The organism is Lentibacillus songyuanensis (assembly GCF_039548255.1).
GTDB lineage: Bacteria > Bacillota > Bacilli > Bacillales > Amphibacillaceae > Lentibacillus_C > Lentibacillus_C songyuanensis.
On record NZ_JBCLVH010000028.1, the window covers coordinates 1 to 48,611 of the forward strand.

General features: G+C 40.9%; 44 protein-coding genes. 14 read left to right on the forward strand and 30 right to left on the reverse strand.

Translation table 11 applies throughout. The features are described from left to right. Positions 1-697: 697 nt before the first annotated feature. From addA to WMZ97_RS19190, 4 genes are all read right to left on the reverse strand, one after another. Positions 698-4,426, reverse strand: coding sequence for a helicase-exonuclease AddAB subunit AddA (gene addA / locus WMZ97_RS19175; protein ID WP_343273705.1), 3,729 nt, complete (start codon positions 4,424-4,426; stop codon positions 698-700). Further along, on the reverse strand, positions 4,407-7,925 hold the full coding sequence (gene addB / locus WMZ97_RS19180; RefSeq protein ID WP_343273706.1) for a helicase-exonuclease AddAB subunit AddB: 3,519 nt from the start codon (positions 7,923-7,925) through the stop codon (positions 4,407-4,409). Before addB ends, addA begins: the two co-directional genes overlap by 20 nt. 226 nt (positions 7,926-8,151) lie before the next feature. Next, positions 8,152-8,703, reverse strand: coding sequence for a signal peptidase I (gene lepB, locus WMZ97_RS19185; RefSeq protein ID WP_343273707.1), 552 nt, complete (start codon positions 8,701-8,703; stop codon positions 8,152-8,154). A 105-nt stretch (positions 8,704-8,808) separates the two neighbouring features. Then, on the reverse strand, positions 8,809-9,468 hold the full coding sequence (locus WMZ97_RS19190) for a TVP38/TMEM64 family protein (protein WP_343273708.1): 660 nt from the start codon (positions 9,466-9,468) through the stop codon (positions 8,809-8,811). Positions 9,469-9,759: 291 nt separating this feature from the next. On the opposite strand from WMZ97_RS19190, the gene WMZ97_RS19195 reads away from it, so the two are divergent. Then, the gene (locus WMZ97_RS19195; RefSeq protein ID WP_343273709.1) at positions 9,760-10,149 is read left to right on the forward strand and encodes a hypothetical protein; all 390 of its coding nucleotides are present in this window, start codon (positions 9,760-9,762) and stop codon (positions 10,147-10,149) included. On the opposite strand, the gene WMZ97_RS19200 is transcribed toward WMZ97_RS19195, so the two are convergent. From WMZ97_RS19200 to WMZ97_RS19215, 4 genes are all read right to left on the reverse strand, one after another. Then, positions 10,103-10,621, reverse strand: a complete 519-nt coding sequence (locus WMZ97_RS19200; RefSeq protein ID WP_343273710.1) for a competence protein ComK — start codon at positions 10,619-10,621, stop codon at positions 10,103-10,105. The two genes, WMZ97_RS19195 and WMZ97_RS19200, sit on opposite strands and share 47 nt — an antisense overlap. A gap of 257 nt (positions 10,622-10,878) precedes the next feature. Then, the gene (locus WMZ97_RS19205; RefSeq protein ID WP_343273711.1) at positions 10,879-12,417 is read right to left on the reverse strand and encodes a fatty acid--CoA ligase family protein; all 1,539 of its coding nucleotides are present in this window, start codon (positions 12,415-12,417) and stop codon (positions 10,879-10,881) included. Between the two features lie 252 nt (positions 12,418-12,669). Further along, the gene (locus WMZ97_RS19210) at positions 12,670-13,665 is read right to left on the reverse strand and encodes a lipoate--protein ligase (protein ID WP_343273712.1); all 996 of its coding nucleotides are present in this window, start codon (positions 13,663-13,665) and stop codon (positions 12,670-12,672) included. 86 nt (positions 13,666-13,751) lie between these two features. Beyond that, positions 13,752-14,483 (reverse strand): MBL fold metallo-hydrolase, encoded by a 732-nt coding sequence (locus tag WMZ97_RS19215; RefSeq protein ID WP_343273713.1) that lies wholly within the window; start codon positions 14,481-14,483, stop codon positions 13,752-13,754. 282 nt (positions 14,484-14,765) lie between these two features. On the opposite strand from WMZ97_RS19215, the gene yhfH reads away from it, so the two are divergent. After that, positions 14,766-14,894, forward strand: a complete 129-nt coding sequence (gene yhfH / locus WMZ97_RS19220; RefSeq protein ID WP_343273714.1) for a protein YhfH — start codon at positions 14,766-14,768, stop codon at positions 14,892-14,894. 380 nt (positions 14,895-15,274) lie between these two features. Further along, on the forward strand, positions 15,275-16,396 hold the full coding sequence (gene spoIIP / locus WMZ97_RS19225; protein ID WP_343273715.1) for a stage II sporulation protein P: 1,122 nt from the start codon (positions 15,275-15,277) through the stop codon (positions 16,394-16,396). Positions 16,397-16,650: 254 nt separating this feature from the next. Here spoIIP and sda read toward each other — a convergent pair whose 3' ends face one another. From sda to WMZ97_RS19250, 5 genes are all read right to left on the reverse strand, one after another. Then, positions 16,651-16,788, reverse strand: a complete 138-nt coding sequence (gene sda, locus WMZ97_RS19230; RefSeq protein ID WP_343273716.1) for a sporulation histidine kinase inhibitor Sda — start codon at positions 16,786-16,788, stop codon at positions 16,651-16,653. A gap of 474 nt (positions 16,789-17,262) precedes the next feature. After that, positions 17,263-18,654, reverse strand: a complete 1,392-nt coding sequence (gene hemY / locus WMZ97_RS19235) for a protoporphyrinogen oxidase (RefSeq protein ID WP_343273717.1) — start codon at positions 18,652-18,654, stop codon at positions 17,263-17,265. Next, the gene (gene hemH / locus WMZ97_RS19240) at positions 18,651-19,592 is read right to left on the reverse strand and encodes a ferrochelatase (protein ID WP_343273718.1); all 942 of its coding nucleotides are present in this window, start codon (positions 19,590-19,592) and stop codon (positions 18,651-18,653) included. Before hemH ends, hemY begins: the two co-directional genes overlap by 4 nt. Positions 19,593-19,615: 23 nt before the next feature. Next, a complete protein-coding gene (gene hemE / locus WMZ97_RS19245) occupies positions 19,616-20,665 on the reverse strand; it encodes a uroporphyrinogen decarboxylase (protein WP_343273745.1) in 1,050 nt (349 codons plus the stop codon). Positions 20,666-21,071: 406 nt separating this feature from the next. After that, the gene (locus WMZ97_RS19250) at positions 21,072-23,270 is read right to left on the reverse strand and encodes a transglycosylase domain-containing protein (protein WP_343273719.1); all 2,199 of its coding nucleotides are present in this window, start codon (positions 23,268-23,270) and stop codon (positions 21,072-21,074) included. A 196-nt stretch (positions 23,271-23,466) separates the two neighbouring features. Between WMZ97_RS19250 and WMZ97_RS19255 the strand changes: the two genes are divergently transcribed. After that, positions 23,467-23,961 (forward strand): antibiotic biosynthesis monooxygenase family protein, encoded by a 495-nt coding sequence (locus tag WMZ97_RS19255; RefSeq protein ID WP_343273720.1) that lies wholly within the window; start codon positions 23,467-23,469, stop codon positions 23,959-23,961. Positions 23,962-24,088: 127 nt separating this feature from the next. On the opposite strand, the gene WMZ97_RS19260 is transcribed toward WMZ97_RS19255, so the two are convergent. The 6 genes from WMZ97_RS19260 to WMZ97_RS19285 form a co-directional block, all read right to left on the reverse strand. After that, positions 24,089-24,568 (reverse strand): thioredoxin family protein, encoded by a 480-nt coding sequence (locus tag WMZ97_RS19260; RefSeq protein WP_343273746.1) that lies wholly within the window; start codon positions 24,566-24,568, stop codon positions 24,089-24,091. A gap of 14 nt (positions 24,569-24,582) precedes the next feature. Then, positions 24,583-25,014: a disulfide oxidoreductase gene (locus WMZ97_RS19265; protein ID WP_343273721.1), complete on the reverse strand. Its 432-nt coding sequence runs from the start codon at positions 25,012-25,014 to the stop codon at positions 24,583-24,585. A 139-nt stretch (positions 25,015-25,153) separates the two neighbouring features. Beyond that, positions 25,154-25,783, reverse strand: coding sequence for a response regulator transcription factor (locus tag WMZ97_RS19270; RefSeq protein WP_343273722.1), 630 nt, complete (start codon positions 25,781-25,783; stop codon positions 25,154-25,156). A 21-nt stretch (positions 25,784-25,804) separates the two neighbouring features. Next, on the reverse strand, positions 25,805-26,839 hold the full coding sequence (locus WMZ97_RS19275; protein ID WP_343273747.1) for a sensor histidine kinase: 1,035 nt from the start codon (positions 26,837-26,839) through the stop codon (positions 25,805-25,807). Positions 26,840-26,860: 21 nt separating this feature from the next. Further along, positions 26,861-27,607 (reverse strand): cell wall-active antibiotics response protein LiaF, encoded by a 747-nt coding sequence (gene liaF, locus WMZ97_RS19280; protein ID WP_343273723.1) that lies wholly within the window; start codon positions 27,605-27,607, stop codon positions 26,861-26,863. A 155-nt stretch (positions 27,608-27,762) separates the two neighbouring features. Beyond that, positions 27,763-28,413 (reverse strand): phosphatase PAP2 family protein, encoded by a 651-nt coding sequence (locus WMZ97_RS19285; RefSeq protein ID WP_343273724.1) that lies wholly within the window; start codon positions 28,411-28,413, stop codon positions 27,763-27,765. 116 nt (positions 28,414-28,529) lie between these two features. Here WMZ97_RS19285 and WMZ97_RS19290 point away from each other — a divergent pair, with 116 nt between their 5' ends. Next, entirely contained in the window at positions 28,530-28,967 is a 438-nt protein-coding gene (locus WMZ97_RS19290) for a ferritin-like domain-containing protein (protein ID WP_343273725.1), read from the forward strand. A gap of 101 nt (positions 28,968-29,068) precedes the next feature. Continuing rightward, positions 29,069-30,247: a M20 family metallopeptidase gene (locus WMZ97_RS19295; protein WP_343273726.1), complete on the forward strand. Its 1,179-nt coding sequence runs from the start codon at positions 29,069-29,071 to the stop codon at positions 30,245-30,247. Positions 30,248-30,351: 104 nt separating this feature from the next. On the opposite strand, the gene WMZ97_RS19300 is transcribed toward WMZ97_RS19295, so the two are convergent. From WMZ97_RS19300 to WMZ97_RS19310, 3 genes are read right to left on the reverse strand one after another with little or no spacing between them, the layout of a single operon-like run. Next, positions 30,352-31,368: an NAD(P)/FAD-dependent oxidoreductase gene (locus WMZ97_RS19300; protein WP_343273727.1), complete on the reverse strand. Its 1,017-nt coding sequence runs from the start codon at positions 31,366-31,368 to the stop codon at positions 30,352-30,354. Positions 31,369-31,386: 18 nt separating this feature from the next. Further along, on the reverse strand, positions 31,387-32,409 hold the full coding sequence (locus WMZ97_RS19305) for a FecCD family ABC transporter permease (protein ID WP_343273728.1): 1,023 nt from the start codon (positions 32,407-32,409) through the stop codon (positions 31,387-31,389). Continuing rightward, a complete protein-coding gene (locus WMZ97_RS19310) occupies positions 32,406-33,422 on the reverse strand; it encodes a FecCD family ABC transporter permease (RefSeq protein WP_343273748.1) in 1,017 nt (338 codons plus the stop codon). The genes WMZ97_RS19305 and WMZ97_RS19310 overlap by 4 nt, the downstream gene beginning before the upstream one ends. Positions 33,423-33,536: 114 nt before the next feature. Here WMZ97_RS19310 and WMZ97_RS19315 point away from each other — a divergent pair, with 114 nt between their 5' ends. Further along, positions 33,537-34,496, forward strand: a complete 960-nt coding sequence (locus WMZ97_RS19315) for an iron-hydroxamate ABC transporter substrate-binding protein (protein WP_343273729.1) — start codon at positions 33,537-33,539, stop codon at positions 34,494-34,496. Between the two features lie 222 nt (positions 34,497-34,718). Continuing rightward, positions 34,719-35,549 carry an ABC transporter ATP-binding protein gene (locus WMZ97_RS19320; protein ID WP_343273730.1) on the forward strand — a complete coding sequence of 277 codons (831 nt, stop codon included), beginning with the start codon at positions 34,719-34,721 and terminating at the stop codon, positions 35,547-35,549. Between the two features lie 130 nt (positions 35,550-35,679). Here WMZ97_RS19320 and WMZ97_RS19325 read toward each other — a convergent pair whose 3' ends face one another. The 3 genes from WMZ97_RS19325 to WMZ97_RS19335 all read right to left on the reverse strand — a co-directional run bounded on the left by WMZ97_RS19325 (position 35,680) and on the right by WMZ97_RS19335 (position 38,833). Next, positions 35,680-36,891 carry an ABC transporter permease gene (locus WMZ97_RS19325; RefSeq protein ID WP_343273731.1) on the reverse strand — a complete coding sequence of 404 codons (1,212 nt, stop codon included), beginning with the start codon at positions 36,889-36,891 and terminating at the stop codon, positions 35,680-35,682. Beyond that, positions 36,884-37,627 carry an ABC transporter ATP-binding protein gene (locus WMZ97_RS19330; RefSeq protein ID WP_343273732.1) on the reverse strand — a complete coding sequence of 248 codons (744 nt, stop codon included), beginning with the start codon at positions 37,625-37,627 and terminating at the stop codon, positions 36,884-36,886. The genes WMZ97_RS19325 and WMZ97_RS19330 overlap by 8 nt, the downstream gene beginning before the upstream one ends. 525 nt (positions 37,628-38,152) lie before the next feature. Beyond that, entirely contained in the window at positions 38,153-38,833 is a 681-nt protein-coding gene (locus WMZ97_RS19335) for a hypothetical protein (protein WP_343273733.1), read from the reverse strand. A 163-nt stretch (positions 38,834-38,996) separates the two neighbouring features. Here WMZ97_RS19335 and WMZ97_RS19340 point away from each other — a divergent pair, with 163 nt between their 5' ends. Next, the gene (locus tag WMZ97_RS19340; protein ID WP_343273734.1) at positions 38,997-39,428 is read left to right on the forward strand and encodes an HIT family protein; all 432 of its coding nucleotides are present in this window, start codon (positions 38,997-38,999) and stop codon (positions 39,426-39,428) included. Positions 39,429-39,684: 256 nt separating this feature from the next. Next, positions 39,685-40,056 carry a YtxH domain-containing protein gene (locus tag WMZ97_RS19345; RefSeq protein WP_343273735.1) on the forward strand — a complete coding sequence of 124 codons (372 nt, stop codon included), beginning with the start codon at positions 39,685-39,687 and terminating at the stop codon, positions 40,054-40,056. A gap of 200 nt (positions 40,057-40,256) precedes the next feature. Here the strand turns inward: WMZ97_RS19345 and WMZ97_RS19350 are convergent, their stop codons facing one another. The 3 genes from WMZ97_RS19350 to WMZ97_RS19360 all read right to left on the reverse strand — a co-directional run bounded on the left by WMZ97_RS19350 (position 40,257) and on the right by WMZ97_RS19360 (position 43,336). Then, the gene (locus WMZ97_RS19350) at positions 40,257-41,207 is read right to left on the reverse strand and encodes a glycine betaine ABC transporter substrate-binding protein (RefSeq protein ID WP_343273736.1); all 951 of its coding nucleotides are present in this window, start codon (positions 41,205-41,207) and stop codon (positions 40,257-40,259) included. Positions 41,208-41,286: 79 nt separating this feature from the next. Further along, the gene (locus WMZ97_RS19355; protein WP_343273737.1) at positions 41,287-42,129 is read right to left on the reverse strand and encodes an ABC transporter permease; all 843 of its coding nucleotides are present in this window, start codon (positions 42,127-42,129) and stop codon (positions 41,287-41,289) included. After that, positions 42,122-43,336 carry a quaternary amine ABC transporter ATP-binding protein gene (locus WMZ97_RS19360; protein ID WP_343273738.1) on the reverse strand — a complete coding sequence of 405 codons (1,215 nt, stop codon included), beginning with the start codon at positions 43,334-43,336 and terminating at the stop codon, positions 42,122-42,124. The genes WMZ97_RS19355 and WMZ97_RS19360 overlap by 8 nt, the downstream gene beginning before the upstream one ends. Positions 43,337-43,854: 518 nt before the next feature. On the opposite strand from WMZ97_RS19360, the gene WMZ97_RS19365 reads away from it, so the two are divergent. Continuing rightward, positions 43,855-44,331, forward strand: coding sequence for a GbsR/MarR family transcriptional regulator (locus WMZ97_RS19365; RefSeq protein ID WP_343273739.1), 477 nt, complete (start codon positions 43,855-43,857; stop codon positions 44,329-44,331). 49 nt (positions 44,332-44,380) lie between these two features. On the opposite strand, the gene WMZ97_RS19370 is transcribed toward WMZ97_RS19365, so the two are convergent. Further along, positions 44,381-44,716 carry a DUF1878 family protein gene (locus tag WMZ97_RS19370; protein ID WP_343273740.1) on the reverse strand — a complete coding sequence of 112 codons (336 nt, stop codon included), beginning with the start codon at positions 44,714-44,716 and terminating at the stop codon, positions 44,381-44,383. A gap of 163 nt (positions 44,717-44,879) precedes the next feature. Here WMZ97_RS19370 and WMZ97_RS19375 point away from each other — a divergent pair, with 163 nt between their 5' ends. Next, positions 44,880-45,425 carry a DUF3267 domain-containing protein gene (locus WMZ97_RS19375; protein WP_343273741.1) on the forward strand — a complete coding sequence of 182 codons (546 nt, stop codon included), beginning with the start codon at positions 44,880-44,882 and terminating at the stop codon, positions 45,423-45,425. A gap of 470 nt (positions 45,426-45,895) precedes the next feature. Further along, entirely contained in the window at positions 45,896-46,801 is a 906-nt protein-coding gene (locus WMZ97_RS19380) for a peptidylprolyl isomerase (RefSeq protein WP_343273742.1), read from the forward strand. A gap of 44 nt (positions 46,802-46,845) precedes the next feature. Here WMZ97_RS19380 and WMZ97_RS19385 read toward each other — a convergent pair whose 3' ends face one another. Then, positions 46,846-47,043, reverse strand: coding sequence for a sporulation YhaL family protein (locus tag WMZ97_RS19385; RefSeq protein WP_343273743.1), 198 nt, complete (start codon positions 47,041-47,043; stop codon positions 46,846-46,848). A gap of 149 nt (positions 47,044-47,192) precedes the next feature. Between WMZ97_RS19385 and WMZ97_RS19390 the strand changes: the two genes are divergently transcribed. Beyond that, positions 47,193-48,419: an HD domain-containing protein gene (locus WMZ97_RS19390; RefSeq protein ID WP_343273744.1), complete on the forward strand. Its 1,227-nt coding sequence runs from the start codon at positions 47,193-47,195 to the stop codon at positions 48,417-48,419. Positions 48,420-48,611 lie beyond the last annotated feature (192 nt).

A 48,611-nucleotide genomic window follows, 5' to 3' on the forward strand; every position in this document is an offset into this window, starting at 1 on the left:
GTCATGACTGCGAGAAAACTAGTGCGTTTGGTGGATGTGCTACTACGCAATCACCAACTCTACACGCCAGAAAGGAGCGTATAGCTCAAAGGCAAATGAATGCTTTTGAATCCTTTTAGCAAACCCGAACGATTGTTCCTAATCTTGTGCGGGTTTAGTTCAGTGTGCCTTTTTTTCCTTTGAAGGTCCGTTATTAGTTAAATTTTTTATTGGTTTTCTCTTGACTTATCACCACAAGTCTTAGCAATACATCATGCTTACACTTACATCATAATTAGGAAAAGGCATGTAAGAAGTGAACTGAATCACATGTAGGTGTGATATGTATTACATGTACAAGCAAAAGGAAGGAATGCGAACAAAGAAATGTATAAAAAAACGCAAGAACCCTTGTAATATCAAGGGTTCTTGCGTTCCTGAATTTCTTTTTTAACTGCAACAAATCCGTCACAATTTCATCTGGATTAGCGGTGGCTTCACGAAAAGGTACCTTAATTACGATACTTAAGGAAAAACCTTATGAATCCCCACACACTCTGATTCGAATTTTCATATGTTACTGTAATTCCACCCACCGCTACTACTAATGACCGGACACGAATTAGAAAACAACAGCCATAAGAGACTCATTCATACTTCCTAACGTTAAACAGACCTGTTCCATTATAGGAATAGGTCTGTTTTTACATATAATCGGTTATTCAGCCGGCACCCTCACCAATAGCTGCTTGGCAAAGAAGTAAAGATAGGCTTCGGTTATCGGCTGATGCCAAATAGTTTCCAAGGCCTCGCGGTAAAGACTAAGCTGTGTCTTATACCGCGCCCCAAGCTGTGTCTTCATTAATTCCGTTACTTCCCCGTCGATAGCATCGGTTTTATAATCAACAATGATCCAGCCATCCGCGTTTTTGATAATACAATCAATCACCCCTTGTACCAATACCTGTTCATCTGTCTGGCTATCCCAACTGGCATACACTTGACTTGCCGGCAGGGAAAGGCTAAACGGTACCTCCCGATAAACAGTTGGCGCTGAGATCATCAACAACCCAATATCCGTCATGAAAAATTGCTCGATTGCGGTTGTGTCAATGATGGCTGCTTCATCAGCTGATATAATTTCTTTTTCAACCAATGCTTCCACAAATTCCTCGATTTCTGCTTTTGTATACGCATGTGTAGGTGGGATATGCTGCATGACGGTATGCATAGCTGTTCCACGCTCAGCTGCTGAAATCGTCGCCTCTTTTTGCATAAATTTTGGCCGTTTGACAATCGGGGCGTGAAAGGTTTGCACAAGCTGAACATCACTATATTCATCCTTCACCTCCCGCTGCCGTTTAATTTCGGTCACTGTCTGTTTTGCACGTGCTGTCATGGCCTGTTGAAACGGATAGCGAAAGGATAGTCGCTGGTCAACTGTTTCTATTAACTGCTCGTCTGTAACCTTTAGCGGCTGCCATTGGGTAATACTCTCCTGAAGCTGGCTATCCACCTCCACCTCAACCTCTGCCAAATTCGCATAGTCACTGCCGTGGATAACTGAAACGTGCCATGTCGATGGATCTATTTTAATCTCATCGAACACAGCGTCACTGACTGCTTCTGTTCGCAATGCCTCATTTGCTTGATGCCGAATTAAAGCAGGACCAACCCAATCCAAATAGCTTTTCGATTCCAGCCGGTAATGTGCTGGCAGAATCCATTCGCTATGATCGAGCATTTTCTGCCAGGATGCTTGTTTCTTTTCAAACGAGGCCACATTAGCGACCATGACCAATTTTTCCTTGGCTCGGGTGAGAGCGACATATAATACGCGCATTTCCTCGGCCAACTGTTCGCGTAATTTTTCACTGCGAAATGCATGATACAAAAGCGTCGGATACGTAATTCGTTTCACCGGATCAATATACTTGCTGGCAAAACCAAGATCTTTATGCAATAAATAACGCTGGTTGAGATCCATTAGATTAAATTGCTTATCCATTGCCCCTACGATAACCACTGGAAACTCAAGTCCCTTACTGCTATGAATCGTCATTATCCGAACAACATCTTCCTGTTCACTAAGGGCTCTTGCTGCACCAAGATCATCCCCCCGTTCTTCCATTCGTTCGATAAACCGAAGAAACCGGAATAATCCACGAAATGAGGTCGTTTCATAGCCGCGAGCACGATCATATAATGCCCGTAAGTTCGCCTGACGCTGACGGCCGCCTGGCATTCCTCCGACAAAATCATAGTAACCTGTTTCCCGGTAAATTTGCCAAATTAATTCAGACAATGCGCCTTGTCTTGCCGCCACACGGAAACGTTCAAGGTGCTTTAGAAAGGCTTCAACCTTTTCCGCTAATTCACCCGTTTCCCGCCGGTTAAATTGCTGCAGCGCGTCGTAATACATATGTCGTTGATCGGCTAATCGAATCATGGCCAATTCTTCTTCATTCAGTCCAACAATTGGTGACCTTAGTACCGAAGCAAGCGGGATATCCTGTCTCGGGTTATCAATTGCCTTCAACAAACTGACCATGATTTTTACTTCAATCGCTTCAAAATAGCCCGTCGACAGCTCCGCATAAACAGGAATTCCCTGCTTTTTCAATTCATCCGCAATCGTCGGTGCCCACGTCATCGATCGCAATAAAATAACCACATCACGATACTGCATGTCCCGCTGTGTTTGGGTACGCCTGTCAACCACCTGAAGTGACCCCTGCTCCTTTTGTCCAATCCAGGTCTTTATTTTATCAGCATAAGCCCGTGCTTCCAGTTGAGCCTTCTCCAAGTCTTGATAATTTTCAGCATCGTCTTCGGATGGCTGCTCGTCCTCTAGTGCTTTTCGGTCGATGATCAGCAGCTCCGGATCTGCTTGGGGAAGCTTTAATGTATCATACAGCCGATTCGCATAAATTAATTCAGCATCCTGATCGTAATTAATCTCGCCCAAATCTTCATCAAGAATTTGCCGAAAAATATAATTCGCCCCGATTAACACCTGTTCCCGACTGCGGAAATTACTCGCCAGATCAATCCGTTTACCCGGTGATTGTGCAGCTGCAAATCGTTTATATTTATCAATGAATAAAGATGGTTCAGCATGACGAAAACGATAAATACTTTGTTTGACATCACCAACCATAAACATGTTGCCGGAACCTTCCTGGTCACTGATCAATCGCAAAATCGTTTCTTGTACCAAGTTGGTATCCTGATATTCATCAACCAGGACTTCGGTAAATTTATCTTTAAAATGATAGGAAACGCTAGATGGAACTAAATGATCCACATCTGAGGTTTCATCGAGCAACAACTGCAAACAATAGTGCTCCAGATCAGAAAAATCCACCAGTGCTTTTTCCCGTTTGTATTCGGTAAAACGCTGTTTAAATTGTTTCACAAGCTCGGCCAACTGCCAAATGATAGGTGCAAGTTCCTGCATGTCAGCTACATGTGCTGCGAGATCACGTGTGAACCAGCTTTGTTTCATCTCATTCCAGCGCTTTTTGTAGCTGTCCCGTAACGCTTTGACTTTGGCCTTCTTATCATCATTACAATCCACCCGTTTTCCGGATAGTTTGATAAATGCACTTTCCTGCATCACAGTTTGTAATTGCTCCCATGAATCAAGATTGGCCAGCGCTGCATGCAAATTGGCAAAATCGCTATCGATCGCATCAGCATAATGGTATGGTCCATCACTTTCCCTTGTTATATCCAGCGCAAGTTTCATTTCCGCTTCGATGGCAGTTAATTGACTGGCGACCTCCCGTTTTATCAGTGAAAGCCAGGGCAAATCGCTTTCCGTCCAACTTTCCGGTACGTCGTACGTTTTGGACAGCTGATCAAGCCACCCCTCTGGCCACGGATTTTGCATGGCAAACGTATACAGCTTCAATACAAGATCCTCGACATCATGATCACTGCGATCACTGGAAAAACGATCGACAACCGCGAAAAACTGTTGTTGTTCTTCTCCATCCTTTCCATACCATTCCTCAAATAAATCAGCAATTACCTCTTGCTGGATGACATCCGTCTCTATGTTAGTGGCAATGCGAAATCCGGGATCAATATCTAACAAATAAGCATATTGCCGAATTACATCTAAGCAAAATGAGTGCAAGGTTGATATCGAAGCACGCTGCAAAAGGGATAGTTGTTTTTTTAAATGATTGGATGATGGGTTTTCTGCCAATGCTTGTTCCAATGCTAGACCAACACGGTTGCGCATCTCCTGTGCTGCTGCATTGGTAAAGGTAACAACAAGCAGGGTATCAATATCAGCCGGCTGGTCTTGTTTGGTTAATTTTTGAATAATCCGTTCCACCAGGACCGCCGTCTTTCCCGACCCAGCAGCAGCGGCTACTAGCACATCCCTGCCATCGGTATGAATCGCATCCTGTTGTTCATTGGTCCAGTTTACCATCCGTATCCCTCCCTTTTTCTCTGAGCTCGTTTAAAATGTCATCATCTTTTCGATCGGTCAGTTTGTGATAATTGTTTTCCACAAGGCTCGGGTCAAATTGACAAACCGAGCGAAACTCACAGAAAGAGCATGCAACCATTTGTTTATGCTGGTACGGATTCAAATGGACGCCGCCTTTTGTAATATCAAAGCCTGCATGTATCATTAACTGATGGATATGCTGCTGTAAAACATGGAACGTCTCTTCATCAGCAATCCGTGAACTGCTATAAAAACCGCCATTTTTCTTCACACCCGCCGGTACAATCTGACTTGTTCCCGATTCAATCGAGGTATCCATCATCTTAACCGTCGTTTCGTCTGCCAGAAGCAGACCTTGCATTTTATACTTTTTAAAAATCTCCTGATCAATGGCTTGATCGTCCATTTTCCCCTTAGCTGAAATCATCGGATTGTGCACATGAAAATAAAGTACCCCGGCTGGTGTTGCCTTGACCCCAAGCCATTTTTCGGATTGAGACAGGACAACATCTAAATAAGCAAGCATTTGCAGAGCCAGACCATAATACACCTCAACCAGATTAAGTCCTTTAGCACTTGATTTATAATCGATAATGCGCAGGAACAAGTTGTCCTGATTCACCGCTTTATCGACCCTGTCAATTCGCCCTCTTAGCAACAGTTCATAGCCATTAGCAAGTGGCAATCTTACAGGTTCTAATGTTTGGTTGTCTCCGATACCGAAACCGAGTTCCAGCCCGACCGTGGAAAAATTGCTTTGCCTAGCTTGCTCACTTAATACATAGGCAGCACGGGCAATTACTTCCTGCAGCTTTTGCTGAATATATTGATAGCGATTGGAACTGTGCAAAATCTGGTGCTGTAAAATGGGTGCCAAATTCGTAACAGCTTTTTGTACATAGGTATTCGTATCCTGTTTCGACAATTGGGCATAATCCTTTCCCTCTTCCTGAATCCATTCGGTAATCTTCTTCAATGCCTCATGGAACAGCTGCCCAATGTCCGGTGCGTCCAATTGGTAGGTTTGCCGCTCATTAAGCCCCAGACTATACTTGGCAAAATGCTGATAGGAACAGCGGTAATACATCTCCAATCGGGAAACACTTGCTTTCATTTCTTTTGGATAAAGCTTTTCTATCGTTTCGTGTGACAGATCAACTGGCTGATTTTTGTAATACAGACTTTGCAGGATCGTATAGGTCGTGTCGTATTTTCTTGTGTTGGTAATATACCAGTTTAGGACATGCCACCATATTGGCTGGACCGGATAGCCCTTTTGGTGTCGGCTTAGCTGAGCGGTTAATGCTCCTCTTGTTTTGACTGGTGTTGTAATAAAACGATCTGCTTGGACCAATTCATCAGGATCCTGGAGCAATCGATGATCACAGCACGCCGGAAATAAGTCCTCTATCCGTTTAATCAGTTGGGATGGCATCCTTGCTTTCCCCTCTTCATCACTCAACGGATAACTAATCCATAATTGGTCACTTACTGCTGTGAATGCTAAATACATGTAAAACCAATCATCCAATAGCTGTCGCTTGCTGCTTTCCGCCAAACGCAGTCCATGCAGTGCCAGCAATTCACGTTCACTTTCATTAATCATCCCGTCTATTTCCGGTTTCATTGGCCAAGCCCCATCATTAACCCCAATTAAAAAGGCAATTTTCCTTCCGCTAATTCTGGAGCGGTCAATGGTACCAACAATCACATGATCGATACTTGGTGGCACATGGGCGAATTTAAGTGATTCCAATCCAGCATCAAGTGTCGATCGAAATGTTGCAACATCCATCGGTTCGTCACCAGCAATCTCCACCATTTCGTCAATCAGCTGAACGATTGCATTCCAAACCTGTTCCTGCTCGCGGCCTTTTTCAATTTGTCCTGTGTCATCAAACGAATCCCGCAGTCTTTCCAGCCGCTGCGGTGCACGAAGCCTCTCCAGCCATTCAAACAGCACCTGACACATTCCAGCGACCGTTTGTGTCTGGCGGATTTGCTCATCAAATGATTGTAAGGCGTGGACAACCTGCCGGCGATAGGCATTGATTCGCTTCTGCATTTTCTTTTCTGCATCAGTCTGGGCTCCCTGATCAAATCCGCGAAACCGGCGAAATATCCAATCTTCCTTACTCATCCAGCTCGTACGTGAGCGAATCCCATATTCTAACACATAATTTTCCAGTTCATCGATCGCATCATTCGTTAATGGATTATGTTTATCTGTGATTGGGATAAAACCTGTCTTTAACACCCGAAAAACAGCGTCATAACGCCAATTACCCTGCACCATATCCAGCGCCGAACGAATCAGTTCCACCAGCGAGTGATTTAACATCGTTCGCTTCTCATCGATAAAAACCGGGATGTCATAATCCTGGAAAATTGTATCAACTAAATCATGGTAATCCGCTGTTTGTCTGATAAAGACAGCAATATCCTGATACCGATAATGTTCCTCCCTGATTAATCGAACAATTTCCTGGGCACAACCTTCCACCTCTGCACGCGGATGAACCGCCTCGGCAATTTGAAGAGGAACCGCTCCCGTAAATTCTGGCGCTGGCCGCACATCAAAATTTGTCTCCAAATGGTAAAAAGCAGCGTTATCACGAAGTCTCCCATCTGATGAACTCAGTTCCTGTGTCTTCTCTATCAGAATCCCGTTTTCTTCTGCAACCATTTTTAACGTATGATAGGTTTCCTTCGTCTGATAAAATAAATCCAATTCGGATGGGTCAGCATCTTGTGGACCATCAATAGTTAAGCTGACAGTGACATGTGCAGCTTTGTTCATCAATGCTTCTACCACCAATAACTCCTGTGGTGTAAACCGATGAAATCCGTCAAAATAAATAATTGCATCATTTAGCGATGATGCGTGTGCCACTTTTTTCGCCAGCAGCTGCAACTGGTCTTCACTATCAATATATTTATCTTGCAAGCGTACAGATAATTTCTCATATAAATAAGTTAAATCCTGTAATTTATTCGTCAACGATACTTCTTCTTGCTCTTTATGGGTAAACCTATTGATTTGCTCCATTTCTGTTTTCAGCATGTCAGGGGAAATGTTGTATCGCTTGAACTCGGTAATCATGTTTTCCAGCTGCTCAAGAAATCCTTGCTTCTCCATCGCCTTTTGAAACGTTCGCCACCCTGTCTGTTTCCCCTCAATGATCTTTCGCAGCATCATTTGAATCCCAGTAGAACTGATAAACTGCTTCGTTCCCCCGCCAGTTTCCTGTAAAATACGCCAGGCAAGCCTGGAAAAACTGACAACATTACAACGGGTACTTCCCTGAACACGTTGATCGTCAAACAGGGCATATTCCTGCTGAAACGTCATTTGCTCTGGAACAATATAATAGATCGGGGCGCCCCGTGGATTCCCCATCAATTGTTGTTTAATTTCATCCAGTATCTTGCCACTTTTATCTGTACCAGCTTTTCCTAACAAAAATCGTATCCCCATGTTATCCCCCCTCTTTAGACAAAGACACTTTTCATATGATGCAGCTCGTACGCCTTCTCAATCCAGGTCCGTTTAAACTTTTGATTTTAAACTGGAGACGACAATATATACAAGCTGCTTCGAATATATTTATATCGTTTTTTGCTATATTTAAAAATCATCTATAAACACATAAACAAAAATAAACTTTCTTCTTATTTTAACAAAGAAGAAAGCTTATTTATACTTATTTCCCCAAACTAAAACTGTTCTGTGACAGTGGCCAATATTTTACATCTACTTTACCGACGATCTGATCTAGGGAGATATATCCGAAGGCCCGGCTATCCAGGCTATTATCCCGGTTATCTCCCATAACAAATAATTTTCCATCCGGCACCTGTTTTGATCCAGTTATTTCCTTCAAAGTAAAATCTTTTGTATATGGCGTTGTGCTGTGTGTTTCTTTAAAGGTATCAAGAAAGCTCTCAGGCACATATTGCCCGTTAACATACAGTTTATCATGTTTATACGTAATCGCATCTCCGGGTACGCCAATAACCCGTTTCACATAATCGTCCTGTTTATTGGCGTGAAACACAATCACGTCAAACCGATCCACATCCTTGATATCATAGACGACTTTGTTCACCATTAGCAGGTTTCCATCATTTAAAGTTGGTTCCATCGACTCACCATCAACGACATAGCTGGCGAATAATACCGTCCGAATGATGATTGCCAGAATGACGGCAAACACGACGACAGAAATAATTCTACGGTAATTCCATTTTTTCATGCGCGTTTCCTCCAGGGTTATTCTTAAGCGAGGTCTAGCTCCAGTGCCTAGCTGCGTATGGCCTTCCGCTTTTCTTACCTACATCATACCCTGATTTCACGCTGTTTAATCATCATTTCGAGGGGACGTGCCTTGTGCTGATGCACTTTTTCTTTGCAAGCGTTTTTCAATATACTTCCCAAGTACCCAGAATAAAACAATACAGATACCAATCATAATCGTGCGCACAGGGTTTTTCGCGAACGATATAATACTTGCACCCACGTATGCCATCGTGAAGATCATGACCGATTTTCCCAACAGTACAGCCAGTGCAAATTGCTGCAAGCTGATTTTCGATAACCCGGCGACAACATTGATCACCGCTGATGGAGAAAACGGAAAACACATCAGCAAAAATAACGGTCCAAATCCATGGCGCTCCAGCCAGGCTGTTACCTTATGTACCTGTTTATTTTTCCGAATGACCGTAAATATGCGCTTTCTTCCCAGTTTACGGATAATAATAAAAATACTGATCGCACCCAGACTTGAGCCTAACCAGGATAGTAAAAAGCCTTCAAATAAACCATATGCAGCAGCGTTCGCAAATACAAACACAACTAATGGCAAAAACGGCAAAAAAGCTTCCAGAAACGGTAATAATATCCCCGGCAGCGGACCTAATGCCTCGTACTTACTCAAAAGCTGTTCGAGATATTCATCCAGTAGATCATTTTCAATTATCATGCGCCAATCTTTCATGCTTATGTCCAGTATCAACATGTACCTAAATCCCCTCACACATATCCAACGTCATAGAAATGCTTTTGGCTCTTATCGTGTTCAAAAGAAAGATAAAACGACCGAAACCAGCTCGTTTTGTCATTTTGCCAGACGTTTTGAACATCTCCTAAGATTTATTTTAATAGAACCAATCGAATCTGCATAGCTTGATAGACACTTTTTTTGCCTCTTTCTTTCCATTATGAACAAATTTAATTTTTTTAGTGTATTTTTTACGAGATTCATCATACAATGGAATAGAACAAACGTTCCTTTGAGGGGGATTTACTGATGCGCTATCTTAATGATGAGGAATTAGCAGTGGCTTCGCGCTTTTTGTTTTTATCCATGGCGTTACTTGTTATGCAGCAAGATATCCGTACCATTGAGTCAGGGGCCTTTAAAATCAAGGAGCCTTATCTTAAACTACTGGAAAAAATGATTGCAGAAGCAACGAATGAGCGACATATGTTACGAGATACAATGCGAAAAAAAGCCATTAAAGTTGTCATCTTAAATAAGAATGACTCCTTTTCTTCTTACCTTTTTCTCTGCCAAGGCCGTGAAGAAACACGTAATTATTTCAATCCGGCTATCCGTAAAAAAGTAGAGGCAATCGTCCAGGAGTTTATGCTTAAGGCTCTGCCACTGTTTCAACCGCATGCTTCTGCAAATATCTGATTCGGTTGTCAAGCAAATACCGGAATTGTGCAGTACGCTGAATTTGGTTTAACACAGAACCGAATGAAACGGGGATTGTCACCTTTTTTCCTGTTTTAAACACGATTTCTGTTCTTTGCTTGGTTGCTTTATACACTTGGTCGATATGGGAATGGGCAATCCACGAGCAATTTGAACTAGAAGGTGAAGCTGTTGGAAAGAAATACATGCCGCTAGCAGGATCGATCGAAATCGGCGCCTTATGCGTAATGCCGCAAATATCCCTGGTTCCTTCCTGTCTGCCTTTGAGGCTGGCACCAAAAAACTTGCAAGCATAATCAACAACTTTAGTCGGGGATTGTTCGACAACCATTTCTTCTTGTTCTTCTATAATAAGTGTTGACGTCTTTCCCGCTTTATGTTGACGTAATATGGCCATTGTCAGAGGAGTTATTTCATATACTGAATGAAAAAGATAATGCTTATTTTCCATTTTATCATACTTCCTTCCCATGCTCTGGAAAAGAAAGAGGCTTAAGATACATTCTACCAAATTTATAAGCAAAAGGATACTAAAAAAGACAATTTTCTTATAAGCTTTTGAGCGGTAAACTTTTCTGTTATCTAATTACCCGCGTTGCGTATTTATTTATTATCCCAAACACAAAAATCCGAACGATATAAAGGCCATCTTGGAATTATCGTTCGAATTTTGCTATGGCTACAACTCGTTGTCCCAGCCTTCTATTGTTAGTTGTTAACCTTTTCGTGCAAATTTTTTCGCAAAATTTTGCCAGTGGTATTTTTCGGTAATTCATCTAAGAATAGGATCTCGACGGGCACTTTGTATTTGGCTAAATGCGCAGCACAGAATTCCAGCAGGCTTTCTTCTGTTAACGAAGGATCATTTTTTACTACAAAGCTGACACCGGCTTCACCTGAATCCGGATGCGGTTTGCCAACAACGGCTACCTCTGCTATCCCCGGATGCTCGTATAATACCTCTTCTACTTCGCGCGGATACACATTATACCCGCCAACCAAAATCAAATCCTTCTTGCGGTCAACAATATAAAAATAGCCCTCATCATCCATCCTTGCCATATCACCAGTGTACAGCCAGCCATCCTTTAAGACAGCTGCTGTTTCTTCCGGCATTTTATAATAGCCCTGCATAACATTTGGACCACGTACAACGAGTTCCCCAACTTCACCGTTCTCCACCTCTTCACCAAATTCATCCACAACCTTGTTCTCAACGTTTACAATACTTCGCCCGATTGAGCCCGGCTTTCGTGGCCGATCCAATGGATTAAAGCAGGTGACCGGTGAAGCCTCCGATAGTCCATAACCTTCTGATACGACAACGTCAAAAGTATTTTCAAATCCTTTGAGCAACGCAACGGGCATTGCCGCTCCGCCGGAAATACAAAGACGGATGCCGTTCATGTTTACATCCTTTCCTTTTGCACTTTGTAACAGATAATTGTACATGGTTGGTACGCCAGCAAAAATAGTTGGATGTAATTGTTGGACGATACGGAAAACTTCCTGAGGTGAAAACTTTGGCATGATAATCACCGTACCACCATTCATGAGTGGTGCATTTAAAGCAACGGTTAAACAAAACACATGGAACATCGGCAATGCGGCAATAATTCGATCGTTCCCATTAATAGTCAAATAATCTGCAACATCTTTTGCATTCGAGTATAAATTTTTATGTGACAACATCGCACCTTTAGGTTTTCCAGTGGTCCCCGATGTATATAAGATAAGCGCAATATTTTCATCTTCAAGGGCAGGGGGAATAAATTCCTGATCGCCTTCTCGAACAAGTGTTGCAAACGATTTCAATTTTGCTGATAACACGGACGCTTCCTTGGTAATATCAGCACCCGTTTCACATGATATGTAGTGGGTAACATTTGGAAGCTTGTCGGCAAACGCTGTGAACCTCCTCAACAGCACATCCATCGTAATAATAGCCCTTACGTCACCATTTTTTAAAATATATTCCAATTCATCCGGCATATATAACGGATTAACTGGTATGACAACCGCGCCGATCCGAAGCGCCCCATATAATCCAATCACAAAATGGGGACTGTTTCCTGCAACTAATGCAATATGATCTCCTTTGCGATAGCCCAGCTCGTATAAACTAGCTGCGAATTTTGTTACTGCCCCTTCAAACTCTAAATAACTTGTCTCCTGATCCTGAAATACAAACGCTGCTTTGTTTGGCTGATTTTTCGCTGTCACTGATAGTTGACTGCTTAAATTCATGTCCATTCCTCCCTGTTTGATCAGTGATGAAGTGAATGAATAATCATTCATTAAATTCTTATTAATTATAAAATACAAACACTGAAATTTCAAGTGAAAGCGCACACAATTAACTAAATGATCACATACAAATTTAGTACGTGTATTAGTAAAATGCTGATAATGAATTACTGCATTTGGATGGATGTTTATAAATAATACTTTACAATCCCCGTAAAAAAAGGCTGCCGGAAATATCGACAGCCTTTCAAATCAATACAATAAATCAATAAACCCTTCTTTGGGGATTTTCCCTAAGTACAGGGGAACGTCCACATCGGCAAGTGCGTTTTCGATTGCTTTACGTTCATGCCGTACACCGATTAATTGTTGCTCCAATTCGGCTACATCACCGACACCGAAAAAATCACCGTAAATTTTACAGTTATCAATGGTTCCTTTTTTAACATCCAAACGAACATCTACAAGGCCAGCATCAAATTTATGTGATGCTTGAACGTTAAAGGATGGGGATTTTCCATAATTCCATTCCCATTGCTGGTAACGTTCCTTAGAGATTTGATGAACATTGTCCCAATCTTCGTCCGTTAACTCGTAACGAGGAACTTCGTTTACATCTTCCACATCAAAAATGTATCGTAAAATAAGTTGCTTAAATTCCTTCATGGTAATTTCTTTATCAAGAAATTCTGATATATTGGCTACACGGCTGCGTATCGATTTAATCCCCTTCGATTCAATTTTTTCCTGTTTCACATTTAATGCGCTAACCACGTTCTCAATCTCAGAATCCAGCATTAGTGTGCCATGACTAAACATCCGCCCTTTTGTCGAGAACATGGCATTTCCAGAGATTTTACGTCCATCCGCTGTTAAATCATTTCTGCCTTTTAACTCAGCAGGGACCCCTATTTTATTTAACGCCTCTACAACTGGCTGGGTAAACTTAGCAAAGTTTTGAAAGCTGTCCCCATCGTCCTTGGTAATAAAACTAAAGTTTAGATTTCCTTCATCATGGTATACTGCTCCCCCGCCGGAAAGACGCCGTACTACTTTGATATCGTTGTCATCCACATACTTTGTATTAATTTCTTCAATTGTATTTTGATTGCGACCAATGATGATTGATGGGCGGTTAATATAAAATAACAAATATGTATCTTTTTCACCAAAATTTTGCAGCACATATTCCTCAAGCGCCAGATTGATGCTTGGATCCGTAATTCCTTTATTATCAATAAATTTCATTCGAAAAGACCCCTCTCTAATTTCCTTGACGATCGTCCTAGATCTATTGTAATCCAAACAGGACAAGCAATCAAAGGAAATAACCGCTATTCGCCCCAGGTGAGACCCTCTTTGGCAAGCAGAATTTCACCAGTAAAAACGGATGCAGCTTCGTCCACCAACTGACTGAGATCACCATATTGCGGCAAATGACTCAATATTAACGTAGCGACGTTTGCCTGTTGAGCAATTGCTGCTCCTTCTTTACTGGTCATATGCCCCGCATCTTTCCCATTCTGATCGGCATAAAAGTTGCAATCAGTAATTAGCAAGTCAGCACCTTTCGCAAAGTCACTCCATTTCTCACTAAAGGCCGTATCAGCCGTATAAACAAGAACTTTTTCTTCATCTGTTATCCGCATTCCATAACATACCACTGGATGTTTGGTCTTTAAAAAAGTGAAGTGAAACGGCCCTATCGTTAATCCGTTTTCCGGATCATAGGCTATCCCCTCCGTACATGTATGGGTAAGCGACTGAAATCCTTCCTTATCCTCTGCATGTCCATAGATCGGCAAAATTTCCTGCTCTTCACGCAAATACGATTGAACCAGCCAGGCAAACTGTAACACACCAATATCTGCTACGTGGTCATGATGGTAATGAGATAGAACCACCGCATCCAGCTCCATGACATGTTTATAATTTTGCACCTTTGACAAGGATCCGCTACCCACATCAATTAATAAAGCAAAATCATCTTTTTCCAGCAAATAAGCAGAAGTGGCCTCATTTGCGGCAGGATAGCCACCCCAATAACCAATCACTGTTAATTTCATGAAAAACACTCCTCGTTTTGTTGTAACACAATATATAACCTGTCACGCTACAATATATTCTACCCATCAAGAATACATCCAATGGAATAATCTTTGTCTTTAAAATTAAAATTAAATTTTTTCTAAAAAACCTTCAAACCGTTTCATCCCCATTCTAACAGGAGTTTCGCAACCCTATTTTCGAAAAAACACACTATTTCATTAAATTTTGTTGTAACACACTGTTGACAACCATCATACTGTTATATTACAATACAGATACTATAACAAAGGAGGATGAACATGGATAACATCGTTGAGTTTTTTAAAAAATTACCGAAGAAGAAGTGCCAGCGTTGTGGTCAGGACATGAATGAAAAAGCGGATTGCTATGGTAATGTTTGTGACGAATGTGATCATCCAGCACGGTAAAACTGATCGTATAACAACTGTATTATAACATTGTGAACTTGATTTATTATTTGGGGGTTTTTCTTTGTGTCTCTGTTACAACTTACATTCTTTCAGATACTCGTAACGGATTATATGTCCCATCGGGTGGGATAACAATTGTTAAGCAGCTAATCTTTAGCTGTTTATTTTTTTGCTCACAAAAAGAACAACTCCATAACATTTAGAATCGAAGGTTTGCTAAATAGAAATTTTTTGAAGCACCCTTTCTAGCAAATGAATCAGCCTAATGATATAAACCCATTACAAAACACGTCTATTTCAAGCAAATCTAGCATAATCTCATAACGTGAGGTCTATATCACTAAAATAATAGCATGAGATGCAGAAAGGGTTTTTATATGAAGCTGAGGCAGGGTATTCTAGTTATTTTCGTTAGCATGATTGTTTTATTAACCATTATTTTTGTCATTACCCTTCCAAATCAAAATAACTATTTAAAATCCGATTTAGTTAGTCAGCTTACCGAATCCAATACCGTCACCAACACGTTACTGTTGATGATGAGTACTGAGATTCCAGCTTTGAAATCAAACTTGGAAGGAAATGATATTGCGCCATCGAGTTTGTCAACATTACTATTTAAGGTTACCTCAGGGATAACACCCAGGAATTTTAGCAGTTTAATGGAGGGCGAATTACCTGGGTTAAAATCATATGCTCGTGGTGTAAATGTCTCCAAAACTGGAGATGTTGCAGCAGATATGCCAATTGAGTCACCCCCGCCAGACTTTGAGAATTTACTAAAAGAAGACGCAGACAAGTCAAAAAATGACCCTCCTAAATCAGATGATGATACCAACGGCCAGGGGCCAGAGCAAGTATTTATTTATCATAGTCATGCGTGGGAAGCATTTTTACCTTTAATGGATAATAAGAAAAAGCCAAGTGAGGCTTCAAGTACCGATAATAAGAAAAACGTCTTTTATGTGGGATCTATGCTAGCCGATGCATTGAAAAAAGACGGTGTGAATGCTGCTCATGATAAAACAAACGTTACGGAAGGATTGCATGCTAAGGGATGGAATTACTATGATTCCTATAATTTCTCACGGGAAACGGTCGAAAAAGTCATGGCCGACAATAAATCACTCAACTATTTTATTGATATCCATCGAGATTCTCAACGTAAAGATGTGACAACAGCTACCATCAACGAGAAGCCCTATGCCAAAGTATTCTTTACAGTCGGCGTTGTCCATAAAGATTATAAAAAGAATTTACAGTTCGCCGAGGAATTGAATAAAAAAATCGAAGAAAAATACCCAGGAATTAGCCGCGGTATCTTCAAAAAGGATAAGTCTGAGGGAAACGGTGTCTACAATCAAGATCTGTCCGGAAATTCCATCCTAATCGAAGTAGGCGGGGTAGATAACGATGATGAAGAATTACAAAACACGGCTGATGCACTAGCCGATGTCCTCAGCCAATACATCAAAAATGCTGAAAAAGTGGATGGTTAAACAGATCCATTTCTGAGACTGGAGCAAATAGCCTTTTAAAAATAGCTTGGGAGCAGTGTTGAGCTGTTTCCATTTTATTTCTGCAAATAATTCAGTGAACCAATAATTTTAGATAATTGACATGTCAATTATCTAAAATACGCAGAGGCAAATAAAGCATCTCAGGATTAGTACTCTATCCGGGATGCTTTCTACACGTATCTATGCTTTTTGACAATGTCTATTATATATTATGTTTGATCACGACTGGAACATTAGGCGTAATTTTCATCCACCGAGATGGAACGTTCGCTCAATTCTTTTTTAATCAAATGAATGAACTGACTGTCCAAATTCATTTTTGCTGCCTTATAGTAAGCCTCGATGAGTAATTCGTCTGAAATTAATTCCATAACTAGAGCTCCTTTTTCATTTTTACACGAACATTTATCATCTTACTATGTTTAAGGTTAATTAACAATAGAGAAGTCTCAAAAAGTTACAATTTGTCTAATCAGCGTGAATAATCTGTGTCTAATGCGCGTGATAGAAATAAAGTGAAATTTCATTCAGTAGAGGTTTTCGACGCACTGGACGTGCTAGTGCAGGCCCGAACAGAAACTGACCTTGGTCTTGCTGTTGGCCCTATTTATCTTTTTTAGTTTCACTTCAAAATCTTGAAGTAGGGGTCTTACTTCCCGTTAAGGCAGGATAAACGATGAAGAGCTGTTTATCCATCACTGTATCAGTTTCCTTAAGCAGAATCACAATACCTTTAGATGCCTATTTTTTAATATTTTCATTCATCATATCCATATAACATAACAAGACATCGGGAAAAGGCGAAAAAGAGGGTCTCTTTCCTCCAAGGACCCTCTTCAAAAATATTATTTCAAAAACCGCAGCACATCACTAACCGCCTGTTCGCCTTGTTCAATACAATCGGGCAGCCCAATTCCTTCATACGAGCTTCCGGTTAGAAAGACGCCAGGCAACTGTTTTGCTGCTTCACCACGGACTTGAGCCACACGCTCCTTATGTCCAACCGAATATTGCGGCATCGCATTTTTCCAGCGTGAAACGACACTGAATATCGGCTTTTGTGTAATGTTCATTGTCTTATTTAAATCTTTTAAGACAATCGCTACAATTTCTTCATCAGACATATCGACAACGGCCTGATCGCTCGGACGACCGACATAGCAGCGCAATAATACATTGCCGTTCGGTGTCGTGGTTGGCCATTTTTTGTGTGTCCAGGTACAAGCTGTAATCCGGAAATCACTGTTTCTTGAAACAACAAACCCTGTTCCATCAATATCTTTTTTAATCGCCGATTGATCAAACGCCAAAGCAACATTCGCCACCGATGTCGCGGGCATGTCGTTAAATGTTTTAAAGAAATCATATTGACTGAGCATTCTTGGTACGGTATAATGCGGAGTTGCCATTATAATAGCATCCGCCTTGTCCACATCACCATTATCTAACAGTACATGATAGCCATGGTCTTTTCTTTCAATATGATCAACCTTTGTGTTTAATTGAACAATATCACCCAGTTGCTTTTGTAATGCATCGATTAACGTCTGAAGCCCGTTCGCAAATGATAAAAACATCCCTTTTTTTGTTTTCTTTTTCTTGGGAGGTTTGGGCATGGTTTCCTCTAAGCCTTTCATTAGACTGCCATGCTCCTGTTCCAATTGATAAAAATGAGGGAATGTCGCCATCAAGCTCATCTCATCAATGTCGCCGGCATAAATTCCGGATAGCAGCGGTTCCATTAAATTTTCAACTAGCTCATTACCAAATCGATGGCGCAAAAATGCCCCCAATGACTGGTCGGTTTGGGCCTTTCCCCTAGGCAAAGCTAAATCAAGTCCTGCACGTGCCTTACCCTTCCAGGATGCAATCCCGGAAAATAAAAAAGGTCGCTTTCTTACAGGAATACCCATAAATGATCCTTTAGGCATTTTATGCAATGTATTATCAATTAAAATATAGGACTGTCCAGTGCCATTGCGGACTAGCTGATCCTGAATGCCAAGGTTTTCAACCAGCTTTACGGCAGGCGTCTTGCGCTCTAAAAAGGAGTCTGGTCCTTGTTCAATGATAAAACCATCCCGTTTATACGTCTTCACCTTTCCACCTAACCGATGACTTGCTTCGATAAGTTTCACTTCATATGGTAACTGATTTGCCTGAATTTCTTTTTGCAAATAGTAGGCAGCTGTCAAGCCGGTTATCCCACCGCCGATAATTACAATTCGTTTCCTCATTTTACGTCACTTCTTACCTTTTTCAGGACAACCGTTGCCAATGCATCGATAAACCCTTGATGTGCATTTGGCATCTCCGGACGATGGTAGTTAACGCCTAATTCCTCACAAACCACTTTACATTCGTAATCATTATCATAAAGAACTTCCAAGTGGTCCGCGATAAATCCAACAGGCGCATATACAAACGAACGATAACCTTTTTGTTCGTACAATTCGCGGGTTAAATCCTGTACATCGGGTCCGAGCCACGGATCAGGGGTATTCCCCTCACTTTGCCAGCCAATCGCGTAATTCGTTATACCTGTTTTCTCAGAAATCAATGCAGCTGTTTCTTTTAATTGATCCGGGTATGGGTCCCCGTTTTGCAAAATTTTCTCCGGTAGGCTGTGTGCCGAAATGACCAATACCGTATTTTCTTTTTCGTCGGCTGACATTTTTTCGTAAACATCATTAATTTGGTTTGCCCAAAATTCAATAAAGCCTGGCTCATTATACCAGCTTTGCACGGAAACAATGCTGGGCTTGCCATGTTTAGCTGCAGCTTCACTTGCCCGCTGGTTATAGGATTTCACACTAAAGGTGGAATAATGTGGTGCCAGCACAAGAGATACAGCCTCTTCTATCCCATCGGCTGCCATTTTCTCCACCGCATCTTCAATGAATGGCTCAATATGTTTCAAGCCAATGTAGACATGAAAATCATATTCTTCCTGACAATCATTAAGCGTTGTTTCCAGTGCTTTTGCTTGTTGCTCGGTAATTTTAGCAAGTGGTGAAATACCGCCGATTGCTTTGTACCTGCTTTGCAAATCTTCCAGCATTTCTTTGGTTGGTTTTCTGCCATGACGAATATCAGTGTAATAACGTTCAATATCTTCCTCTTTGTATGGTGTTCCATAAGCCATGACAAGTAAGCCCATTTGTTTTCTTTCCATTTTCTAACATCCTTTCTGCAATATTATTTCGTTTTTACTGCTTTGGAATACGTGTGCACAAGTTCCGTTAATTGCTTCAATGTTGCTGGTTTAATATCTGGGGTAACTCCATGTCCCAGATTAAAAACATGTCCACCTGTTTGCTGGCTGCTTTCAGTCAGTATGCCTTTTGTTCGCTCTTCAATGGTTTCCCAATCAGAAAGGAGAATAGCTGGATCCAGGTTTCCTTGCAACACCTTCGTCACACCCATATGTCTTGCTTCAGTGATCGACGTGCGCCAATCTAAGCCAATGACATCTACTGGCAAATCATTCCACTCAAGAAGTAAATGTCTTGCGCCTACACCAAACAAAATCAACGGAACATTTTCTTGTTTTAATTCCGTAAAAATCCGGTTCATGACTGGCTTGATAAATGTTCGATAATCTTCTTTATTGAGAGCACCGACCCATGAATCAAACACCTGAATGGCTTTAGCGCCAGCATGAATTTGTGCTTTGACATAGGTGACAATCATAGCCTGCAATTTATCCATCAACAAAAACCAGCTTTCTGGGTGCTGATACATAAATGCTTTTGTTTTACTATAATTTTTCGATGGACCGCCTTCAATCATGTAACTTGCCAGGGTAAAAGGCGCTCCCGTAAAACCAATCAGCGGAACATCCAGCTGTTCCTCGGTTAATAGCCGAATCGTATCTAGTACATAAGGCACATCTGCTTCTGGATCAATCGTTCCTAATCGTTCCACATCCTGAAAATTACGAATCGGGTTGTCAATAACAGGACCGATGTTTTTCTTAATCTCCACATCCACACCAATCGCTGGCAACGGAGACATTATGTCCTTATACAGTATCGCTGCATCAACACCATAATGTTCAACCGGCAAACGTGTCACATATGCACATAGTTCCGGCTGGTGCGTAATTTCAAACAAGGAATATTTCTCTTTTAATTTACGGTATTCTGCCTGTGATCGGCCTGCTTGGCGCATATACCAAACAGGAGTATAATCTGTTTGCTCGCCATTATACGCTTTAATAATCGTGTCATTAAGTTGTTTCGCCATTTCCTCACCCTTTTTCATACTAGTCCCTTATTAATATTAAATATAGTATTGCCAGATTGTGATTTAATGAACTTCCCTAATTCACTATACCTATTTCTATTATACCTGTATAGCCAATGCGGCTAATTGTCATTAATTTGTCTTATATGAATTGAAACTACATTCAGTGGAGGGTTTCAACGCACAGGACGTGACAGTTTTAGCCTGTTTTTACTCCCCCACTGATTTGAACAACAACGGCTAAGTTCTCAGGTATCTGAGCTGCAGCGCCTTTGTGACCCGCCTCGTGCAGACAGAGAACGGGATCGGATCTTTGTCATACTGTTGACCCCCAGTTATCTTTTTAGCTCACCTCGAAATTGTGAAACGGGGGTCTTACTGCCTGTTACGTGCAGGGCAAATTTCTTTATAGTGATAACTCCACCAAATTAGACTGTTTTCCTTCCGTTTTGGTAAGCGGGTCATATGGGACAACAAAATAATAACTGGATCCAAAAAGCGATAGATCGGTTACGGTAAATTCGTCACCTTTTGTTGTTCCAATCAGCTTTGGAAGTTTCCCTTCTTGCTTCTGGTAAATATGATATTCCACCCGATCATCTTGAGCAGCGGTCCAGGTAATTTTTCCTTTGACAATTCGCAATCCACCAAATGTGTAAGCTGCATTTATCTGGGTATTTTCTGGCAGTACAATCGGTTTTGGCAAAGCTTCCACCTGTTTCGGCTTTGCAAAGGAAGCAGTCAAGGATTTCTGCTTATCCAATTCGGTTAAGATTGCTTTCGTTAACATGGTTGGATATTCGCTCCCGCCAGTTAAATAATGATCCGCATCCGAATTATCGTACCCCATCCATAATGCACTAACATATTGCGGAGTATACCCGACAAACCACGCATCTTTTTCCGCCCCATCCACATACGGATGCTGGGTCGAACCGGTTTTACCAGCCAATGCTTTAGCATAATCTCCTGCTTGTGCCGTGCCATGCTCAACCGCAGATGCCAATATTTCGGTCATGTTCCAGGCCACCTGTGGATTAAATACCTTTGTTGACGAAGGTTTTGCCTGGTAAATCCGTTGCTGTTCCCGATCGTATAGCTGATTAATAGTATGGGCGGGAATCACTTCTCCATTATGAGCAAAAGTTCGATAACTTTGCATCATATCAATTGGGGTTAACCCTTCCTTCAGTCCTCCCAGGGCGATTGATAACCCTTTATCGGGCAGCGAAATCCCCATGTTTTTAAGATACCCTTTCGCTTCAGCTATTCCCAAATTATTTAACAGCCAGACAGCCGGTGCATTTTTTGACGCAACAAGTGCCTGGTAAATCGAAACAGCCCCATCGTATTGACCGTCGTAATTTGTCGCTGTATATCCCTTATAGTCGATTTTCTGATCTGGAATCAATGTATAGGCTTGAAACTTCTTCTGCATCAGCGCCGGACCGTAAACCGCAATGGGCTTCATTGTCGAACCAGGCTGTCGCTTTACCGCAACCCGATTCCAATCACCAAGCTGGTAGTCTCGTCCGCCTATAGCGGCAACGATTCCCCCTTCCTGTTGATCCATCATGACGAATGCAGCTTGTACCCCCTTAGTATTGCCCGGGAAATAGTCCTCGTTTTGAAATAGATCATAGGCAATTTGTTGGGTAGTTTCATCCAGATTCACGATGATTCGATATCCACCGCGTTTTAATTCATTAATCGACAATTCATGCTCATCTGCTGCCTCTTTCATTACTAGATCCACGTAGCTGTCATCAATATGATTCGTTTTTTCTTCTTTTACATGCAAACCTAACTTTTTTTCCTGTGCCTGTACTCGCTTTTTCGTTGAAATCATCCCGGTATCATCCATTGCCTTTAGTACAATATTCCTTCTTGTTAATGCTTTTTCGGGATGATCAATTGGAGAATAGCCATTTGGTCCCTTGGCCATACCAGCTAACAGTGCTGCTTCCGACAGATCTAATTCGCTTGCAGATTTGGAAAAGTAAAGCTGGGATGCTGTTTCAATGCCATAGGCACCCTTACCGAAATACATTTGGTTCAAGTACAATTCCAAAATCTCATCCTTAGAATAATGGCGTTCCAGATAAATGGCAGCCATCGCTTCCTTTGTTTTACGCATCCATGTTTTGTCATTTGTTAAGAAAAGATTTTTCGCTAGCTGCTGGGTAATTGTGCTTGCGCCTTCTACCTTTCCCATCGCAATTATATCTTTATAAACAGCACGAAAAGCGGACTTGATATCAATTCCGCGGTGGGTATAAAATCGTCTGTCCTCGATGGCAATAAAGGCGTTTTTAACGTGGTCCGGAATATCGCCGCGATCGATTAACGTACGATTTTCATGATAGATGGAGGAAATCACATTCCCGTCCTTCGTTTCAACCGTTGTCGCGGCATCCAAAACTAAATCATCTTTATCCACAATCAGATAGCCGCCGAAAATAATGATACTGTATCCAATTAATGTTAAAATGAGGAGTAAACCAATGGTACCAATTGACCATTTCAGTTTCCTCGGCAACAGCTTCCAGCCTCTTTTTTTATGCCGATCACTTCTAGTTTCTTTGTGCCTATCACTTCTTCTCATAGTCCACCTCTACTATCCTGCTATTATACGACAGAATGCGACATTCGAAAAGTATTTTAATTCAGTATCAGATAATAATTATTATAATATTGTATCAGGTTATAATTTTTGGATGCCGGGTATAAATATAAAGTGAAACTTCATTCAGTGGAATCTGGAAAGAACCGATGATTGATTTACGAGAGGAGAATAACATGTGCATGCATATATGACGAAAGGAACGTATGATTTTTTGCAAAAACTTGAAGACAAATATCCCGACATCTCGTTTTATTTTATGGCGGGAAGTTCAGGTACGTTGGCTTACTATGAAGGAAAAGGAAAAAATGTATTTGTGGCAGGCAGTGCATTTGACATAGCGGAATCCAGCGGCGCAATCGAAAAAGAGGGCTACACTGTAATGAATCATATCCCGGTAGTTGACGACAAAACAGAGATAGTCGAGGAGCGATTTAAGCAACGAAAAAGCGGGCTTGCCAACATGCCAGGGTTCCAAGCGTTCCGTCTGCTTCGTCCACGCAAAGGCAATACGTATGTCGTTGTCACTCAATGGGCATCTGAAGATGATTTCAAGAACTGGAAACAATCAAGCACCTTTAAAAAACAGCACCAGAATCAAGCCGCAAAACCACCTGCCTATGTAGCGGCGAAACCATTTATAACAACTTATCAGATGATCAAACCAGAATGAGCAGTAAAAAGGGGCAGCTTTTTTGCCCCAATTCATATTAGGTTAGACAAGGTGCAGGAAGTTGTTCGACTATGCACGCCACAAAAATTGCCAAGGATGAACTAAATCTATGCCCTGTAGTCGCTGTCTACCCTTTATGCTCTTTTAAAAAGTTTTGGTACATTTCTTTTGTTTGTTCCTCCGTTTTGCCTTCTCCACTTATTCGATCTGCTTCTTTTCCATTTTTATAGTATACAAGGGTAGGTGTTCCTTCAATCCCATACGTATCCCACTTATCATCAAACTCATAAAGATTAAACTTTTTCATATCTATTTCAAGATCTTCCGCTGCAGGCACTAATATCGGTGTCACTCGTTGGCAATGCGGACAGGTTGGGCTGTAAAAATAAACAAACGCATCTTCTTTATCAGCTAACGTATCATCTAATTTATCCGGAGTGATTTGATTTTGATATAATGGATCGTCCAATTGATCGACAGTCGCCTGACGCAAATCATCTTTTCCGTATGGGTTGTTATGCTCATCCACAGCTTGTTTATTTTTAAAGACGGTCGCAAAATACAATGCACCAAAAAGCACAACAATTACCACCGCAAAAATAATCATTTTCTTTTTCAATGTTACGATTCCCCCTTTTGTTGTTTCAGCAAAATCAAATGGCACACAAAAATAACGATAAACGCAATAAATGCTAAGAATGGAATAGTAATAAAGCCAAGGTAATTTATATATTCCGTATTACATGGAATAATACCGCACGAACCCCCGACTTCATGTAAAGCAGGCAGTTTCTGAATCAAATAATGATACATAGCAACAAGGATGCCGATTCCGCTCATAATGAGTCCCGGTATCGCAATCGACAGGTTTCTTTTGATTGCTGCTGCTCCATAGATAACTACCAAAGGATACATTAAAATACGCTCAAACCAGCATAATTCACAAGGGGTATATCCCATAACTTCAGAATAAAATAAACTGCCGGCGAGTGCAATAAACGCTTGTCCCCAAACAATAAGCAGGATTGTTTCATTATACTTGGCATTTTTCATATGTAATCCCCTTTAGTTAAGATAAGATACACACGTATTATACAGTTGAAATGAAAAAAAAACAAAAAAGAGGATTAACTCATGTGTTCACTTTATTTCTTAATCTCTGTTAAGCATGAGTTCGCTTTCGTGTACCTTTTTAACGAATAAGCTTATTGCGATGAACATAAACAGCTGCTTGCGTCCGGTCATGCACAGCCAATTTCCCCAATATGTTGCTGACATGCGTTTTCACCGTTTTTATTCCAATATACAGGTGTTCACTTATTTCTTGATTGGTCATTCCGTTGCCAACACAAAGAAGCACTTCCAGTTCCCTGTCCGTCAAGTCATGATGAGCTTTTTTCGGTTCTGTACGAATGTTTGTCATCATTTTCCCAGCAACCTTTGGCTCGATTACTGTTTCCCCCTCAGCCGCCTTTTTAATAGCCATAGTAATTTCCTCTGCTGAAGCGGTTTTTAATAAGTAACTGAATGCTCCTGCTTCAATGGCCGGAAACACCTGTTCATCATCATAATAGCTTGTAAGAATAATAACTTTACATTGTGGCAATTCATCCATAATTTGCTTGGTTGCTTCAATACCTGTACCATTTTTCATTATTAAATCCATTAAAACTACATCCGGTTTTTCCGCCAGCACCAAGCTCGCCCCTTCTTTCCCAGATGATGCTTGGCCAACCACGTCCAGTTCATCATCGGTTTGTAAATAGGCAATCAGCCCTTTGCGAACGATTTCATGATCATCTACCACCACAACACGTACCATTCATGTCCCCCCTCTAATCTTCTAACAAGCGATGCGAATATCAATATATGTTCCCTCACCCGGATTGGAACGAACGGCAAATGTACCGCCAAGTTCTTCGGCTCGCTCCTTCATTGTTTGCAATCCATAAGATGTTTTTCGTTCGTTGTTTAATTCTATTTCAAAGCCAATACCATTATCCGCTACATGCAAAAATAGTTCATCTCCTTGCTGTGTCAGTTTGATTGTTACTTTCGTTGCTTTGGCATGGCGTAATATATTAGAAAGCGCCTCCTGAATAATACGAAATACATGCTCTTCCGTCGTTGCGGTTAACTCTAGATCATCCGCAATTGCTAACTGAAAATCCAGGGTACTCTTCTGTCTTAATTCGACAACTAATTTCCTGACACCAGATGCAAGTGCCTCGCCTGATAGATATACTGGGCGCAAATGTAATAATAATGCCCGCATCTCCGTCTGAGCCTGTAATGCAGCAGCAGCGACTTGCTTCATTTGATCTTTGGCGACGGCTGGTTTTTTGTCCAGTTGTTTCACCGCCGCTTCCGACATCATCGTTAAAGCGAATAATTGCTGACTAACCGCATCGTGGAGATCTCGGGCCAACCGCTGCCGTTCCTCAATTACCGCGGCTTTATGAGCGGACTTTGCAAAATCTGCTTTTTCATCAGCCATGCGCTGCAATGACTTCACTTGATTTTGCAGCTTATCCCCAAAATCATTTAATTCATTTGCAATTCTGGTAAACTCGTCATTCTCCGTAAAATAGACCCGTGAATGATAGTTTCCATTAGCAAATTGCGTAATTAATACTGACAGATAGTCCAATCGCTCTTTGATATCGCCGCTGGATTTAAACCCAACATAAATCGAAATGATCAATCCTAAGATAACCATGAACAAGACAAAAATAAAAATACCTTTCGGGTCCAGCCATATCGGCTTAAATAAGACGTAAATGGACAATAACAATGATAGTAGCGTTACCGATATTAAAAATACCCCATATAAGTGGGAACGAATATAACTAAATCGTATACTGCTCAGGCGTTTCATCAAGGATTCTTCTCTCCCCTCCTATACCACATCAACCCGTATGTCTCCTGCTTTTAACTTTACATTTATATCCAATTTTCGAACAGCTGCATCATAATCACTAGATTCATAAAATATATGGCGGTTAATACCATCAACTTTCTGATCAAGTACATTAATATCGCCAACTTTTACAGATGCATCAATCCGAAAAGGCAAATGCTCTGGTAATAATAGCTGGACATCCCCTGCCCAGTTATTGATGGTAATGGGAATTTCTTTATCCGGAATAAAAGCTTTGGTGAAATCCATATAACAATTCCCCGCTGCATTCTTTAAATTCATTGGTTCTACTTTCCAATTTGATTGTTTATATTCATGATCGCCCACTGAAAAAATCCGTTTCCCATAAGACATGTTATCACGAACATACTTTTTTTTTATTTTACCATGCACATACTTTTTTTTAGTTGGTTTGATGATACTATAACCAATGTATATGATTAAAAGCGGCCAAAGCTTCGTAATATCAGAGAAAGAAAAATTGATGATAGCCAATTCTCCTAACAGCAACAGCCCGCCAAAAATTACCAGTAAGGACCCAAAAATCCAGCTGCCACCCTTGTATTTGAAATCATCGATAAACAACTTAACCCCTAACAGCATAAAAAGCACCGGGATAATCAAGCCCCAGTAATCATCCATCTGTACCTCCACCAGGCCAATATTATCCAAAACCAATATCATACCAACGATAATTAATCCAAGTGCGAACATATAACGAAACATATTTTCACCTTCCCTTTGAACACGCTAGTCAAGCCCGCGCCCTTAGTTTTTGAATCTTTAAAGCCTTCTATCACGGCTTCACAAATCACCCTAATCACATCATACCAAAATACATGCAGGACCTGTACATTCCTGCGATTGGTTCCACCTCAGCCTCAAGACGGAGTTTTTGCTTTGCGGCATTTTTGGATAAATTTGTATATAGAAATCCACAGCGTCAAAAAGAAGAATCCCATCCCTAAGCCTGCTAAAACATCGGTTAAATAATGGACATGGATGACATAACGGCTAATTCCGATTCCTAAAACCAACACGGTAATACCAATTTGCCACAAGATGCGTGTCATTACTGTTCGCAGTTTTCTAACCACAAAATAGAGAAACATGCCATAACATACGACAGAGAGCATGGAATGTCCAGAAGGAAAACTATATCCTTCTGCGTCGACAACAGGCAATATCTCTGGTCGATCTCTGGCAACAATTAATTTAATGGCACTATTAAGCAGGTAACAAAAGAATGCTCCGATAATAACCATCAAACCGGAAAACCAATCACGATGCATGCCCCAAACCAGTACACTTATTACAATCACAAAAGGAACCAAAAATGTACCAGACCCAAGCTCGGTCAACCAGCGAAAAAATGTATAGAATGTCGTACCACCTAAATTCTCCACATATCCATTTGTCCATTGATCTATATAAGGAATCATCCCATAATAAGCTTTTATCCCCCAAATAACTATCAGGAACAGCAGCAAAAACAACGGAAAAATATAGATAACATGTTTTGCATGTTTCATTCGCCATACCTCCTGAAATAATACTAACGCAAAATAGATGTTTAAACTATTGTTAACGGGGAACCTAATATATATAGATGATATTTACTTAATTACGGAAAAGGTTGGGATAAAAGATGAATGAGGATGTAAAGAAATTAATTGAGGGATTAAATGTTGACTTAGCACATGAATATGGTGCCGCCATCCAATATACGTATAGTGCTGCTGTTGTTTCCGGATTATATCGTTCTGCATTGAAGCCATTTTTTGAATCCGAAATTAACGATGAAATGGGTCATGCTGCATATTTATCAGAAAAAATTAGTGCTTTAGGTGGAACACCAACAACAGAATCGGCGGAAGTCGAACAACCTATCGAAGTAAAAGAACTTTTGAAAGCTACATTAAAAGCAGAATCTGATACCATTGACCGTTATGAAGAAAGAAAAAAATTAGCCGAATCGTTGGGCTATACGGAACTGGTTGTTAAGCTGGAAGATATTATTGCTGATGAGACCCATCATAAAGAGGAAGTAGAACGATTACTAGCTGATCCAAGACTATCTGAATAGATTACACCCCCCTTTTTTTAGGATGACTGAACTGGTCATCCTTTTTTTGTTCTGGAACGTGTTATAATGAAAGCATAATGACACGCAAGGAGGAATGTATTATGCGGGAAAACATACATGAAGCAATAGATGACCTTTATCCAGAAATGGTCAAAATACGGCGCTATTTACATCAGCATCCCGAACTATCATTTGCGGAAACAGAAACTGCTAAATTTATTGCTGGCTATTACAAGGAATTAGGGATACCGTATCAAACCAATATTGGCGCAAATGGTGTCATAGCCACATTAAAAGGCGGTAAATCTGGCAAAACAGTTTGCCTGCGTGCGGACTTTGATGCGTTGCCAATCCAAGAAGAAAATGACGTGCCATATAAATCAACCGTTGACGGTGTGATGCATGCATGTGGACATGATGGTCATACCGCCCAATTACTGGCACTGGCAAAAGCTGTCCAGGCGTTTCAAGAGGAACTTCCTGGTACAATCATTTTTTTACACCAGCATGCGGAAGAATATGCACCAGGTGGAGCAAAACCAATGATCGAATCTGGTGCACTTGATGGCATTGACGCCGTTTTTGGCACCCATCTATGGGCAACGACCCCATTTGGTGTTTTACAAACTGCAAAAACTGCTTTCATGGCGGGAGCGGATCGCTTTGAAATCACGATCCAGGGAAAAGGCGGGCATGGCGCGTATCCCCACGAAACCAAGGATTCGCTGGTCATTGGCTCCCAATTAATCACTCAACTCCAGCAAATCGTTGCGCGCCGGATTGACCCTCTGAAGACTGCGGTCATTACCGTGGGGAAATTTGAAGGTGGATCGGCATTCAATGTTATTGCTGATAAAGCAAAACTGCTGGGAACGGTTCGCTACTTTGACCCGGCTATACAAGACCAAATCATCACAGAAATGGAAAACAGTATTAAAGGTGCCTGCATCGCCAGTGGGGCGACTTACGAATTTAATTATCGTAAAGGCTACCCGCCATTAATCAATCACCCGGAAGAAGTGGAATTGGTATTGAAGGTTGGAAATGAATTGCCGGATGTTGTCTCCAGTGATGAAGTTCCCCCCGTAATGGCAGGTGAAGATTTCGCCTATTATATGCTGGAACGGCCAGGAGCATTTTTCTTTACTGGGGCTCAAAAAGGTGATGACCCATATCCACATCATCACCCTAAATTCGATATTAACGAAGGCGCCATGCCGATTGCCGCAAAGACACTCATTGACGTATACCTGAAGTACCAGGAGCAGCACCAGGCTTAAGGTGAAACTTCATTCAGCAATGCTTTTACTTCCCTCCCCGTTAAGAGCGGGTTAAAAGGTTGTCCCATATTTAGGGATAACCTTCATTCGGGATGTACCTCCAATTACTTCTCTGCTTCGGTAAAAGAACGATAATTAGTAGAAAAAAGATGTTCCACAGGGTCTTTCGGGTCCACTATCTTTTTAGCATGATTGATTGCAATTGGTCCCTCATTAAATGCGCCTGCAATAAGACCTAATTTATTTGAATAATGGGCAATATCGCCAATTGCAAACACGCCAGGAATTGAGGTTTGCATACTGGAATCCACAGCAATCATTCCCTCCACCATTTCCAGTCCCCATGATGTGATCGGCTCCAAATTAATTTGAAATCCATGATTCACGACAACCCGGTCGACGGGGATATCCTGATAGTCCTCCCCATCTACCTCTTGAAGGCGTATCGTATGTAATTGGCCATTCGAACCATGCAGATCAACAATTTCATATGGAGTCATCAAGCGTACACGGGAATTTTTTAATTTCGAAACATTACTTTCTAACCCTTTAAATTGATTTCTTCGGTGAGTTAAGGTCACACTAGCGGCAATGGGTTCCAGCTCAAGCGCCCAATCTACCGCACTATTTCCTCCACCGGAGATGAGTACATGCTTTCCTTGATAGTCCGCCAGCTTACGAACCGTATAAAAAAGGCTTTTTTCTTCATAATCAACCGCTTGTGGATGTGGTAATCGTACGGATTTTAATATTCCAAATCCCGTAGCTAGCATGACTGTTTTCGTGTAATGCACATTCCCATTGTTGCTAACGAGCTTAAATGTTTGATCATCTCTTTGCTCTAACCTTACCACTTGTTCCCCTAACACAATTGTTGGATCAAAGGTCATGGCTTGCTGAACTAACTGGTCGGTTACCTCGTCACCGGACGCCTGGGCGATTCCGCCAATATCCCGGATCATTTTATCTGGATAGAAATAAGGAATTTTTCCCCCAAGATATGGCAGATATTCAATTATTTTTGTTTTCATTTCTCGCATGCCGCTATAAAAGGCGGCAAACAGCCCTGCTGAACCACCACCAATTATGGATACATCGTAGACTTCTTCATTGGTTGGCATACTATCCCTCCATTACCGCTAATTCGTTTTCATCAATAAGTAAATAAAGTATGGTGTGCTTACGATAGCAACAATAATCCCTACTGGTATCGAGGTAGGCGCGAGCAAATTGCTGCCAATCATATCGGCAACCATTAAGACCAATGCCCCTAGTAATGCCGAAATTGGAATCACATATTGATGGAGTGGGCCTACCAGCTTCCTGACAATATGCGGGATAACAAGGCCTAAAAATGCGATTGCTCCACCTGCAGCGACAGCCGCTCCGGCCAGCGCAACGGCGATCAATAGTAATAACCCTCGTTCGCGTTCCACCCCTGTACCAAGTCCGGATGCCACATCATCTCCAAGGTGGAACACGTTTAAGGATTTTGCTTTTTTAATTGCGATAGGGATTAAGATCAGCATCCATGGTAACAGTGCGATAACAAACCCCCAGTTTGCATTCCAAATGTCTCCGGATAACCAAATGGTAACTTGGCGATAATTTTGCGGATCCATCTTCAACTGCATAATCGTCAGCAGCGCGCTGAATGCTGCATTGACACCAATGCCCACAAGTACAAGGCGAATGGGCGCAACACCTTTTTTCCAGGCAATAGCATAGATTAGCATTGCCGCACTAAATGCCCCGATCAGCGCGACAAATGGCAATGCAAAGGTGGAAATCGAACTTGTTTGGGGGATTATTCCCTGAAAGAAAAACAAGAACAAAACAATCGCACAACCAGCCCCAGCGTTTATTCCTAATATTCCTGGATCTGCCAACCCATTTTGTGTAATACCTTGCATGATTGTTCCTGAAACAGCCAAGCCAGCTCCAATTAATAACGCTAATATAATACCAGGCATCCGGAAATCAAATAAAACTAATTCCTGCTGTTTGGTACCATTTTGCAGTAAAGTCTGTATAACTTCTGCTGGGGAAATCGAAATCACACCAATGGAAAGGCTAATAAACGAGAATCCAATGATCGAAATAAATAATACGCTGATAATCAGCCAAAACCGTTTCCTTTTTTGTTGTTCCAACCTGTTCATTTTTTGTCACCCCCACTGCCCCTAGCTAAATAGAGGAAAAAAGGGACCCCGAGAATGGAGGTTATCGCGCCTACTGGTGTCTCAAAGGGCGCATTCACCATGCGTGCTATTAAATCAGCATTAACGAGCAATAGTGCTCCAAATACAGCTGATGTAGGAATAATCCAACGATAATCCGTGCCCACAATGAAGCGGGTAATATGCGGGATGATTAATCCGACAAATCCAACTGACCCTGCTACAGATACCGCTCCACCTGTTAATAGTAATACAGCAACAATGCCTAGCACCCGTATCCGTGCATTGTTTTGTCCTAACCCAATCGATAAATCATCACCAAGGCTGAGTACTGTAATTGATTTGGCTACAGATATGGCGATGATCATTCCAACTACCCCTACAATGAGAAGCACTTTTATGGAATTCCATCCCGTGCCATCCAAGCCGCCTGCCAGCCAAAATCCAATATCCTTTTCCAATTGGAAGTGCAGGGAAAGCAAAGATGACAGGGAACGTAAAAGCATCCCAATTGCCACACCTGCCAACGCTAACTTAACCGGTGTCAGCCCACCGCTGGAAAAAGAACCAACGGAAAATACAAGCGTGGCAGCTACACCTGCTCCGATAAACGCCGCGAAGGTTAACCCTAAATTTGAAACCCCAGGATAAAACGCAAGCATGATCACTAACATAAAAGCAGCGCCATCTGTTACACCCATAATCGAAGGCGAGGCCAGCGGATTACGAGTCATTCCTTGCATCAGCGCACCAGACACTGCCAAAAAAGCACCCACCAATGCGGCAGCTAGCGCCCGTGGAATGCGTAACTCACGAATGACCTGATGGGATTGATTATCAGAATGAAATTGAAAAACGGCTTGGCCTATTTTATGTAAATCAATATTCGTGGTACCATATGAAATAGAGATCCCGATAGACAATACAACCAGACAAATACCAATAAGGTTTAGACCCATTTTTGATAATGGGGAAGATCGCGTAAATACTTTCATCATTAAGCTCCTAAAATTCAAAAAGTGATAGCATCAATTATTGACTTTATAATTGCAAGTGATTATCATTATCATTATCATGCGTTTTAATTATACCATAAAGGAGAAACGAACATGAACAAATTTATGAAAAAGAAATACTTGTTCACCTTACTATTTATCCCGTTATTATTTTTAACTGCTTGTGGGAATGATAATGAGAGCGGCAACAATGACGCAACGGAAAATACTTCCGAAAAAACCAGTGAAATCACCGTGGATTCTCAAATGGGTGACGTTACCCTCCCTGCCAATCCAAAAAGCGTATTAGCCCCTTTTCATGAAGATACACTACTTGCGCTGGGAGTCACTCCCGCTGCAAAATGGGCAATTGATAAATCGGTACAAGATTACTTAGAAAAAGATTTACAAGATATTGATAGTATTGAATGGACAATGCCACTGGAACAAGTACTGCATCATGACCCTGATCTTATTATATTAGAAAATAGTTTAGATAGCTATGAAGGCTCATACGAAGAATATTCGACAATTGCACCAACCTATGTCATGAAGAAGGAAACAACGGAAGATTGGAAAAAACAATTACAAGTTTTTGGAGAAATTTTAGGAAAAGAAGCAGAAGCAAAGCAGGCCTTAGATGATTATGAAGCAAAGGTTAAGCAAGCGAATAAAAAACTTCAGGAGAAACTTGGCGATGACACCATTGCTATGATGTGGGTAACAGGGGGAAAATATTTTTTATTTGAAAAAAATCGTTACACCGCCAACATGATCTATTCGGAGCTTGGAGTTGACGTTCCATCGCTTGTGAAAGACTTAGGTAAAGCAAAAGATGCCTGGGATCCGATATCCTTAGAAAAGCTGTCTGAATTAGATGCAGATCATGTTATTATTCTCGGTAATAAAGACGATAAAGGTATAGAAACACTAAATAATAGTAGTGTATGGAAAAATACACCAGCAGTGCAAAACGATCAGGTCTATTATTTGGAAGACGAAAGTAATTGGACAAACAATGGCTTGATTGCCTCAGAACAAACCATTGATCAACTTATGGAATTATTCAAATGATTTATCACCAGACTGCTGGGAGTCACTCCTGGCAGTTTTCTTATGTAAAAAAAAATAAGATTTCATGCTGATTGCGCCTTCTCCGGATGTAACGTTTCACCCCTTTTTTCAATGCGGTTTTCCTAATTGAAAATAATTATCATTGACTAATGAACTCAGAACCAATAAAATATAGGTAAGGACACATTATGTACGTGTTTTCGGCTCAGGGGGGCGTTAATTTTGGAATCTTTAGCTGCGAATAATTTAACACTTGGGTTCGGTGACCGCATTATTATAGATGAAATGGATATTACCATCCCTAAAGGGGAAATTACAGTATTTATCGGGCCAAATGGTTGCGGAAAATCAACACTATTACGTTCGTTGGCACGTTTATTAAAGCCAAAGCAAGGTTCGGTTGTCCTGAACGGGCAAGATATTGCAAAAATGCGTACGAAAGAAGTTGCACAGAACCTGGCTATTCTGCCACAATCACCAACAAGTCCAGAGGGTTTAACGGTTTATGAATTAGTGAAACAAGGAAGACATCCATATCGTAAGGTCATGAAGCAATGGTCCACTGAAGACGAAGAAGCCGTACAAAAGGCATTAAAAGATACGAACATGCAGGAACTAATGAACCAACCAGTTGATTCGTTATCAGGCGGGCAGCGTCAACGCGCATGGATTGCTTTAACCCTGGCACAAGATACGGACATTATTCTTTTAGATGAACCAACTACATACCTGGATTTGGCTCATCAAATCGATGTCTTGGATCTTCTGTTTGAATTAAATGAAAAAAATAGCCGAACCATTGTGATGGTCTTGCATGATTTGAACTTAGCAAGTCGTTATGCACACCACATTATCGCGATCAAAGATAAGAAAGTCTATGCACAAGGAAAACCGGAAGAAACCATTTCGCGTGAATTAGTTTCAGATGTCTTTCGCATGCGTTGTAACATTGCATGTGATCCAATTTTTGGTACACCAATGTGCATTCCACATGGAAAAGGAAATTGTATCTTTAAAGAATTAGAAAATAACCAAACTCCTACTGCATTATAGTGTACACACATGAAAAAGACAGTTTTTTGGACGTTATCCTCAAAACTGTCTTTTTCATGTATTGGTGTCGCTGTTAAACCCATTATACCAATAGGAAAATTTGTTTGTTGCATCCCTTTCTTTCCTGTATTCAGGTCAATTTTGATTTCACATACCCGGTAATGAACAGATAATTAAACAGCATCCCACCTGCCAATGTAATCACTGCTCCCAGATATTCCCCGATAAACAAAAACAGCACGGCATAGATAACTGTTTGGATAAACGTCAGCTGGTACAACCATTTTAATACAGCCTGTTTGCGATGCTGATTCGATACAGGGTAAATATCAAGCCAAATAACTGTGCGATGATGGTTATATAGTGTCATCATTTGGAAACTGCTCAGGTAAAAAAATAATAAAGCAAAAATAATTTTCACCCAGTCATTGGGAACAAAATAGATCACCAGGCCGCCAATGACAATTAGCCGTACATACATCCCCAGATAGTCTGCGCTCCTGATAAAGGTAATCCGGTATAAATAATCAAACGTAAATTTTTGTTGGAATGGAACACGATCCACAAGGTTTACCAACCATTGCCGCTTTTTTACACGATTTTTCAAATGAGGAACATCTGTGAACATATTCGCAATCCGATAAAAGAATTGCATCCGATTCTGATCTTTCTCTACTAATACGTCCCAAACAAGACCAGCTTGCTTGTTAGAAATACGTTGATCGTATAAGAACACAATAATGAACAGGATAGTCGCAATAGCAGCAGGAATCATATTATCATGAATTAACAAATAAAACACAGCACAATTGAGCACTGTCCGGGCTAACAGATCAATCCTGCGTGTTCCGGTGTCCCTCACCCTCAGCATCCACCAGTTGGCAAGTAGATTCCATATTTTGAAAATCAGCAGTACCACGATCGTTACAAGGAATGTACTGCCATTTCGTTCTGGAAAAGAGGCAAAATACAATGGCCCAAATACAGCACCCGTAAGCAAGATCAAATATAGTTGAATGACAAAGCTGTAGATTAACGCATTTCGAAAATAGACACCCATCTTATGTTCCGCTGCAATTAAGAACACGAGATCAGGTTCCCGCAGCAAGGTTCGAACCGGGTTATAACTGGCTAATAAGCCAAAGACAATACCCATGATCCATGCTGTTGGAAAGTTAGCCGGAAGATTCGCCAGCCACTGCTGGTAATAATAAGCCGCAGCAGCAATAAAAAACAGCATCGCTACTGACATATGATCATTAAAGATATATTTGAGATAACGGCCTGTCTCTTTTAAATGCTCGGAAAACCGTTGTTTAAACAATTTATTTGCATCAAACATGGCTTTCTTCCTTTGTCAGTTGAACATATAAATCATCAAGTGTCGCACCAGGCATTTGAAAATCTTTTTGCAACTTTTCTAACGTGCCAATCGCACGAATTTCACCTTCATGCAGGATAACGAACCGGTCACAATATCGTTCGGCCGTAGCCAAAATATGGGTTGACATCAGGACACCACAGCCATTGTTCTTCATTTTATTCATCAGTTGCAAATACGATTGAATTCCGAGTGGATCAAGCCCAACAAATGGCTCGTCTACAATGTACAGGGGCGGTTCGATTAAAAATGCACACATAATCATTACTTTCTGCCGCATTCCTTTAGAAAAATGGGTTGGAAACCACTTTAACCTTTTTTCCATGCGAAATTCTTTTAACAGTGGATGCAATCTTTTTTCAAACAATTCTTCCGACACATCATAAGCCATTGCAGTAAGACGTAAATGCTCGTACAACGTTAGTTCATCATATAAAATAGGCATCTCCGGAATATATGCCATTTGACTGCGATACACTTCTGGATTTTCCCGAAACGTTTTCCCATTGACCGCAACCGTTCCTTTTTTCGCTTGCATTAATCCAATTATATGTTTAATCGTGGTACTCTTACCTGCGCCATTAAGACCGATTAAACCAACAATTTCATTGGGATAAACATCAAATGAAATACCATGTAAGACATTCTTATGTGTATATCCTCCATGCAGCTTCTCTATATGCAACAATGATTCCACAATAATCCCTCTCCAATCACGGGCAAACAGAGCTCATTTTTAATAACATTCACCTAAAGAAATTTTACCATTTATTAGCGTCCATGCCAAAGCAAAGCGTGCGAGAAAATTCGACAACAATAATGATGGTTGTACCCGATTATTTTAAACAATTTATTTTTCCACCTTGATGTATAAAACCTCACTATCGGCACAAAATAGTTATTGAAGAACGGGGTTGCTTCACTGAAACAAATTTTTCGTGTCAAACACAAATGAGGTGTTAGTGTTGGAAGAAGAAGCTAATTTCGAATTTGTAAATTACACACAAAAATGAGGTGTTGGTGAAAGATAATCTAATGAATTAAAACCCTTCTGCCAGGATTCATCCCAAGGGAATCCTTGAGATGCTGACAAAAAGGTTTTTAGTAATCACGTTAATTGGCCAAAAGCACATTAACAACATTACGCAAAGTCCCCAACGTTAGATATAACACCGTTCTTCAACAACAGGCTAGTCCGAATTCGGGCTAGCCCTGTTTATTGTTAAAGGTCGATGTTTGCTCGCGTAAGGTTGATGTCCCGCTTCCTCGGTCGATGTTTCTTCGCTTCCGGGCGATGCCTCGCTTCCTCGGTCGATGTTTCTTCGCTTCCGGTTGATGTCCCGCTTCCTCGGTCGATGTTTCTTCGCTTCCGGGCGATGCCTCGCTTCCTCGGTCGATGTTTCTTCGCTTCCGGGCGATGCCTCGCTTCCTCGGTCGATGTTTCTTCGCTTCCGGGCGATGCCTCGCTTCCCCGGTCGATGTTTCCAAGCATTCGGGCGATGCCTCGCTTCCTCGGTCGATGTTTCTTCGCTTCCGGGCGATGCCTCGCTTCCTCGGTCGATGTTTCTTCGCTTCCGGTCGATGCCTCGCTTCCCCGGTCGATGTTTCCAAGCATCCGGGCGATGCCTCGCTTCCTCGGTCGATGTTTCTTCGCTTCCGGGCGATGCCTCGCTTCACCGGTCGATGTTTCCAAGCATTCGGGCGATGCCTCGCTTCCTCGGTCGATGTTTCCAAGCATTCGGTTGATATCCCGCTTCCTCGGTCGATGTTTCCAAGCATTCGGGCGATGCCTCGCTTCACCGGTCGATGTTTCCAAGCATTCGGTTGATGCCCCGCTTCCCCGGTCGATGTTTCCAAGCATTCGGTCGATGCCTCGCTTCCTCGGTCGATGTTTCCCAAACATTTGGTCGATATTACACTCCCTGGATCAATACTCCTCACCTTGGATGGTTTTCGATTCATATCGCAATTTAGCGAAATCATCGCCCGTATAAAACACAGAAAACTTTACATATTCAACGGTTTCTATATACAATAAGAGAAAAGGTTTAGGAGGAGTGAATGCAATGCAACATGAAGATTGTATCTTTTGTAAAATCATTAATGGTGACATCCCTTCAGCAAAAGTATATGAGGATGAGCATGTCTATGCATTCTTGGACATTAGCCAAATCACTAAAGGACACACCTTGGTAATTCCGAAGACACATACAAAAAATATTTACGAGACCCCACCAGAGGTTGCACGTGAATTATTTGCCCGCATCCCAAAGATTGCCAATGCGGTTAAAGAGGTCTACCAGCCTATTGGCATGAATCTGTTAAATAACAATGAAACACCAGCGGAGCAATCTGTCTTTCATTTACATATTCACATCATCCCACGTTACGGAGAAGGAGATGGCTACCAATTAGGCTGGACAACACATGGTGATGATTATTCTTCGGATGACTTACAACGAATTGCCAGTGAAATCGGATCAGCCATTTCATCATGATGCACATACATTAATTTGAGAAGGCTTCTGAGGTATCTCAGAGGCCTTCTCGCCAGAATACTATAAATGCCACTGTATTCAAACCTTATCATATTCTTTTAGCTTTTCCTTATACTTTTTATCCAAAAAGCTTTATAATAATAAAAAAGAAGTCATTTTTTAAAACTAACATGTACATATCCCTTTAATAACACGTTTCAAATCCGTGTCAAAAGTGGAAAACATAACAATAAATAGTTGAAAGGAGCGTCATGATATGGCTAGGGGCAGTTCATTATTATTAGGATTTGTTGTTGGAGGCGTCGTGAGTGCCACAGCTACACTGCTTAGCACCCCATCGTCTGGCAAAGAATTACGTGACCGTGCAAAGCAGCAAGGTGTGGAATACAAACAAATGTTTGCAGATTTAAAACGCGATGGACTGCGGTTAAAGGCACAAATCACCGCTACCTCTAAAGAAGGCGCATCATTGATTAAGGAACTGACTCAAGATATGAAGAGCTCTGTCCAGGAGTGGAAACAATCCGTTGAACCCCATCAGAAAAATATCCAGCTTTACCTGGAACAAATCGAGTCCAGTTTAAAAGATCTTGAGGATAAAATGCAAAGTAAACAAGAAACATATTAAAAAAAGCGGCTGTCTTTTAAAAAAGACAGCCGCTTTTTTAGTTAACATATAGGTATGAAAACCATTAGCGACTACGGAAAACCTGCTACCGTTAACCCTAAAATGTAGTGAAAAGCGCCTTTCATGAAAAAGACTCCCCTCAAATCTACTTAAGGGGAGCACATCAAACTAGTTGAGTTCATACTGCGTTTTTCAACAAATTATTTATTGCCTAAACCTTCTGTCCACTTTTCAAGAAGATCCGGATTATCCTCAAGGAATTGCTTTGCTACTTCTTCCTCATCACCACCGTCGTTAATGGCTACAAGCAATTCATTTTCAATATCCTCACCGTAATCTTCCGTGATACGCTTCACTGCTTCATATGCTGCAGGTGAATCTTCCTTAAATGTCTTACTTCCTATTGCACCGATTTCGTCTCCATCGCCACCATAGATTTCTTTCGGATCATCCAGCATTTTCAAATCCAGGTCAGCAAATGCCCAGTGTGGTTTCCAAAGTGGTACCACGATTGGTTCTTTCTTATCCATTTTAGATTTCAGTTCAGAAAGCATAGCTGCTTCAGAGCTTTCTTGAAGCTTCCAGTTGTCCAGACCGTATTCATCGATTGCTTTTTCTGTATTCTGCATAATACCGGCACCTGGATCGATACCTACAATTGTCCAATCCACTGCGTCTCCTAGTTCTTTGTTGTCTTTAAGATCTTCAATGGAGTTAACATCATCCATATACGAAGGAACCGTCAAAGCAAGTGGAGCCTTGTCTACGAAAACACCAATCGGGTCAACGTCATCTTCATACTTCTCCCAATACGATTGGTGTGTTGCTGGCAACCAAGACGCGGTCATGAATGATGCATCACCATTGGCAACACTCGTCCACATCGCTCCACCTTCAACCTGTGTCGCTTTTACATTATATCCAATTTCTTCAAGCACCTGTTTCACTAAAGGTGTACGAGCAAGTGCGCCAGCCCAAGCAACGTATGTTATCGTAATATCTTTGTCCCCAAGTTCCTCGCCGCTTCCACTATCTCCGCTATCGCTGTCGTCAGCGCTTGAATCATCCTCTTTGTCACCGCCACATGCTGCGAGTGTCATAGCAAGGACAAGCGCTACAGCTAATCCTAAAAATCTGAACTTCTTAAACATAAGAATGTTCCCCCTTCTAATTTGTGATTTTTATATAGTTAAGAGTCTTTGGCTTAATTGCCGGGAAAACTCTAAAACACTATTTTCTATTAAGCCCTTGTGTAAAACGGTCCAGTAACATCGCTAAAATTACAAGGGATAATCCGCCCTCAAAACCTGGGCCAATTGCTACCTGTGTTACTGCCCGGTAAACGACTGTTCCAAGTCCCGGAGCACCTACCATTGAGGCGATAACAACCATTGACAGGGAAAGCATGATCGTTTGGTTAATACCTGCCATAATTGTCGGCATGGCAAGCGGTATTTGAACCTTTGTCAGCCGTTGTCCCGTCGTGGAACCAAATGAATCAGCCGCCTCAATCAACTCTGCATTTACCTGCCTGATTCCAAGGTTTGCCATTCGGACGGTTGGCGGCATCGAAAAGACAATGGTTGCAACGACCCCTGGGACCATACCAAGGCTGAAGAATACAACAGATGGAATCAAGTAAACAAATGCAGGCATCGTCTGCATGAAGTCAAGAATAGGCGTTATAATCGACTGGACAGAAGCTTTTTGCGACATCCAGATACCGATCGGAATTCCAATGATCATCGAAATGATAACAGAAACGATGACAAGTGAAACTGTCTCCAGCGTTTCTGTCCAATAGCCAAGGTTATTAATAAGTCCTAGACCAATAAGTGCAAACAACCCGAGTTTCCAATTGACGAGCCACCACGCTAAAAGTGCAACGATCACTATCAGAACTAATGCAGGTACAAGATCCAGCAAAGAAACAAAATTCTCTGTAATAAATTCAAGTACGGATGAAATCACATCAAACAATGTTGATAAGTACGTTTTCAATATGTCAACAAATTTTTCTACCCATTCATCTAATGGAAGTTTGAGAAAGAGTGCACCTTCACTTTTATCCATTTACTTCCACCTCCTCATTTCCATTCAACACTTGATCGTTACCGGCAAGCGCACCAATAACAGATCCTCTAACAACAATCCCTACCAGTCTTCCATCATCATCAACAACGGATAGTGGGGCTTTATCATCAGCCATTGGCTCAAACGAATCAGAAAGTAATGTATCAGGCTTAACGGTCGGTATGTCAGCTACCAAAACATCTGCAAGACTCTTGCCTTCTTTAGCAGCCGCTGCGGCTTGATCAGCCGTTACATAGCCAAGTAATTTTTGTTTCTTATCAACAACGTAAATGGTTGAAATACCATTGTCCTTCATCAGTTTCAGTGCAACATTCCCACCTTTATCAACCGGAATGGTTTCCGGTCGCTTCATGATGTGGCTTGCGGTAAGTACTTTGGTAAGATCAACATCCTCAACGAAACGCTCAACATAGTCGTTGGCTGGATTCATCAAAATCTCTTCCGCTGTGCCAATTTGAACGATACTGCCATCTTTCATTAATGCAATCCGGTCACCGATCCGTAATGCTTCATTCAGATCATGGGTGATAAAAATAATTGTTTTATGGACGGATTCTTGCAAATCCATTAACTCATCCTGCATATCTTTACGGATTAATGGGTCAAGCGCACTAAACGCCTCGTCCATTAACAGGATATCGGGATCATTGGCCAGCGCTCTTGCCAGTCCAACACGCTGTTGCATACCGCCGGAAAGTTCATTCGGATATTTTTCAAAATACCCCCCCAATCCAACGAGCTCAAGGGCCTCACGCGCTTTTTTCTCACGCTCTTCCTTACTTACTCCTTGAATCTCCAATCCATATTCCGTATTTCTTAATATCGTTTTATGAGGAAGAAGGGCAAAGTTTTGAAAGACCATACTCATCTTTTTCCTGCGCATATTCCGCAATTGTTCCTTATTCATTTTCGTAACATCTTCATCTTCCAGCAAAACCTCACCTGATGTCGCTTCAATTAAGCGATTTAGCATGCGAACAAGTGTAGACTTACCACTACCGGATAAACCCATAATCACAAACGTTTCCCCAGGCTCTACAGAAAACGTTGCACGATTCACTCCTACAGTACATCCGGTTTCTTGTAAAATATCTGCTTTGGATTTTCCTTCATCCAAAAGTTTTTGTGCGTTTTTTCGATGCTTACCAAATATTTTCGTTAAATCTTTCACTTCAATAATCGGCATATCCATTCACCTCTCTTGTATTTTACCTGTTATGCCATAACATCTATAGTGGACTACATTTGATAGAAATGTTCGATGAAAACCGTTGCTTTGCGTTCAGCAATACCGAGTCATTCCAAATGACAGCAGCAATCCATACGTCGTTAAATAGATGCTCTTAGACTTTGCTTTGTTTTCATGATCACCATTTCCAATAAAGCATGCCATTCGTCTTACTACTTTTCTATCAAATCGTAACCATGCTGTACCTGGTAAGCTATAACAAATAGTTTACTAATCCCATCAGATCTTTTCGGCTTTTGCTTACTTTAATACTATATACTGTTTTGCATATACAATACAAACTTTAAATTTCACCGATTTTGTATGTTTTTTTCGTACAGTTTAAACTGTACGCACTTTTTTATTACACATGCTTCTAATTCCATGAATTTGCTTCTATTTACTATTCAATCATCCGTTTTCAATATTTTTGTATTTGTTGTACGCTTTATATAGCAGTGTTTTAGGAGGATTTTATGAATAAGCAACAAAGGGAAACGATGGTACATAATATCATAAGTGAATTTGCACCGACCATTGAAATGTTTGACTTATCTTCATCTGAAGCACGTTTGTTTGCTTTTTTATACCTGCAGGAAAATCCGTTGACATTAGATGAAATGAGTGAGGCGTTAGGGAAGAGCAAGACCTCCATGAGTACAAGCGTGCGCAGTTTAGTAGATTTAAATCTGGTAACACGCGTATGGAGAAAAGGGGTACGAAAGGATTTGTACCAGGCAAATACCCATTTGTTCAAATCCTTTATGCATGCTTCTATTACAAAATGGATTGACGCAACGAATCATCAACGTGAGTCATTAGAAGAATTACTAGGGTCCGTTCAGGAAGAAGCAAACAATTCGACGCTTGTTTCTCTAGAGACGCAGTTAAAGCAGATTATTGACTTTCATCGACAAATTGAAAAGGCGTTTCAGGAAATGAAAAGCACGTAAGGAATAGAACAGGATCATGTATTTTTAAGTGAGGAGCCTAACGATTTTCTTACTGATCGTTCATAATTTTAATAAATTCATCCATTAGAGAAGGGAAATACCCTTCTTTTTTTAATGCGAAAATGGTTTTTGTCGGATCAAGTTTTTCGATTAACATCCCAGCAAACTGTACCAGCAACGAGGAAAAATCTAAAAACCCCTCCTCTTTTTGCATTGCATATTGTTCGTTTAAACGGTGCAGTTGACCAAGTAGTTCCCGGTATTCTTCTTGCGTAATGTTATGTTTAATAACCAGTTTAATAAAGGGATATTGCCGCATGTCAATCAATTTCGATAATAATTGCAAATGAAAGTGTGCTGTATCATGTTTTTCTACTTTTTCCATATGTATCGCCTCCAAATTTTAAGCTTACAACCCCAATCAATTAAGAGCCAAAATAAAATAAATTTTTTTAAGAAAACCTATTGCTTTTTAGCCGCAAACGTACTATTATTCATCATGGATTGTGGAAGAAACAATTGGCTTTATTGCATGAGGAGGGACAAAAATGAACTGCTGGAAAACGATTAATTTTCATAAAGAATTTGGGCTAACCCGAATTTATTCCATTTCACTTTTGGTCGGATTAGTGGCATTTATTTTTCTCTATGTCCCACTATCCATCGTCCATGGTACTCCTAACATGAATAAGAATGGTATCATTCCATTTGGTCTATTGCTTATTCTATTGCCCGGGATCCATTCGTTTATGCATATTTTACCACTAATCATAACCAATAAACGAGCAAAAATGAATGAAAAAGCAAAAAAATTTGCACTTCCGTCGTTGACATACTATCCAGCATCTCGATTATCTAAGCAATTATCCGTACTGGTTGCATTGGCACCAACCTTTTTTCTTACCTTGCCAGGGATTATTGCAAGCTACGTATTGATTGACTATGATGTGTATATTCTGTTGATTACAGCATTTCATATCGGCATATCGTTTACCGATTTTCTATATATTATTCACCTGACAAAAGCGCCTAAGCAAGCGGTCATTGAAAATGAAAATGGCGGGTTTGCTATCTTGATAAAAGCGCAGGAGTAAATGGATATTCACCAAGGATCTGTACTTATAAACAGATCCTTTTTTTATCTATATGTTAATCTTCTCTGTTCATGGAGGATATATTTTGATAAAGTTATTATTATAGACGAAGGAAACGAATAACACATATTTGTATTTGTAATAGTAGGGGGTCTTACAATTGATAATCTTTTTCGTTCTTTACGCGCTTTTTATCTTATTGATCTTTAATTCGTTAACCAACCGTTTCTGCCTAAAAATGGAAATGAACCAAAACAAGCAATCCCGTGTTTACCGCATGATTAATATTATGATCATTATTTTACTCGTTTCGTCCTACGTGAAGGTCACCAATATCATAAGCTAGCCAGTCATCAAGTTAAATTATAATTTTATCGTCAGGACTATTTTTTTTTTGACTAAAAATGTGGTATATTTATCATTAGTTTCAAAATCAATTGGAGACAATCAGATTAGGAGTGTTCAAGTCAATGAAAAAGCTAGTAATTGTTCTCACATTATCAGCAAGTGTAGTGGGATTAACCGCATGCTCGAGCAACGATTCGTCAAAAGCTGTTGTTAAGACAGACGCTGGTGATATAACCCAAGAGGAATTTTATAATGAACTGAAGGATCAGTATGGCGAACAAACTTTACAGCAAATGGTCACCGAAGAAGTATTACAGGACAAATATGATGTCTCCGATAAAGAGGTAGACAAGGAAGTTAAAAAGGCAAAAGATCAACTGGGTGACCAATTTGAAATGGCTCTCCAGCAACAAGGGATTAAAAATGAGGACGAGTTCCGAAAAATGATCCGTCTCAGCCTGCTTCAAGAAGCTGCCGTATCAGAGGACGTTGATATTTCAGAGGATGAAATCAAACAGCATTACGAACGAATGAAAGAGCAAATTAAAGCATCACACATTTTGGTTGACGATGAGAAAACGGCTAAAGAAGTGAAGAAAAAGCTTGATGATGGTGGAGACTTTGCCAAACTAGCCAAGAAATATTCGACGGATCAAGCATCAGCTGAAAATGGCGGTGACTTAGGTTACTTCTCTGCTGGTAAAATGGATCCAGCCTTTGAGGATGCTGCCTATAGCATGAAAAAAGGTGAAGTTAGTGATCCTGTCAAATCACAACACGGTTACCATATCATTAAAGTAATCGACAAGAAAAAGTCAGACGAAGATGTTGGCAAATACAAAGATGTAAAATCGGATATTAAACGCGATTTACTAAACGAAAAGCTTGATCCGCAAAAAGCACAAACAAAAATTGACAAACTAATCAAAGATGCTGATGTAAAAGTAGAAGACAAGCAGTTCAAAGACCTGTTTAAAACCGATGACGATAGCAAGGACAAAAAAGACGATACAAAAGAAAAAAAATAAAAGCATCGCAAAAAGCGGAGGCAAGTCACAACTTGCCTCCGTTTCTATTGATTCTGTATATTGCGCCGATCTTCCTTACTTCTTCGTTCTTCACGCATCCGCTCAATATAGACATTTCCTTCCCGCTCAATAAATTGATGTTCCAATTTCTTCTCCGCCCGCATTGCACGAAATGCCATATACCCGCTCAAAAATATAAAAAGAATCATCATAAATACCCACCAAGGTACTCCGGCAATCATCTTTTCGTCCCCCTTGTTCATCATCTACCATAAATATATGTACAAGCAAGAACAATTATTCATGAAGAAATATGCCACACACAGCCATTTTGCGTTACAATAGATGCTGTTAAACAAATAGATTATAACCTGTTATTGGAGTGATACAGATGCCTGAGCAAACCTACTTTTATGATCTAATTCCAGTTGCTTATCATGCTTCAGATATGGAACGGGAGCACATTCTCAGCCAATTTCCACCACCAAAAATGCCCGATCAAGATGAACGTTTTCAGTTGCAAAATGAGGTGCAAGGTAACCATGTGACCATTCGTGTGCTGCTTAATGATTTTCATGTCCAGCTTACCAAAACAAATAAACAGTTTCTTAAAATACGCTTTAGTAACAATGCTGGTATCGTTCATGCAAAAATGTGGGACAACCAGGGAGCTGTTGAAAAATATCAGCCACTATTAGAGCGTTTCTCTGTATTTGATATAGAGGGTGTTGTTGATGAATTTCGCGGCCATAAATCGATCACGGTTAACCAATTAAAGCCGTGTGAAGAAGCGATCAACCCTTTCTCATTACTGGCATACACCAGCCAAAGCATAGAAGAATTGACGGTCGAGCTTTTTTCATATCTGGGTGAATTACAATCCCCATATAAGGATATCGCATTTGCAGCAATGAACCAGTTCTGGGATCAATTTCGGATTCGTCCTGCCGCCAAAGGGCACCATCATAACTATTTGGGCGGATTGTTAAAGCATACTGTTGGATTAATGCGGTTTGCCAGATATATCCTCAAGCAGGAAGAAAATCATTTTAAAGCAACGATGAAACTAATCAATATTGTTGAAAAAGCGTACAAGAACGAACTCTGGTCGCAATTCGAGGCAAATGACCTGCACCAGCAGTTTGTATGGAAAGGCACCATTGACCATTTATACAACATGCTCCAAGGAATGATGCAATACCGTGAAATGGGGCCAGACTATAATGTCGTCTTAACTAGTATTCTATTTCACGATATTGGAAAATTGCTAGAATATGATCATGCCGGAAAAACGTTTGATGAATTTGAATTTCTTTATCCAACAGCCGATCATTCCGTTACAGAAAACCGCAAACAAACCGGGATCACCATGGATGCGTTAGGGGCAATGGTCGGACATATTCCTTATGGGGTACTGCTGCTAACCAAGATCATTGAATCTGAACAAATTGTCATAGGATTGGAATCGATCCATCAAATGTCACACTGTATCTTGTGTCATCACGGGCTTCCGGAATGGGGCTCCTGTATTCGTTCGCCACAATCCATCGAAGGATATATTATTCATATTGTCGATTATCTGGACAGCAGGTATGAAAATACGGAAACCATCAAGTAGTGGGACGGAAAATAGCAGACGAGACTGAGACATATCGAAAAACTTATAGATGAAAGACAAATGAATACAGTATGGACTTAGACTTTTTACACTGGATTTAATATGTAGTTGATGAAAACTGCGACGTAAAATGAGATGGCGATTAAATTGCCACTACGGAAAAACACTACGCTTTTTAGCGGGCGGCTGGAG

Excerpts from the sequence above, each read along its gene's own strand:
- addA (WP_343273705.1), bottom strand. The coding sequence starts at position 4,426 with ATGGTAAACTGGACCAATGAACAACAGGATGCGATTCATACCGATGGC.
- addB (WP_343273706.1), bottom strand. The coding sequence starts at position 7,925 with ATGGGGATACGATTTTTGTTAGGAAAAGCTGGTACAGATAAAAGTGGC.
- lepB (WP_343273707.1), bottom strand. The coding sequence starts at position 8,703 with ATGAAAAAATGGAATTACCGTAGAATTATTTCTGTCGTCGTGTTTGCC.
- WMZ97_RS19190 (WP_343273708.1), bottom strand. The coding sequence starts at position 9,468 with ATGTTGATACTGGACATAAGCATGAAAGATTGGCGCATGATAATTGAA.
- WMZ97_RS19195 (WP_343273709.1), top strand. The coding sequence starts at position 9,760 with ATGCGCTATCTTAATGATGAGGAATTAGCAGTGGCTTCGCGCTTTTTG.
- WMZ97_RS19200 (WP_343273710.1), bottom strand. The coding sequence starts at position 10,621 with ATGGAAAATAAGCATTATCTTTTTCATTCAGTATATGAAATAACTCCT.
- WMZ97_RS19205 (WP_343273711.1), bottom strand. The coding sequence starts at position 12,417 with ATGAATTTAAGCAGTCAACTATCAGTGACAGCGAAAAATCAGCCAAAC.
- WMZ97_RS19210 (WP_343273712.1), bottom strand. The coding sequence starts at position 13,665 with ATGAAATTTATTGATAATAAAGGAATTACGGATCCAAGCATCAATCTG.
- WMZ97_RS19215 (WP_343273713.1), bottom strand. The coding sequence starts at position 14,483 with ATGAAATTAACAGTGATTGGTTATTGGGGTGGCTATCCTGCCGCAAAT.
- yhfH (WP_343273714.1), top strand. The coding sequence starts at position 14,766 with ATGGATAACATCGTTGAGTTTTTTAAAAAATTACCGAAGAAGAAGTGC.
- spoIIP (WP_343273715.1), top strand. The coding sequence starts at position 15,275 with ATGAAGCTGAGGCAGGGTATTCTAGTTATTTTCGTTAGCATGATTGTT.
- sda (WP_343273716.1), bottom strand. The coding sequence starts at position 16,788 with ATGGAATTAATTTCAGACGAATTACTCATCGAGGCTTACTATAAGGCA.
- hemY (WP_343273717.1), bottom strand. The coding sequence starts at position 18,654 with ATGAGGAAACGAATTGTAATTATCGGCGGTGGGATAACCGGCTTGACA.
- hemH (WP_343273718.1), bottom strand. The coding sequence starts at position 19,592 with ATGGAAAGAAAACAAATGGGCTTACTTGTCATGGCTTATGGAACACCA.
- hemE (WP_343273745.1), bottom strand. The coding sequence starts at position 20,665 with ATGGCGAAACAACTTAATGACACGATTATTAAAGCGTATAATGGCGAG.
- WMZ97_RS19250 (WP_343273719.1), bottom strand. The coding sequence starts at position 23,270 with ATGAGAAGAAGTGATAGGCACAAAGAAACTAGAAGTGATCGGCATAAA.
- WMZ97_RS19260 (WP_343273746.1), bottom strand. The coding sequence starts at position 24,568 with ATGATTATTTTTGCGGTGGTAATTGTTGTGCTTTTTGGTGCATTGTAT.
- WMZ97_RS19265 (WP_343273721.1), bottom strand. The coding sequence starts at position 25,014 with ATGAAAAATGCCAAGTATAATGAAACAATCCTGCTTATTGTTTGGGGA.
- WMZ97_RS19270 (WP_343273722.1), bottom strand. The coding sequence starts at position 25,783 with ATGGTACGTGTTGTGGTGGTAGATGATCATGAAATCGTTCGCAAAGGG.
- WMZ97_RS19275 (WP_343273747.1), bottom strand. The coding sequence starts at position 26,839 with ATGAAACGCCTGAGCAGTATACGATTTAGTTATATTCGTTCCCACTTA.
- liaF (WP_343273723.1), bottom strand. The coding sequence starts at position 27,607 with ATGTTTCGTTATATGTTCGCACTTGGATTAATTATCGTTGGTATGATA.
- WMZ97_RS19285 (WP_343273724.1), bottom strand. The coding sequence starts at position 28,413 with ATGAAACATGCAAAACATGTTATCTATATTTTTCCGTTGTTTTTGCTG.
- WMZ97_RS19290 (WP_343273725.1), top strand. The coding sequence starts at position 28,530 with ATGAATGAGGATGTAAAGAAATTAATTGAGGGATTAAATGTTGACTTA.
- WMZ97_RS19295 (WP_343273726.1), top strand. The coding sequence starts at position 29,069 with ATGCGGGAAAACATACATGAAGCAATAGATGACCTTTATCCAGAAATG.
- WMZ97_RS19300 (WP_343273727.1), bottom strand. The coding sequence starts at position 31,368 with ATGCCAACCAATGAAGAAGTCTACGATGTATCCATAATTGGTGGTGGT.
- WMZ97_RS19305 (WP_343273728.1), bottom strand. The coding sequence starts at position 32,409 with ATGAACAGGTTGGAACAACAAAAAAGGAAACGGTTTTGGCTGATTATC.
- WMZ97_RS19310 (WP_343273748.1), bottom strand. The coding sequence starts at position 33,422 with ATGAAAGTATTTACGCGATCTTCCCCATTATCAAAAATGGGTCTAAAC.
- WMZ97_RS19315 (WP_343273729.1), top strand. The coding sequence starts at position 33,537 with ATGAACAAATTTATGAAAAAGAAATACTTGTTCACCTTACTATTTATC.
- WMZ97_RS19325 (WP_343273731.1), bottom strand. The coding sequence starts at position 36,891 with ATGTTTGATGCAAATAAATTGTTTAAACAACGGTTTTCCGAGCATTTA.
- WMZ97_RS19335 (WP_343273733.1), bottom strand. The coding sequence starts at position 38,833 with ATGTTTGGGAAACATCGACCGAGGAAGCGAGGCATCGACCGAATGCTT.
- WMZ97_RS19340 (WP_343273734.1), top strand. The coding sequence starts at position 38,997 with ATGCAACATGAAGATTGTATCTTTTGTAAAATCATTAATGGTGACATC.
- WMZ97_RS19345 (WP_343273735.1), top strand. The coding sequence starts at position 39,685 with ATGGCTAGGGGCAGTTCATTATTATTAGGATTTGTTGTTGGAGGCGTC.
- WMZ97_RS19350 (WP_343273736.1), bottom strand. The coding sequence starts at position 41,207 with ATGTTTAAGAAGTTCAGATTTTTAGGATTAGCTGTAGCGCTTGTCCTT.
- WMZ97_RS19355 (WP_343273737.1), bottom strand. The coding sequence starts at position 42,129 with ATGGATAAAAGTGAAGGTGCACTCTTTCTCAAACTTCCATTAGATGAA.
- WMZ97_RS19360 (WP_343273738.1), bottom strand. The coding sequence starts at position 43,336 with ATGCCGATTATTGAAGTGAAAGATTTAACGAAAATATTTGGTAAGCAT.
- WMZ97_RS19365 (WP_343273739.1), top strand. The coding sequence starts at position 43,855 with ATGAATAAGCAACAAAGGGAAACGATGGTACATAATATCATAAGTGAA.
- WMZ97_RS19370 (WP_343273740.1), bottom strand. The coding sequence starts at position 44,716 with ATGGAAAAAGTAGAAAAACATGATACAGCACACTTTCATTTGCAATTA.
- WMZ97_RS19375 (WP_343273741.1), top strand. The coding sequence starts at position 44,880 with ATGAACTGCTGGAAAACGATTAATTTTCATAAAGAATTTGGGCTAACC.
- WMZ97_RS19380 (WP_343273742.1), top strand. The coding sequence starts at position 45,896 with ATGAAAAAGCTAGTAATTGTTCTCACATTATCAGCAAGTGTAGTGGGA.
- WMZ97_RS19385 (WP_343273743.1), bottom strand. The coding sequence starts at position 47,043 with ATGATTGCCGGAGTACCTTGGTGGGTATTTATGATGATTCTTTTTATA.
- WMZ97_RS19390 (WP_343273744.1), top strand. The coding sequence starts at position 47,193 with ATGCCTGAGCAAACCTACTTTTATGATCTAATTCCAGTTGCTTATCAT.